Origin of the sequence: Granulicella sp. S190, assembly GCF_009766095.1 — a bacterium.
In the GTDB taxonomy this organism is placed as follows: domain Bacteria; phylum Acidobacteriota; class Terriglobia; order Terriglobales; family Acidobacteriaceae; genus Edaphobacter.
On sequence record NZ_LMUD01000047.1, the window covers coordinates 191,936 to 249,606 of the forward strand.

At 56.7% G+C, this 57,671-nt stretch carries 49 protein-coding genes (1 of these 49 cut by a window edge); 27 read left to right on the forward strand and 22 right to left on the reverse strand.

All coding sequences use genetic code 11. The features are described from left to right. The first annotated feature begins 345 nt into the window (after positions 1–345). Positions 346–690: a hypothetical protein gene (locus GSQ94_RS20570; RefSeq protein WP_158945910.1), complete on the forward strand. Its 345-nt coding sequence runs from the start codon at positions 346–348 to the stop codon at positions 688–690. Between the two features lie 124 nt (positions 691–814). On the opposite strand, the gene ahcY is transcribed toward GSQ94_RS20570, so the two are convergent. From ahcY to GSQ94_RS21745, 4 genes are all read right to left on the reverse strand, one after another. After that, on the reverse strand, positions 815–2,263 hold the full coding sequence (gene ahcY, locus GSQ94_RS20575; RefSeq protein WP_158945912.1) for an adenosylhomocysteinase: 1,449 nt from the start codon (positions 2,261–2,263) through the stop codon (positions 815–817). A gap of 181 nt (positions 2,264–2,444) precedes the next feature. Then, the gene (locus GSQ94_RS20580; protein WP_158945914.1) at positions 2,445–3,758 is read right to left on the reverse strand and encodes an MFS transporter; all 1,314 of its coding nucleotides are present in this window, start codon (positions 3,756–3,758) and stop codon (positions 2,445–2,447) included. 15 nt (positions 3,759–3,773) lie between these two features. After that, on the reverse strand, positions 3,774–4,076 hold the full coding sequence (locus GSQ94_RS20585) for a hypothetical protein (RefSeq protein WP_158945916.1): 303 nt from the start codon (positions 4,074–4,076) through the stop codon (positions 3,774–3,776). A gap of 60 nt (positions 4,077–4,136) precedes the next feature. Then, entirely contained in the window at positions 4,137–5,258 is a 1,122-nt protein-coding gene (locus tag GSQ94_RS21745) for a bifunctional transcriptional activator/DNA repair enzyme AdaA (protein WP_305794726.1), read from the reverse strand. Between the two features lie 111 nt (positions 5,259–5,369). Here GSQ94_RS21745 and GSQ94_RS20595 point away from each other — a divergent pair, with 111 nt between their 5' ends. Together GSQ94_RS20595 and GSQ94_RS20600 are read left to right on the forward strand one after the other, a co-directional pair. Next, a complete protein-coding gene (locus GSQ94_RS20595) occupies positions 5,370–6,785 on the forward strand; it encodes a C45 family peptidase (RefSeq protein ID WP_158945918.1) in 1,416 nt (471 codons plus the stop codon). Between the two features lie 50 nt (positions 6,786–6,835). Beyond that, a complete protein-coding gene (locus GSQ94_RS20600) occupies positions 6,836–7,336 on the forward strand; it encodes a DUF3455 domain-containing protein (RefSeq protein ID WP_254064024.1) in 501 nt (166 codons plus the stop codon). On the opposite strand, the gene GSQ94_RS20605 is transcribed toward GSQ94_RS20600, so the two are convergent. The 4 genes from GSQ94_RS20605 to GSQ94_RS20620 all read right to left on the reverse strand — a co-directional run bounded on the left by GSQ94_RS20605 (position 7,318) and on the right by GSQ94_RS20620 (position 11,500). Then, complete coding sequence (locus GSQ94_RS20605; RefSeq protein WP_158945922.1) at positions 7,318–8,259, reverse strand: transglutaminase family protein; 942 nt, start codon at positions 8,257–8,259, stop codon at positions 7,318–7,320. The genes GSQ94_RS20600 and GSQ94_RS20605 overlap by 19 nt on opposite strands. Before the next feature lie 146 nt (positions 8,260–8,405). After that, complete coding sequence (metK, locus tag GSQ94_RS20610) at positions 8,406–9,578, reverse strand: methionine adenosyltransferase (protein ID WP_371417588.1); 1,173 nt, start codon at positions 9,576–9,578, stop codon at positions 8,406–8,408. A 230-nt stretch (positions 9,579–9,808) separates the two neighbouring features. Beyond that, positions 9,809–10,975: an acyltransferase family protein gene (locus GSQ94_RS20615; protein WP_371417594.1), complete on the reverse strand. Its 1,167-nt coding sequence runs from the start codon at positions 10,973–10,975 to the stop codon at positions 9,809–9,811. 108 nt (positions 10,976–11,083) lie between these two features. Continuing rightward, positions 11,084–11,500, reverse strand: a complete 417-nt coding sequence (locus tag GSQ94_RS20620) for a RodZ family helix-turn-helix domain-containing protein (RefSeq protein WP_158945928.1) — start codon at positions 11,498–11,500, stop codon at positions 11,084–11,086. 196 nt (positions 11,501–11,696) lie between these two features. Here GSQ94_RS20620 and GSQ94_RS20625 point away from each other — a divergent pair, with 196 nt between their 5' ends. From GSQ94_RS20625 to GSQ94_RS20640, 4 genes are all read left to right on the forward strand, one after another. Continuing rightward, positions 11,697–12,866, forward strand: a complete 1,170-nt coding sequence (locus tag GSQ94_RS20625) for an acyltransferase (protein WP_158945930.1) — start codon at positions 11,697–11,699, stop codon at positions 12,864–12,866. A gap of 205 nt (positions 12,867–13,071) precedes the next feature. Further along, entirely contained in the window at positions 13,072–14,580 is a 1,509-nt protein-coding gene (locus GSQ94_RS20630; RefSeq protein WP_158945932.1) for a hypothetical protein, read from the forward strand. Positions 14,581–14,702: 122 nt separating this feature from the next. Further along, positions 14,703–15,794: an ABC transporter permease gene (locus GSQ94_RS20635; protein WP_158945934.1), complete on the forward strand. Its 1,092-nt coding sequence runs from the start codon at positions 14,703–14,705 to the stop codon at positions 15,792–15,794. A 48-nt stretch (positions 15,795–15,842) separates the two neighbouring features. After that, positions 15,843–17,138: a glycosyltransferase 87 family protein gene (locus GSQ94_RS20640; protein ID WP_158945936.1), complete on the forward strand. Its 1,296-nt coding sequence runs from the start codon at positions 15,843–15,845 to the stop codon at positions 17,136–17,138. Here GSQ94_RS20640 and GSQ94_RS20645 read toward each other — a convergent pair. Next, positions 17,104–18,099, reverse strand: a complete 996-nt coding sequence (locus tag GSQ94_RS20645; protein ID WP_158945938.1) for a hypothetical protein — start codon at positions 18,097–18,099, stop codon at positions 17,104–17,106. The genes GSQ94_RS20640 and GSQ94_RS20645 overlap by 35 nt on opposite strands. Positions 18,100–18,267: 168 nt before the next feature. Between GSQ94_RS20645 and GSQ94_RS20650 the strand changes: the two genes are divergently transcribed. The 7 genes from GSQ94_RS20650 to GSQ94_RS20680 all read left to right on the forward strand — a co-directional run bounded on the left by GSQ94_RS20650 (position 18,268) and on the right by GSQ94_RS20680 (position 26,622). Beyond that, positions 18,268–19,965, forward strand: a complete 1,698-nt coding sequence (locus GSQ94_RS20650; RefSeq protein ID WP_158945940.1) for a hypothetical protein — start codon at positions 18,268–18,270, stop codon at positions 19,963–19,965. 41 nt (positions 19,966–20,006) lie between these two features. Continuing rightward, positions 20,007–21,164 carry an acyltransferase gene (locus GSQ94_RS20655; protein WP_158945942.1) on the forward strand — a complete coding sequence of 386 codons (1,158 nt, stop codon included), beginning with the start codon at positions 20,007–20,009 and terminating at the stop codon, positions 21,162–21,164. A gap of 130 nt (positions 21,165–21,294) precedes the next feature. Further along, entirely contained in the window at positions 21,295–23,262 is a 1,968-nt protein-coding gene (locus GSQ94_RS20660; protein WP_158945944.1) for a hypothetical protein, read from the forward strand. 443 nt (positions 23,263–23,705) lie between these two features. Then, positions 23,706–24,209, forward strand: a complete 504-nt coding sequence (rplM, locus tag GSQ94_RS20665) for a 50S ribosomal protein L13 (protein WP_158945946.1) — start codon at positions 23,706–23,708, stop codon at positions 24,207–24,209. 78 nt (positions 24,210–24,287) lie between these two features. Next, entirely contained in the window at positions 24,288–24,683 is a 396-nt protein-coding gene (rpsI, locus tag GSQ94_RS20670; protein WP_158945948.1) for a 30S ribosomal protein S9, read from the forward strand. Between the two features lie 200 nt (positions 24,684–24,883). Continuing rightward, positions 24,884–25,819, forward strand: coding sequence for a 30S ribosomal protein S2 (gene rpsB / locus GSQ94_RS20675; protein WP_158945950.1), 936 nt, complete (start codon positions 24,884–24,886; stop codon positions 25,817–25,819). A 140-nt stretch (positions 25,820–25,959) separates the two neighbouring features. Next, the gene (locus tag GSQ94_RS20680) at positions 25,960–26,622 is read left to right on the forward strand and encodes a translation elongation factor Ts (RefSeq protein ID WP_158945952.1); all 663 of its coding nucleotides are present in this window, start codon (positions 25,960–25,962) and stop codon (positions 26,620–26,622) included. Between the two features lie 128 nt (positions 26,623–26,750). Here GSQ94_RS20680 and GSQ94_RS20685 read toward each other — a convergent pair whose 3' ends face one another. Both GSQ94_RS20685 and GSQ94_RS20690 read right to left on the reverse strand, forming a co-directional pair. Further along, the gene (locus GSQ94_RS20685) at positions 26,751–27,710 is read right to left on the reverse strand and encodes a hypothetical protein (protein ID WP_158945954.1); all 960 of its coding nucleotides are present in this window, start codon (positions 27,708–27,710) and stop codon (positions 26,751–26,753) included. 477 nt (positions 27,711–28,187) lie between these two features. After that, a complete protein-coding gene (locus tag GSQ94_RS20690; RefSeq protein WP_158945956.1) occupies positions 28,188–28,652 on the reverse strand; it encodes a hypothetical protein in 465 nt (154 codons plus the stop codon). Between the two features lie 190 nt (positions 28,653–28,842). Here GSQ94_RS20690 and pyrH point away from each other — a divergent pair, with 190 nt between their 5' ends. Continuing rightward, entirely contained in the window at positions 28,843–29,547 is a 705-nt protein-coding gene (gene pyrH, locus GSQ94_RS20695) for a UMP kinase (RefSeq protein WP_158945958.1), read from the forward strand. A 243-nt stretch (positions 29,548–29,790) separates the two neighbouring features. Beyond that, positions 29,791–30,975, forward strand: coding sequence for an acyltransferase (locus GSQ94_RS20700; protein ID WP_158945960.1), 1,185 nt, complete (start codon positions 29,791–29,793; stop codon positions 30,973–30,975). 617 nt (positions 30,976–31,592) lie between these two features. Here the strand turns inward: GSQ94_RS20700 and GSQ94_RS20705 are convergent. The 6 genes from GSQ94_RS20705 to GSQ94_RS20730 form a co-directional block, all read right to left on the reverse strand. Next, complete coding sequence (locus tag GSQ94_RS20705) at positions 31,593–32,390, reverse strand: hypothetical protein (protein ID WP_158945962.1); 798 nt, start codon at positions 32,388–32,390, stop codon at positions 31,593–31,595. Positions 32,391–32,972: 582 nt separating this feature from the next. Then, the gene (locus GSQ94_RS20710; RefSeq protein ID WP_158945964.1) at positions 32,973–33,884 is read right to left on the reverse strand and encodes an IS1595 family transposase; all 912 of its coding nucleotides are present in this window, start codon (positions 33,882–33,884) and stop codon (positions 32,973–32,975) included. A gap of 417 nt (positions 33,885–34,301) precedes the next feature. Then, the gene (locus GSQ94_RS20715) at positions 34,302–35,666 is read right to left on the reverse strand and encodes a beta-propeller fold lactonase family protein (RefSeq protein WP_158945966.1); all 1,365 of its coding nucleotides are present in this window, start codon (positions 35,664–35,666) and stop codon (positions 34,302–34,304) included. 105 nt (positions 35,667–35,771) lie between these two features. Beyond that, positions 35,772–37,019: a beta-propeller fold lactonase family protein gene (locus tag GSQ94_RS20720; protein WP_158945968.1), complete on the reverse strand. Its 1,248-nt coding sequence runs from the start codon at positions 37,017–37,019 to the stop codon at positions 35,772–35,774. Between the two features lie 462 nt (positions 37,020–37,481). Next, complete coding sequence (locus GSQ94_RS20725) at positions 37,482–38,528, reverse strand: MlaD family protein (protein ID WP_371417595.1); 1,047 nt, start codon at positions 38,526–38,528, stop codon at positions 37,482–37,484. 264 nt (positions 38,529–38,792) lie between these two features. Then, positions 38,793–39,173 carry a holo-ACP synthase gene (locus GSQ94_RS20730; RefSeq protein ID WP_158945972.1) on the reverse strand — a complete coding sequence of 127 codons (381 nt, stop codon included), beginning with the start codon at positions 39,171–39,173 and terminating at the stop codon, positions 38,793–38,795. Positions 39,174–39,396: 223 nt separating this feature from the next. Between GSQ94_RS20730 and GSQ94_RS20735 the strand changes: the two genes are divergently transcribed. Then, positions 39,397–39,747: a hypothetical protein gene (locus GSQ94_RS20735; RefSeq protein WP_158945974.1), complete on the forward strand. Its 351-nt coding sequence runs from the start codon at positions 39,397–39,399 to the stop codon at positions 39,745–39,747. 101 nt (positions 39,748–39,848) lie between these two features. On the opposite strand, the gene GSQ94_RS20740 is transcribed toward GSQ94_RS20735, so the two are convergent. Beyond that, positions 39,849–40,442 (reverse strand): hypothetical protein, encoded by a 594-nt coding sequence (locus tag GSQ94_RS20740; RefSeq protein ID WP_158945976.1) that lies wholly within the window; start codon positions 40,440–40,442, stop codon positions 39,849–39,851. Positions 40,443–40,478: 36 nt separating this feature from the next. Between GSQ94_RS20740 and GSQ94_RS20745 the strand changes: the two genes are divergently transcribed. From GSQ94_RS20745 to GSQ94_RS20760, 4 genes are all read left to right on the forward strand, one after another. Further along, complete coding sequence (locus tag GSQ94_RS20745; RefSeq protein WP_254064025.1) at positions 40,479–41,267, forward strand: ABC transporter ATP-binding protein; 789 nt, start codon at positions 40,479–40,481, stop codon at positions 41,265–41,267. Positions 41,268–41,473: 206 nt separating this feature from the next. Continuing rightward, on the forward strand, positions 41,474–42,325 hold the full coding sequence (locus GSQ94_RS20750; RefSeq protein ID WP_158945978.1) for a JmjC domain-containing protein: 852 nt from the start codon (positions 41,474–41,476) through the stop codon (positions 42,323–42,325). A gap of 1,390 nt (positions 42,326–43,715) precedes the next feature. Continuing rightward, positions 43,716–47,891 (forward strand): putative Ig domain-containing protein, encoded by a 4,176-nt coding sequence (locus GSQ94_RS20755; RefSeq protein WP_254064026.1) that lies wholly within the window; start codon positions 43,716–43,718, stop codon positions 47,889–47,891. Positions 47,892–47,940: 49 nt separating this feature from the next. Next, positions 47,941–49,254, forward strand: a complete 1,314-nt coding sequence (locus GSQ94_RS20760; protein ID WP_158945980.1) for an OmpA family protein — start codon at positions 47,941–47,943, stop codon at positions 49,252–49,254. Positions 49,255–50,098: 844 nt separating this feature from the next. Here the strand turns inward: GSQ94_RS20760 and GSQ94_RS20765 are convergent. Further along, positions 50,099–50,569, reverse strand: coding sequence for a PH domain-containing protein (locus tag GSQ94_RS20765; protein ID WP_158945982.1), 471 nt, complete (start codon positions 50,567–50,569; stop codon positions 50,099–50,101). A gap of 147 nt (positions 50,570–50,716) precedes the next feature. Between GSQ94_RS20765 and GSQ94_RS20770 the strand changes: the two genes are divergently transcribed. Beyond that, positions 50,717–51,010, forward strand: coding sequence for a DUF1330 domain-containing protein (locus tag GSQ94_RS20770; protein ID WP_158945984.1), 294 nt, complete (start codon positions 50,717–50,719; stop codon positions 51,008–51,010). A 170-nt stretch (positions 51,011–51,180) separates the two neighbouring features. Here GSQ94_RS20770 and GSQ94_RS20775 read toward each other — a convergent pair whose 3' ends face one another. After that, the gene (locus tag GSQ94_RS20775) at positions 51,181–51,381 is read right to left on the reverse strand and encodes a hypothetical protein (RefSeq protein WP_158945986.1); all 201 of its coding nucleotides are present in this window, start codon (positions 51,379–51,381) and stop codon (positions 51,181–51,183) included. A 166-nt stretch (positions 51,382–51,547) separates the two neighbouring features. Here GSQ94_RS20775 and GSQ94_RS20780 point away from each other — a divergent pair, with 166 nt between their 5' ends. Next, complete coding sequence (locus tag GSQ94_RS20780; protein ID WP_158945988.1) at positions 51,548–51,895, forward strand: hypothetical protein; 348 nt, start codon at positions 51,548–51,550, stop codon at positions 51,893–51,895. A gap of 79 nt (positions 51,896–51,974) precedes the next feature. On the opposite strand, the gene GSQ94_RS20785 is transcribed toward GSQ94_RS20780, so the two are convergent. Further along, positions 51,975–52,592: a YceI family protein gene (locus GSQ94_RS20785; RefSeq protein WP_158945990.1), complete on the reverse strand. Its 618-nt coding sequence runs from the start codon at positions 52,590–52,592 to the stop codon at positions 51,975–51,977. 65 nt (positions 52,593–52,657) lie between these two features. Further along, positions 52,658–53,095 carry a hypothetical protein gene (locus GSQ94_RS20790; protein WP_158945992.1) on the reverse strand — a complete coding sequence of 146 codons (438 nt, stop codon included), beginning with the start codon at positions 53,093–53,095 and terminating at the stop codon, positions 52,658–52,660. A gap of 188 nt (positions 53,096–53,283) precedes the next feature. Here GSQ94_RS20790 and GSQ94_RS20795 point away from each other — a divergent pair, with 188 nt between their 5' ends. From GSQ94_RS20795 to GSQ94_RS20810, 4 genes are all read left to right on the forward strand, one after another. Then, entirely contained in the window at positions 53,284–54,027 is a 744-nt protein-coding gene (locus GSQ94_RS20795; protein WP_254064027.1) for a DinB family protein, read from the forward strand. 401 nt (positions 54,028–54,428) lie between these two features. Then, the gene (locus tag GSQ94_RS20800) at positions 54,429–55,691 is read left to right on the forward strand and encodes an NAD(P)/FAD-dependent oxidoreductase (RefSeq protein WP_158945994.1); all 1,263 of its coding nucleotides are present in this window, start codon (positions 54,429–54,431) and stop codon (positions 55,689–55,691) included. A 602-nt stretch (positions 55,692–56,293) separates the two neighbouring features. Next, on the forward strand, positions 56,294–56,917 hold the full coding sequence (locus GSQ94_RS20805; RefSeq protein ID WP_174240974.1) for a cadmium resistance transporter: 624 nt from the start codon (positions 56,294–56,296) through the stop codon (positions 56,915–56,917). 652 nt (positions 56,918–57,569) lie between these two features. Beyond that, on the forward strand, positions 57,570–57,671 hold the 5' portion of the coding sequence (locus GSQ94_RS20810) for a hypothetical protein (RefSeq protein ID WP_158945996.1). It continues 426 nt past the right edge of the window; only the first 102 of its 528 coding nucleotides appear in the window; its start codon is at positions 57,570–57,572; its stop codon lies beyond the right edge, outside the window.

Genomic DNA, 57,671 nt, shown 5'->3' on the forward strand with positions numbered 1-57,671 from the left:
CCATCGCTTGCCATCTACACCGGTCCGCAGGTTGCCTACACTGCCGGCTCCGCCAGCACCATCATCCTCATCGATCAGCAATTAGCCTCCACCCCAGGCCTTCAGGTCATCACGGCCACCGACTTCGAACCCACAACGAACTAAGCGTCTCCAGGGAATATCGGAGAACCCGATCCCACTGGGAAGAGCCTAGCGCTTACCCGAAAAACACCCGAAAGTCGCGGCATAAAAAAGAAATATACTTTGTAAACTCGCCACAACACCTGCAAAACCAATGGGTCTATTCCATCCGTACGCGGTAGCAGCAAGAACAAAGCCACCGCAGAAAGTTATAGGAGCGATCCAATGAATCTCACCAAACTTGCCCTTATCGCCTCACTCGCACTTGCACCCGCCGCCATCTTCGCGCAGGCAACCACCCCCACCCCCGGCCAGAACGACTACAACATCAACCAGCGCAAAGGCGACCAGCAGCAGCGCATCGGCCAGGGCGTTCAGAGTGGCCAGCTCACCGCCGGCGAAACCTCTCACCTTGAGCATCAGGAGGCCGGTATCAACAAGGAAGAGCACGGCATGCGCGCGCAAGACAACGGCCACCTCACCAAATCCGACCGCCAGACTCTGCATAAGCAGCAGAACCAGGAGTCTCGCCGCATCTATCGCGACAAGCACAACAACAAAGTGCGTTAACGAAAACACCAAGCCGGGCTGAACCATGGAAGACTGAACGACACGCTTTGTTCTCTCTCATGCCGCAAAGCAAAAGGGCCGCCGAGGAAACTCCTCAGCGGCCCTTCCTTCTTCTCTTTCAAACTTAGTACCGGTAGTGATCCGCCTTGTAGGGTCCTTCCACCGGAACGCTCAGGTAGTCCGCCTGCTTCTTCGAGAGCGTCGTCAGCTTCACGCCGATCTTCTCCAGGTGCAGCCGTGCAACCTCTTCGTCCAGCTTCTTCGGCAGAATGTAGATGCCGACCTTGTACGTGTCCTTGTTCTTCCACAGGTCTAGCTGAGCCAGCGTCTGGTTGGCAAAGCTGTTCGACATCACAAAGCTCGGATGGCCCGTCGCGCAACCAAGATTCACCAGGCGGCCTTCAGCAAGAACGAAGATGCTGTTCCCGCCCTCGAAGGTGTACTTATCCACCTGCGGCTTGATGTTCAGCTTCTTTACGCCCTTCAGCGCATTCAGCGGCTCCATCTGGATCTCGTTATCGAAGTGGCCGATGTTGCACACGATCGCCTGGTCCTTCATCAGCTTCATGTGCTCCACCGTGATGATGTCCACGTTACCCGTGCAGGTCACGTAGATGTCGCCGCGGCCCAAAGTCTCTTCGATCGTCGTGACCTCGTATCCCTCCATCGAGGCCTGCAGCGCGTTGATCGGATCGATCTCCGTCACAACCACGCGTGCGCCAAGCCCGCGCAGCGAAGCCGCCGATCCCTTGCCCACGTCGCCATAGCCGCAGACCACGGCAACCTTGCCCGCGATCATCACATCGGTCGCGCGCTTGATGCCGTCCACCAGCGACTCGCGGCAGCCATACAGGTTATCGAACTTCGATTTTGTAACCGAATCGTTTACATTGATCGCCGGAACCAGCAGTGTGCCCTTCTCCAGCATCTTGTACAGCCGGTGAACGCCCGTCGTGGTCTCCTCCGAAACACCGCGCCATTCCTTCGCCACATCCTGCCAGCGCGTCGGGTGCTCCGCATGAACCTTCTTCAGCAGCGCCTTGATTACATCTTCTTCGGTCGAGCTCGAAGGCGAATTAATCCACTTGTCGCCCTTCTCCATATCGACGCCCTTATGGATCAGCAGCGTCACGTCGCCGCCATCGTCGATCACAAGCTGCGGCCCCAGCAAGCCACCCTTCCCGTCAGGGAACTTGAGCGACTGGTTGGTGCACCACCAGAACTCCTCCAGCGTCTCGCCCTTCCACGCAAACACCGGAACACCCGCAGCCGCAATCGCAGCCGCAGCATGGTCCTGTGTCGAGAAGATGTTGCAGCTCGCCCAGCGAACATTCGCGCCAAGAGCCACCATCGTCTCAATCAGCACAGCCGTCTGGATCGTCATATGCAGAGAGCCGGTCACGCGAACTCCCGCCAGTGGCTTGCCCGCGGCATACTTGTTGCGGATCGACATCAACCCGGGCATCTCCTGCTCGGCGATATCGATCTCCTTGCGGCCAAAATCTGCCAGGGAGATATCCGCCACCTTGTAATCCACCGCTCCTGCTGCCTTATCGATCGTCGCTGTCGCCATTGTCTGAAAACCTCAAAACGCTGAATTTTTACCTCTTTCAGAATAACATTCAGGCCCGATTTCTTTACTATTGAGGCACTTAGATCGTTGGCGCCATCGAACTCTTCGCAGCTCTTTGGAGTCTCGTCAGCACAACGGTTTTTCCATCACTCACCTCCGGCCGAACGCGGCACGCTCGAAGTTATCGGTCACGCTCGGCAACAAGATGCTTCTCTCTACTTCTGGCCGCCAGCGCAAGCCCCGCAGCGCCTACCGCCAACGCGCTCATCGCATACAGCCCCCCGGTAAAGCTATGAGTAGCGTCTCGCAATCGCCCCGTCAGATACGGCCCCGCAAATCCGCCCACCCCACCCACCATCTGCAGAATCGCCACTGCACCCGCCGCCGCCGCTCCGCTCAACATGCTCGTCGTCAACGTCCAGAACGGCCCCATCATGCTCCACAGCCCCACCGCTGCCAGTGTCATCGCACACAGCGCAACCGCCAGGGAGTGCGCCCACGCCGCCCAGGCAAACCCCACCGCTGACACCGTCAGACATCCGGCTATATGCCATCGCCTCTCATTCCGTTTGTCGGAGCTCCATCCCACCGCCACCGTCATCACCGCAGCCGCAAGATAGGGAAACGTCGCATACCGCGCAATCAAGATCGCATCTCTCTCACCGCCACGAGAGAAACTCTGCAGAATAAGCGGCATCCACAGATTCACGATGTACACGCCCACCTGGCTCACAAAGTACACCCCTGCCAGTACCCACAGCGCCGGCAGACGGAACGCATCCAGCAGACGATGATGAGTCGACGCCCCGAACCGCTCTTTATCCCGTTGCAACTCCCCCGCAAGCCACTCCCGCTCCTCTGGTCGCAGCCACTCCGCCATCGCCGGCCCATCCTTCAGCACAAACAACACCGAGATCCCCAGCAGCACCGTCGGAATCCCCTCCGACACAAACAGCCACTGCCACCCCGCCAGTCCGCCCACTCCATCCAGCTTCAGCAAGTAGCTCGACAGCGGCCCACCCACCACTCCCGCCAGCGAGGTCGCCGTCATAAACTTCGCCACCGCCCGCGCCCGCTCCTGCGTAGGAAACCAGTACGTCAGGTAAAGAATCATTCCCGGAAAAAATCCCGCCTCGCTCACGCCCAGCAGAAATCGCAGCGCATAGAACGACTCCTTCGAGTGCATAAACACCATGCACGTCGACACGACGCCCCACGAGATCATGATCCGCGCAATCCATATTCGCGCTCCCACCCGCGTCAGCATCAGGTTGCTCGGCAGATCGAACAGTACCGACCCGAGAAAGAAGATCCCCGCCCCAGTCCCATACACCGTATTGCTGAAGTGCAAATCCCGCTGCAGATCGTAAGCGGCGAACCCCACATTCACCCGGTCCAGATAAGCCACGATATACAGCAAAAAAATATAAGGAATCAGCCGCCACGTAATCTTCGAGTAAAGCGCCCGCCCATCCACTGCAATCGTCGATTCCATGCGCTCCTCTTCGTCCTAGTTACCAGATTCACTACGGTGCACGGGAGGGATCACCTGCACACGTCGCGACTCGCGAAGCGAACGCCAGCCGGCAAAGGCCATCAACACAAAAAATCCGCCGAACCCCATCGCAACGCCAAACGCCCCTGCAACCCCCAGCAGCGTCACCCATAGCGGATCGCTCTTGTCCGCAAAGTAAACAAACGCAGCGACCACGTCGCCCAGCACCAGCGCTAAGGACAACAGCAATACCGCGAGACTCGCCACCAGCCACTTCTTCGCACCGTCGGGTATCGCCTTACTCAGCACTGCACTCACGAATCACACCTATCCTCACACCCAACAATTGCGAAACACACTCCGCAGCCTACCACGCGGTCATACGCTCTCCGCCTCCAGCAGCCGCCGCTTCCTCTCCACGCCCCAACGATATCCAGTGATTGCCCCACCCTTGCCCACCACTCGATGACATGGCACTGCAATCGCAATCGGATTCGCTCCGCAAGCCCCGGCCACCGCACGCGAAGCCGTAGGCGCGCCAAGCTGCAACGCCACCTCCGAATAACTCCGTGTCTCGCCCCGCGGAATCGCCTGCAGTGCCTTCCACACCCTCTGCTGAAACGCCGTAGCCCTCACATCCAGCGGAAACGTAGCCGCCAGCGGATGTTCACTTAACTGGCTCGTCACAAACGCAACCGCATCCGCCAACCATCCTGTATTTCCCTTCGCCACCACTAGCTGCGCCTTCGAGAACTGCTCCCGCAAACCAGCAATCAACTCCTTGTCATCCCTCCCAAACGCAATCGAGCAGATCCCCACATCGGTTGTCGCCACCAGCATCCGTCCCAGCGGGCTGGCCACCGTGCAATACCGAATCAGCAGCCCTGCGCCTCCCTCACGCATCACGCGAGGCGTCATCCCCAGCGTAGCCGCGCTCTTTTCATACAACCTGCTACTCGATCCAAACCCCGCCTCATAGATCGCATCGGTTATCGGAGCCTTCACCTTCTTCGGCTCCCTCACCTTGCTCTTGAACCGCTCCAGCCGAGCCTCCTTCGCATACTGCCCCGGACTCACCCCCAGCACGCGCTTGAACCCACGCAGAATCGTCAATCGCCCCACGCCCGTAGCCTTCGCCACATCGGCCAGCCGCGTCCGCTCCTCCGCGTGATCCTTCAAATACTCCGTCACCGCCGCAATCGCGCCCGCCTGCGGATCGGCCTTCGCCTCCGTCCTATCAGGCTCACACCGCTTGCAGGCCCTGTATCCCGCAGCCTCGGCCAGAGCCGGGGTAGGGAAGAACGTCACGTTCTTCCGCGACGGCCGCCGGCTCGCACAGCTCGGCTTGCAATAGACCTTCGTCGACTTCACGGCATACACAAACTGCCCATCCGCGCTCGCATCTCGCCCCAGCACCTGCTGCCACTGCTTGCCGGGAAAGTAGCTCGGCACCGCCACATCCTTCTTCGCTGCACTCGTCATCGTCATTGTCTCTGTCATTCCAGTATCCTCCCATCGGTTCAAAATCCCCACACTCCGTTTCGTTCACCCAAACTCGCATCATGTATCCTCATCGCATCCGCCAATAAAAGAACCCGCAGGAGACCTAGAATGCGCCTCTGCCTCACCGCCTGTATCCTCGCCGCTTTTACGTCGACCGCAGCCCTCGCGCAGCCCGCCGATCCCCGCCTCAAAAACGCCTACACCTTCCAGAAAGACGGCTGGACCTACGTCCACCTCGAAGGCTCGCCCAGCGAAATCGGCTTCCAGCACGGCTATCTCCTCGCCTCCGACATCGCCGACAATCTCAAGACCATCGAGCTCGAAAACACCCACGAGGCGAACAAACCCTGGCCCTACTTCCGCACCATCGCCAAAGATCAGATCATGCCCCGCATCGAACCCGAGTACCTCGCCGAACTCCAGGGCATCGCCGACGGCGTTCAGGCCAAGGGCGAAAACATCGATATCCTCGACATCGTCGCCCTTAACGCCCACCTCGAAGTCTCCGACTACTACATCCCGTGGCTCCTCAAGCAGCAGGGGAAAGCCGCCCCCGCCGCCCTGGTCGCGCCTGGCCGATGCAGCGCCTTCATCGCCACCGGCTCCGCCACCAAAGACGGCAAGATCGTCATCGCCCACAGCAACTGGTCCGCCTACATGGAGGGTGAGCGCTGGACCACCGTCTTCGACATCGTTCCCGCCAAAGGCAATCACATCCTCATGGACGGCAGCCCGGGGCTCATCCACAGTGGCGACGACTTCGGCGTTAACTCCGCCGGCATCATGATTACCGAAACCACCCTGCCCATGTTCCAGGGCTGGAACCCCTCCGGCATCCCCGAGTTCATCCGCGCCCGCAAAGCCATGCAGTACGCCAATACCATCGACCAGTTCGTCGCCCTCATGCGCGAAGGCAACAACGGCGGCTACGCCAACTCCTGGCTCGTCGGCGACCGCAAGACCAACGAGATCGCCTACCTCGAGCTCGGCCTCAAGCACACGCCCCTCACCCGCAAGTCCACCGGCTACTTCGTCAGCGCCAACTTCCCCGTCAACCCCGACCTCATCCGCGACGACACTCCCGGCTTCGACATCCACAACATGAAGAGCACCATGAACGCCCGCCACGTCCGCGCCGAAGAGTTCGTCCAGCAGCACATGGGCCAGCTCGACACCAACCTCGCCGAGCAGTACCTCTCCGACCACTACGACAGCTACGAACACAAAGTAGTCGCCGCCCGTCGCAGCCTCTGCGGCCACGAAGACGTCTCCAAAGATCCCGAGCCCGCGTGGGACTCGCCGCCCTTCTCGCCCAGCGGAGCCGTCACCGGCAAAGTCATGGACGCATCTATGGCCGAGCACATGAGCTTCACCGCCCGCGCCGGCCACCCCTGCGGCGAAGACTTTATCGCCGCCCCCTTCCTCGCCGCTCATCCCGAGTTCACCTGGCAGGCACCAGTACTTCACGACATGAAGGCGGGCCCCTGGAGCACCTTCAGCGCCGCGCAACACCCCGGGTCATAAACATCTTCAACCATGCACCCTGCGCAAGCTAAACTCAGTCCATGCGAAGCATGATCCGAACTGTTTTTTTTGCCGCAGCTTGCTCTGCCCTCTCACCCGTCGCAAAGGCTCAAGACAAAACTATCCCTCCCCCACCGCAGCAGGCGGTTTTAACTCTCCACGCCAGGGGATCGCAGATCTACAACTGCCAGCAGGTTCAAAACGCCTATCAGTGGGTCTTCATCGCGCCCGTAGCTCGTCTCTTCGACGACGCCGGCAACGAGGTTGCCACCCACGGCGACGGCCCCGTCTGGAACTATCAGGACAGCAGCTCCATCCAAGGCGTTGTGCAGCAGAAAGTTTCATCGCCCGATGCCGCTTCCATCCCTTGGCTCCTTCTCAAAGCGGTCAACCCTGCACGCACCGGTGTCCTCACCAGGGTCGACTTCATCCGCCGCTCCGACACCCAGGGCGGCATCGCTCCCACCACCGGCTGTGACGCTGATCATCTCGATGCAAATGCCCGCGTCCCCTACACCGCGACCTACACCTTCTACTCCGCGAAGCCCTGAACCGCCCCTGCCGAGCCACGATTCACCGACCCCACCACAGTCTCCTGCGCAACCGTACCCGGCAGGCTAGGCACAGTCGTCCCATCCTCCAGCACCTCGTAGCTGTCGACGTAGAAGTTCGTCAAAATCGCATTCCCAAACGAGGTCGTAATCGCCACATCCGCCGCATCCCGCCCCGCCGCCATCAAGACGCGCCCAATCCTCGGTTCGTTATGGCGCGCATCCATCGTCATCCAGCGTCCATCTAAAAACACCTCGTACCACGCGCTGAAATCCCCAGCTCCGCTATAAGGCGCGCGAATATCCCCCAGGTACCCCGTCACGTACCGCGCAGGAATGTTCTGACACCGCGACATCGTGATCGCCAGGTGCTGATAGTCCCGGCAAACCCCCACCCGCTCCGTAAAAACATCCATCGCCGTCTTGGTAGGTCGCGCCGTCTTGTAGTTGAACACCACCTTCTCATGCACCCAGTCGCGAATCGCCGACGCCTTCGTCCACCCCGGAGTCATCCACCCAAAGAGATCCTGCGCGATCGGTCCAAACTTATCCACCTCGCAGTACCGACTGGCCAGCAGATACTGCAACACCTCCGACGGCAGATCCTCCACCGCAGCCTGCTGCGCATACGCATTAATCGGGTCCGCCAGCCCCTCCATCTCCACCACATTCGATCCGCTCAGACTGATCGCGCCCTCCGGCGTCATAAATCGCGTGCACCTGTTCCCAAACACATCCTGATACTCCAAAACTGGAACATTCGTCTTCGTATCGCGGCCCCCAGCATTGTCGATATGTTCGACCTTCAGCTCGTTTCCGGCTCGCACCCGCGGTTCCAGCGATGGATGCAAATGAAGCATAGCCACCATCGGCGTAGGCATTGCGAGATGAAATTGAATATCGTATTCAGACTTAACTAGCATCGAAAACCCTCTTCCCTACAGGGGTTGGTGTTAATGTGATGCACTTAAGCGATAGCCAGCAGTCTAACCCGATCCTCTTCAATCTCGTCCAATAAAAGAAACGGCAGGCCCGAAGGCCCGCCGTTTTCAGATCGATCGAAAAAAAACTACTTCGCAGCCAACTGCTTGACTCCAGCCTGTTCCGCCAGCGCCGCAGCCTTGTCGGTCTTCTCCCACGTAAAGCCCTCGCCCTTGCGGCCGAAGTGACCATAAGCAGCAGTCGCCTTGAAGATCGGCTTGCGCAGATCCAGACCCTCGATGATGCCCTTCGGCGTCAGCGAGAAGTTCTTCCGAACCAGGTCCTCAAGCTTCGATTCATCCACCTTGCCCGTGCCGAACGTATCCACCAGCACGCTCACCGGCTCTGCAACACCGATCGCGTAGGCCAACTGCACCTCGCAGCGATCCGCCAGCCCAGCCGCAACGATGTTCTTCGCCACATACCGCGCCATGTAAGCCGCCGAACGATCGACCTTCGTCGCATCCTTACCGCTGAACGCTCCGCCACCATGCCGGCCCATGCCGCCATAGGTGTCGACGATAATCTTCCGGCCCGTCAACCCGGTATCGCCCATCGGTCCGCCGACCACGAAGCGGCCAGTCGGATTGATGTGGTACTTCGTATCCTGGTCCAGCAGCTCGGCAGGAATTACAGCCTGGATCACGTGCTTCAAAATATCCGCGCGCAGCTCGTCGTTACCGACATTCTCCGCATGCTGAGTCGAAATCACAACCGCATCCACCCGCTTTGGCTTGTTCTCGGAGTCATACTCCACCGTCACCTGGCTCTTGCCATCCGGACGCAGGTACGCCATCAAACCGCTCTTGCGAACCTCGCTCAGCTTGTAAGCCAGCTTGTGTGCCAACGAGATCGGCGTCGGCATCAGCTCCGGTGTTTCGTTGGTTGCATAGCCGAACATCATGCCCTGGTCGCCTGCGCCGCCCGTATCCACACCCATCGCAATATCGCCCGACTGTTTGTTGATCGTCGAGATCACCGCGCAGGTGTTCGAATCGAACCCATAAAGCGCGTTGTCGTACCCAATCGCGGCAACAGTTCCGCGCACCAGGCTCTGAAAATCGACATAAGCCTTCGTCGTAATCTCTCCGGCGATCACCACCAGACCCGTACAGGTCAGCGTCTCGCACGCCACGCGGCTATAGGGATCCTGCGCCAGGCAGGCGTCCAGAATCGCATCGGAGATCTGATCGGCAATCTTATCCGGATGCCCCTCAGTGACAGACTCACTCGTAAACAGAAAACGGTCGCGTTTAGCCAAAACAACTCCTCCAGAGATACCTGCCCTGACACTTAGCCAGAACAGCATGCAACCTACTTATTTTACCCGCCTCGACGGAGTCAGGCAAAGGCCGGACCCTCGTCACCCACGGTCAACTAGCAGGATCGAGACCTCAATGGCGTTCTGTCGCAGTAAACAGTCGCTTCTCTCATCGAATGGAAAATCACAAGACGTGATTGCAGTATCTTGCACACTCTCATCCGAGCGGTTCAGGAGGCTGCAAAGCTCGACTCAGCGCCCTTCGGCCTCGAGTAACTGAAGCGCGACTTCAATCGAAGCCAGTGCCGCTCATAAAGTTGATAGCTCAGCACCGACACGATACAGGTCAATACCAGCACCTCCGCGACGTACAGCATCCCGCCCCATGCCTTCGAGTGCACCAGGCGTTGCGAAGGCAGGAGCAGCCTGGCGGCAAGAGGAAAGAACAGCACATGGTACACATACATCCCGTAGCTGTACTTCCCGAAGAAGCGCAGGCCTCGAGTCCCCCCCAGCCAATGAAAGACAGTGCCTCTCTGAACTGTTCGAAGCAGCACGCAGGTGAAGAAGACCGCCAGCAGGGGATACACAAACAGCGTCATTCCCACATCGTGGTATCCAAAGCCCACATAGTGGACCGCCAGCCCTGCCATGCCGACAAGCGACAGCGCAAAGGGCAGCCGTGTCCAGCGGATCAGCGTCGACAGCTCGGTCCTGCGTAGAAGCACTGCCGCGATCGCCCCGCACAATAGTCCGTCGCTATGCGTAGGCAACTCCCCGTAGCTCCACTCCTGCGCATGGTTCGGCACCAGCCACAGCAGCAGGCACCGCAACGCAAACCCGCCCGCTATGGCCCCGGCGCACACACGAATCAGCCTGCTTCCATCGCGTGCTCGAAGCACCACGAGCGGCCAGATCAGGTAAAACTGCTCTTCGACCGCCAGCGACCAGAAGTGCGTCAGGCTCACAGCCGGCGGCAGATCATTGAGCGTGAAGTCAACGTGCCCGGCGACGTTGCCCAGGTAAAAAAACTGCGCCAGATGTCCTGGCCTCCACTGCAGATGGAACACCGGAGTCAGAGCCACAAGCAGAAATAACACCCCGTAAAACAAAGGGAAGATGCGCAGCGCCCGCCGTGCATAGAAGTTGCGAAAGTACTTCGGATCTTCGCGCGTATCGAGCAGAATGCCCGTGATCAAAAAGCCGGAAAGCACAAAAAACAGATCGACGCCGGACCACAAGCCCGTAGTCACGTACATCGCCTGCTCCACCCATCGCGCCCCAGTATGCGCGCTCGCGCCGTAGTGAAAGCAGAACACCATCAGGAAAGCGAAGCCCCGCAGGCCATCCAGGCTCTCGATATGGTGTCGTGAGGGTTGCGCTTTAGAAGAAGTCAGAGGTCGTGTCCAGTTTAGTCGGCTTACTGATTCAAACTATATCCGACCCGCAACAAGACTCATCACTTCGAGCACGTGATTGGGTAGGTCATCTGAAAGTCAACTCAGTCAGGGAATCAAACGCCCATGCAGGGCAAACTTCCACACCACCCAGCCCAGTGCTCCCAGCATCGTCACCATGCTGCCGACGCCCATCCAGCGCAGATTGCTCTTCGATTCGCTACCGCTCCGGTTACGTCGTACATTTTCGGCAAACTCGGTCCAGTCGGTCTCTTCGACGACCGTACCGCTCTCTCGCAGGCTCGCCTCGAACCGCTCAACCCACGGCGACTCTTCCAGGCCAACTGCAGTGAGGTAGCTGCGAAAGATACCCTTCCGGAAGACGCCTCCGGGCAGAGCGTCATACTCGCCAGCCTCCAGCGCCAGCACGTGCCGCGACGAGACCTTGGTCTCCGCGCAGATCCTCTCGATCGAGACCTGCCGCCTCTCGCGCTCCCTCCGCAACTCGTCGCAGAACTGTTTCATTCGCTCCGTCAACCCTTTACGCTCCCGCAGGACGGGACACCGCCCCGCAGTACGCTAATTCATCGAAGAATAGACCGGGGCATTTGTCAAAGTCAAAGCCACTTTCGGGTGATATCACCCCACTACCGGGTTGGAAGCAGGCTAGTTAGCCTCTAAGGCCTTCCCCCACGGCTATAATCCACCCGAGGAGCCGATTATGTCCGCAGAGGCCGCCCCCACCGGCACAGCTTCGATCCACCGCATTCCAAGTCTTGACGGCCTCCGCGCTCTCTCGATCTTTCTCGTAGTCGCTCTCCACAGCCTCCAGCGCCTGGAGACAACCCGCCACGTCCCCTATCTTTGGGCGGGGATCTTTGACGGCGGCACCGGCGTCACTATCTTCTTTGTCATCAGCGGATACCTCATCACCAGCCTCTTGCTCCGCGAGCACGAAAAGACCGGATCCATCAGCTTCCGAGGCTTCTACTTTCGCAGGGCGATGCGCATCTTGCCACCCCTCTACTTCTATGTCGGAGTACTTTTGCTCTTGGGCTGGGCTGGGCGGCTACCCATCTACAAACTCGACATCTACAGTGCGCTGTTCTTCTTTCATGACTACGCTTTGAGCATGATGTGGAGCCTGGAACACTTCTGGTCCCTCAGCATCGAAGAGCAGTTCTATTTCCTCTGGCCCCTGATTCTCTTCTACTGCCTCCGTCGGCCCGGCGCCGAAGGCCGTCTCAAGGCCACAAAGGTCGCCATTGCGATTATCCTCGTGTCGCCTGTGGTTCGAGTCCTCTGCTTCACCATCTGGCGGAACACCGTCCTCAAAAACGGCTACAGCTTTCACATGCGTGAAGATTCGCTCATGTTCGGTTGCCTGTTTGCCCTGGTTCAGGGCACCCCCCTCTTTGAGCGTATCTACGCCTACGTCACCCGGATCTGGTGGATCCCACCCGCCGTCATCCTCCTGTCCGATCTCATAGGCTCGCGGTTTCAAAACTATTGGAACTTTCCCCTTGGTTTTACCGTCTGCGGCGCGGCAATCGCCTTCTTCCTCTTGTGGTGCGTACGCAACCCAACCTCAGCCTTGGGGAGATTTCTCAACTCCCGCATCATCGTCCATATAGGTGTGCTCTCCTACAGTATCTATATCTGGCAAACATTCTTCCTGCACCATCTCAACAAGCTCGTCTTTCCGCCTTCCCTGAGCCTTGTCTACACCTTTCCTTTCAGTTGGCTGGCGATTCTGGTGGCCGCGGAGATCTCCTACCACTTCGTCGAGCAGCCTTCCTTACGCCTTCGCAGCCGCCTGATTCAGAGCCTCGGCCTTTACCGGCAAAACCGCCGTATACGACAAGCTACCCTGTCAAACTCCAAGGTCTAGCGGGGGAAACGGGCATCTTCACTCCGTTATAGTTGTAGAAAGAACCGCACCTTAGTAGCTGCAACTCAAGAACCGGTCGCTCCTCGCAGAGGTCTTCCAAATCACAGCCAAACTAGACGATCGCGACAAAACGGTAGCTCAGTTAATACGACTAATACGACCTGAATCAATGCTTGAGCAGCTCCATTCGGACCAAAGAAGATAAATGCGCCTTCCTTTTCCAGAGCGAATCCCGTTCGTCCCCGTCTTCTACTTCGCGGGAATCCTCTGCATCATCCAGATGATGCAGAAGACGAGCGCCATCTTCTCGCTCTGCTGTTTCTTTTACATCATCGTTGCCACTATCGCTTTTAACGTCGCCGGAGGGTTCACCCGAACCTCTGGTGCCTTCATCTTCTTCAACTCCACCCTTAGCCTCATCCTCGCTCTCTGCGTCAAAGCCTATCTCGGGGAACCCGCAGACTCAAATCTTTCGTCTCCCATATTGACCATCACCGTCTACCTCGCCGGCATGTGCATGATGCTCTTTGCCGCTTATTTCAGTAGAAGGGTCGCTCCCCGCAAAGCTCTTCTGGCAGACATGGTCACCCCAACCAACATGCAGACCGCAACGGTCGGAAGTCTGGTCATGGGGATTCTGTTCGGATTCGCAGGGTATGTCCTTCCTAGCGGTCCCGGTTCTGTCGTAAGCGCTCTTAATCAGCTCAATCGTTTTTTGCTGCTGGCCATCATTCTGGGAGTCATCAACTCGGTCAGGCGCAGCGGGGGAAGGCGTAGCACCAACCTGCCAGTCCTGCTGTCCGCCTGTTACATGTTTTACGTTGGGGTCGTGAGCTATTCCAAAGAGGGAATGTTCGCTCCGTTCGCCTGTTGGTTCCTTGCCGCGGCCTCTGTACGCTTTAGAGTCAGTCGTCCTCAGCTACTCGGTCTCACCCTGGCGATTTTATTCATGTTCCGGTATCTCGTCCCTTACTCGCAGTACGGAAGAACTTTCAAAGATGTCAGCGGGGAAGTCAATCTTTCCACCAACCTCTCGCTCCTTTCGAACCTGGGGTATGTCCGCGAGCAGTATCTGGAGACCTCGCGAGACGCCTACGAAGATCGCATCCTCGGCTATTACAACACCCCTCAGGGGCTCTTCGACCGGCTTCAGATGGTCTCGATCGATGATGCAATCATCAATCACACAGAGCTTTTCGGGACCTTCGGACTCTATCCGATGGTTGCCTCTATCGAGAATCTTGTCCCCCACTTCATCTGGAAAGACAAGCCCGCGTTCTACTCAGGAAATGTCTACGCCCATGAGGTAGGGGTGCTCGGCGCGGACGACGACTCAACCGGCGTCTCTTTCTCTTCCACGGCGACGTCCTACCATCTATGGGGATGGAAGGGAATCTTCTTCCTCGCCCCGGCCCTTTGGTTCTTCCTCTTTTACATCTTCGATTCGCTCTGCGGGGACATTCGGAAAGCTCCCTGGGGACTTCTGGTCCTCGTCCTCTACACCCATGCCGCGCCGGAGGCAGATGCCGGCACCATTGTGTACATGTGCTACTTCACCGCGATCATCATCATCTTCGCTGCCGTCTTTGGTGCCTATGTTATGCCCGTCATCGGAACCTTCCTCATCGGTCCGGAAGGCATCGCTATTCGCAAAGGCGGTCCGGTTCGCTCCATTCGCGCCCGGCTCATCCCCTCCCCTTCGCCTAAAACCTGATCGGTCCACAGCCGCCGCAATCGCATTCCGTCGGCACATCCGTTGCAGCAAATAGGCTGAAAGTCCATTCTTTGCCCTTCGCCCGCAGAACCGCGCCTGCATTCCCATACACTAGTAACTGTATGAACAAATTAGTCGTCGGCAATCTGGTCCATCGTCCTCTGCGCTCGCTCATCAGCTGTCTCGCCATCGCCATCGAGGTCATCATGATCCTCTCCATCACCGCCATCCTGATGGGCAAGCTCGACGGCTTCAAGACCCGGCAGAACGGCATCGGCATGGACATGTTCGTGCGGCCCAACACCGCCAGCAACCTCATCGGCATGAGTCCCGCCGGAGCCTCCATCAAGGTCGCGGACGTCCTGGCCAAGGTCCCTCACGTCATCGTCTCCGCCCCGGTCAATGTTCAGATCAACAGCTCCCTCGACACCATCTACGGCATCGACTTCAAGAGCTTCAACGCCCTTCTGCCCTTTGTCTTCCTCTCGGGCACCCCCTTCCAGGGGCCCGACGATGTCATCCTCGACGACTATGCCGCGGCAGGCAAAAAAGTCGGCGACCCCATCAGCATTCTCAATCACCCCTTTCGCATCTGCGGCATCGTCGAGCATGGCAAAGGCGGCCGCAAGTTCGTTCCTATCGAAACCATGGGCGCTCTAACCGGCACCGAAGGCAAGGCCACCATGTTTTACCTTCGGACCGAAGACACGCCAAAGTATCAGGACGAAGTCCGCAAAGCCATCCTCGCCACTCCGGGCATGAGCACCTACAGCGTCGCCACCGCCGAAGAGTATCTCTCCTCCATCTCGCCTGACCGTCTCCCCGGCTTCAACATCGGCCTTCGCGTCGTCATCGGCATCGCCGTCGTCATCGGCTTCCTCGTCATCTTCCAGTCCATGTACACCGCCGTCATGGAGCGTACCCGCGAGATCGGCATCCTCAAGTCCATGGGAGCCTCACGCTCCTACATCGTCGGTATCGTCCTGCGAGAGACCGGCGTTCTCGCCAGTGTTGGCATCGCCCTCGGCATCGCAGCCAGCTTTGCCCTCAGCATCGCCCTTCAGGCCCGCTTCCCCACACTCGACTTCGTCATCAACCTCCCCTATGTCTGGAAGGCCATCGTCATCGCCTTCATCGGAGCATTGCTGGGCGCACTCTACCCAGCCCTCAAAGCCGCCAGCAAAGACCCCATCGACGCCCTCTCCTACGAGTAAGCCGCAGAGTCTCCTAAGCAGTTAATTCCTCGAAGTTGAGAAAAGCCCTTGACCGGTAATCAAGCTCTCATCGCGCGTACGGCCCTTAGCGTTCTCATCGGCGGCATCAGCATAAGCGTCTGTTCGCTCTCAAGCCTTCGCCGGATGACTCGAAGATCCTTCGACCGAATGGTGAACTTTGCCTTCATCGCCAGCCGCCTCGCAGCCTACGTCGGCATCTTTTTCATCCTGCACATTCCGCCCAGGGGAGACATTCCGGCCTTCTACTGGGACGAAGCTAAAGCTGTAATCGCCCATAAACTCCCCTACAGGGACTTTCCATCCAGCTACGCGCCTCTTCATCCTTACCTCGATGCGCTTGCCATCAAACTGTGGTTCTCGCCCCTTGCCATCATCCTTCTTGCAATCTGCGCAGAGGCTCTCGTCCTGCGTCTCTGGCTGTATATCGGCAGAGACTTCCTCACCGAGCAGGAGACCCGTTCGAGCGCTCTCCTCTACCTCACCAGCATCATCAGCCTGCAGTTCGTGACCATCGACGGTCAGGACAATGTCATCATCGCCCTCCTGCTGATTCTGGCGCTACTCCTCCTCCGCCGCTCTCAAATCGTAGCTTCGGGTGCAGCAGTAGGCCTCGGCGTCGCAGCGGTCAAGTTTCTTCCGCTTCTTTACTTCCCGGCGTTCTTCGTCGTCGTCCCACGCCGTTGGCGCTGGCTGCTCGGCGCATCGTTGGTTCTTGTTGCAATCTTCGGAGCCGCCGTCGCTGCTCACCTGCCCATCCTTCAGCCTCTGCTGTTTGAGCGCACCATGAGATCCGCAGGCAACCTCCCCTACCTCTTCGAAGGCATCACCGGGATCGCCGTGCCCTCCGGCGTATGGGACACCCTCGTCCTTGTCATCGCCATCGCCATCATCCTTCTGGTTGCCAGCAAAGCCAGGGGCGCCAATGCAGTCTTCCGGTCGCGTCTTCTCATCTTTGGTTCAGCGGCGCTCACCCTCGCCCTGCTCTTATTCTCGAAAAAGTCCTGGCCACCTTACCTGATGCTTACCTTCTTCCCAATCTGTCTTCTGGTAAGAAGCTGGAGCAGGGTAAGAACTCTATTGTTCGCAATCTTCGGAGTCTCTGCTGTCGTCTGTCTCAGCTATTGGGCCACCGTTCTCGGACAGTTTGAAGCCGTGACCTTCCACCTCGAGCTTCTCGCCCTCAAACCCCACTCTTTAATCCTTCTCATCACCCAACTGGTTCTCGATACAGGGTATTGCTGGCTCCTCTATTTGGCTCTACGCGAAATCTGCCGGGATCAGAGCGCCTTTAGCTTAGAGACGGCTTTACCAGAAAGCGTGTAATCATCACCTCGGCAGTCAGCGGCGCCAGTGTCAGCGCGAACGGCAGGAAGATCCTCACCTCTTGGATTCTTCCCACCACCACCCACATCCCCAGAAAGATCACTGCCCCGGTCAGCATTCCGGCTCCCGCAGCCTCAGCCTCGTGCCTTCGCCTTACCACCATCGCGAAGGTCCATCCCACCGGTGCCATAAAGAGCAGGAAGGGAATCCAGCCAGACGGTTCCCGAAGATTCAGAAACAACTGAAACACAGGCGTATCTCCATAGCTTGCCGCCGGGAACACCCTCCGCATCAGCCAGAACTGAATCCCTACCACCATCGCGACCGCAACCAGGCTCGTCCCCATCTGCAACCCTCGAGGCAGAACAAACCTGCGTCCCAAAGGCGTCAGGCACACCACTAGGATCCCGGCATGCAGCGCAAACGCAACATCGGAGCGCACAAACGCCTGCGCGACTGCCAGCAGCAACAAACCGCACACCGCCGTCCCTGCCCCCCCGCGCAAAGGCACAGCCAGCAGCAGCAGCGCCAGCGACAAAATCGCCGCCGTCGGCAGCGTCTCCGGCCTCTGATACCAGATCAGCCACGCCACGTAAAACTGCACCAGCACCGTAAATGCCGCAGCCCCGAACCACTGCCCTGCAAGCCCGGCCTCCCGATAAGCCGTCGACCGCCGCAGCACCAGGAAAAGCGTGAACACCGCAACCAATCCTGCAACCACATCAATCATTGCCAGCGTATGCCGCAGTGCCAGGTGCAAATGTTGAGCCAGAAAGTAGGCCGTATCGATCACGCCGATCCGATACTGGTTTGGCGCACCGGCTGTACCAGCCACCACGTCCATCCACGTTCCCGGAGCCTTATAAAACGTCTGGCTATAACTCCAGTAGTCCAGATAACCCGCCGACAGCACAATCAAACTCAGCAAGATGCTGACGACCCTCTTTGGACCCTGCATCATCCGTTTTTTCTCGCTTCCCCACTGGCTTTTCAGAGGGAAGAATACCACCTGCACCCGCCCTGCCCGTGGCCCATAAGGAACCCCTTGCCCCGTCCCCGCATCCTGCAGAGGCTAAATCTGTAATACCCTGAACTCTTACGGCACATCTGCGTTTAACCCTCTATTGACATGAAGCGGCCAGGCTCCATCTCGTTCTCTGTTCTCCCTGTCATCGAGACGACCCTCCTCGTCGCCTCGGCCATCTTCCTCATCCTGCACGCCTTTCATCTCAGCGCCGACTTTCCGAATCACTCCCCCTGGATGGACTGGGCCAAATACACCGACGAGGGCTGGTACGGCGACGGTGCCATCCGCCACTTCCAGCGTGGCCACTGGAACGTCCCCGGAGACTTCAATCCAGCCGCCGCCCTCCCCGTCTGGCCCCTGGTCGAAGCCGCTCTCTTTCGCTTCACCGGCGTCAACCTCATCGCCGCCCGCAGCCTCGCCGTCGCCATCTTCGGCCTCATCCTCACCTCCTCCTACCTCCTGCTCCGCCGCTGGCAGACCCTCACCGCCTCCGTCCGCAAACAGCCGGTCAACACTCTCGCCCCTGCCATCGCAGTCCTCCTCCTCGCGGTCAGTCCCTTCTGCTACGTCTTCACCCGCATGGCGATCCTCGAGCCTCTGCTCATCCTCCTCACCCTCCTGGCCCTCCTCGCCGCATCCTTCGCGGAGACGGTGCAGGGAAGCGTCTCCACAGCTCTGAAAACCGATCCAGCGACCGCCCTCCGCGCCACTGCCCGGCAGATCCTCCCCATCCTCGCCCTCGGCCTGCTAATCCCCCTGATGGTCCTCACCAAAACCACCGCCGTCTTCCTCCTGCCCTCCATCGGCTGGATCCTCTGGGCTCGCGCCGGCTATCGCCTCCGTCCATTCCTCATGGTCACCCTCCCCGCCGCCACCCTCGCCGCCGTCATCTGGATCGGCTACTACGCCTTCATCGTCCGCCCCCACTTCCTCGACGACTACCGCTATCTCTTCAGCGCCAACGCCTACACCGGCATCACCCCCGGCACCGCCCTCTCCGTCCTCGGCGACACCCTCGCCGACGGCCTCTGGATCGGCAATATCCTCTACCCCCTGGCGCTCCTTGCCATCTTCTCAGCCTTCCTGCTTCGCCCCCGCCTCCTCCGCAACCCGCTCGTCCCGGCACTCCTGCTCTGGGCCGCAGGTTATGCAGCCTTCCTCGCCTACCACAACAACCTCCAGCCCCGTTACTACCTCGTGCTCGCCGTTCCGCTCACCTTGCTGATCCCGGTTGTCTTCTCCGCTCTCTGGACTAAAAACAACTCCGAACCTTTATCTCCTCTCCGCCGTCTCGGCACCTCCAGCATCGTCGCCGTCCTGGCCGTCCTCACCGTCACCGACGCGCACCAGACCCTCCACTACGTCCGCCACCCCGACTACACCTTCACCACCGCCGCCGCCGAAATCCGTCAGATCGTCTCCGCCGATCCCACCCACAACTCGCTAATCCTCTCCATCAGCGGCTCCAATCTCTCCCTCATGACCGGTCTCCCCTCCATCTGCGACGACTTCGGCACCATGGACCTCTCCGTCCGCGTCCAGGCCTACCACCCCGGCTGGTACGTCGCCTGGAACCAGGTCGACGACGATAAGATGGATGCCCTCAGCCCCACCTATCACCTCCAGCGCATCGCCGCCTTCCCCGCCATGGACGACCCCGAGCGCAACCTCCTCATCCTCTATCGCCTCGACCCCGCCACATCCGGTGCTAACCCGCGCCGCCATCGCAAACCCGTCATCCCCCGCCTCCTTCAAACCAGCTTCGGCCAACAGCCCAGCCCTGCTCAGCTCCAGCACTAAACCCTCCCGCATCCGTCCGCCACGCTATACTCTGCGTAAACATGCAAGACAAGATAAGCCTGCGCCAGCAAGGCGATTCCCGGCGCTTCTACGAGCTTGACTCCCTCCGAGGCGTGGCCGCTTTAACTGTCGTGTTCCATCATTTTTCCCGCATCTGTCCGGACAGCGTCACCCATCTTTTAATCCGTACTCCGCTGCGCCTCCTCATCGCCGGCCATCAAGCCGTCATCCTCTTCTTTCTCCTCAGCGGCTTCGTCCTCACCCTCCCTTACAAAAAGAAAACTCGTCTGAACTACGGACCCTTCCTCTTGAAGAGGGTGTGCCGCATCTACCTGCCCTATCTCGGAGCCGTGGCGCTTGCCATCCTCTGCGATCTCAGCTTTCCGGGCCACCGCCCCTACGCCAACTACTGGATCAACTACACCTGGTCCGAGCCCGTCACAGCTCAACTCGTCCTGCAGCACATCCTCTTCCTCGGCAACTACGACTGGTCGCAGTTCAATACCGCCTTCTGGTCGCTCGTCTACGAGATGCGAATCTCTCTCGTCTTCCCCTTTCTCGCGCTCGCGGTTCTTCGCCTTAGTCTGCTATGGCCCGTCCTGTGTGCGGCCGCACTCTCCCTCGCGTCATTTCCCCTTGCGATCCTCTTCGCCAATGTCTGGCACCTGAGTGGATTCACCGCCGCCATTAACACCACCCTTACGCTTCACTACGCGGCGTTCTTCCTCATTGGCTCTCTCATGGCCAGGCACCTCAACGCAATCAATCGGTGGTACTCCAGGCTCACACCACTTCAGGCCGCAACTCTCGCGCTCTTATCTCTTGCCTTGTACGGCTTTGGAGACGCAAGCAGCCTCGTCCAGCGCTCTTCCGCTCCCAGCAACCTCTTCGACTGGCCCGTTGCCCTCGGAGCCGTCATGCTCATCATCCTCGCCATCAACAACCGCTTCTTCCACGAGTTCCTGACCACCCGCTCCATTCATTACCTCGGCGAGCGCTCCTACAGCCTCTACCTCATCCACGGAACCATCCTCTTCTCCCTCATTCACACCCTGATGGGAAGAGTTCCCACTACTCTTTTGCTGATCCTCTATCTCTCGATCACCCTTGCCGTCACCGAGATCTTCTATCGCCTTATCGAGAAGCCGTCGATGCTGTTGGGCCGCCGTCTCACCACTCCAGTGACAGCTTCCACGTAGACTGGCTCCTCAGGATCGTGACCCATCTCGCACAAGCTTCACCACACGGCATGACATAAAATTCGAAGGTCTGGGCTGCAGGAGCTGTCTCCATCACCCAGCTAGACTCGCCCACCACAGAGGACACTGCATGACCCCAGCTTCCCTCCTGCACTTCATCGAGGCCCTCCTCTGGTGCGCTCTCCTCTTCTTCTCCATCACCGGCTACGGAGCCGTTCTCCTTCGTCTCTTCAACCTCCGCGCCCCCTCCATCCCCCTCGCAGCCTCCAGCGGCTTCGGCGTCGTCATCTTCCTCGGTGGCTGCCTCAATCTTCTCCACGCGATCACCACTCCCATCCTCATCGCCCTCACCCTTCTAGGAGCACTCGCCGTCCTCCTCCTCCGCGGCACCCTCACCGACGAGCAACCAGCCTCAACTCCACTCGCTCAGCACACCTCACTTGCCTCGAAGACCATTCCCGTCCTCCTGATCGTCACCGCCCTCATCTTCGCCATTCGTCTCGCCGCAACCGTCCACTGGCAGTCCTATCAGGCCTCCGACGACTACAACTTCTACCTCGCCGCCCCCGCAAAGATGCTTCAGCTCCACCACTATGCCGCCGACCCCTTCAGCGAGCGCCGCATCATGTCCAGCATCGGCGGCAACTACTTTCTCCAGACCCTCGTCATCGCAATCCTCCCCCTCGCCGACGTCCAGATGGCCGACCGCGCCCTCGGCCTCATCCTCCTCGCCTTCCTCACCTTTGCGCTCTCCGCCCAGTTCCGTCTTAGCCCCATGCAGCGCGCCATCTTCGCGCTTCTCGTCTTCTTTACGCCTCAACTCCAGTTCAACCTCACCTTCGTCATCCTGCCCAGCGCTCTCTTCTTCGCCCTCGTCTACCTCGCTGGTCACCGCAACCTCCTCTCCGAACACCTAACCCTCCAGGCGCTTCTCCTCGGAGCCGTCGCCGGCACCCTCGCCACCACCAAATCCACCTATCTCCCCCACGGAGTCCTCTTCGTCCTCGCCTTCGCCTTCTTTCAGGCACGCCGCCGCGGACTCGCCGCCGCCATCAAAACCACCCTTCTCGCCGCTCTCGCCTGCCTCCTCGTCATGGCTCCCTGGATGATCGCCAGCCACTTCACCTCAGGCACCTGGTTCTACCCCTCCCTCGGCAAAGGCTACCAGTACAGCGCCTACGGCCTCTATCCCGCTCCCAGCGGCGCGGGATCCTCCATCATCCTGCACAAAGTCGTCCCCTTCTGCGCCCCCTTGCTCCTCCTCCTTGCGCTCGAGTGGTTCTGGGGCGACCACGACGAACCCGGCGAAGCCATCATCGCCCTCTCCGCTGCCGGACTCTTCGCCACCCTGCTCGTCGGCATCGGCACCGGCGGAGACTCGGTCCGCCGCTACAACTATCCCTGCATCATCCCCGCGATGCTCCTGCTCTACGCCGTCTTCAGCCGCCGCCGCAACCGCGCCCCCGCAGCACGCCAGTGGCTCCTCCTCCAGACCCTCACCATCCTCTTCATCGCCTACACCGCCATCACCACCTGGCGCCAGAAGTTCAGCAACGAATACGACCAGATCCCTCTCGGCCTCAAGGCCGGCCTGCGCGACACCCCCATCGTCCCCGCCACCGTTACCGCCGAGTACGCTGCAGTCCAGCGCTCCATCCCTACCGGCGGCGGTGTCCTCATCACCGTCAATAACCCCTTCCTCTTCGACTTCCGGACTCACAACATGAGCATCGCCGACTATCCCGGAGCCGCCAGCCTCCCCCCAGGCTGGCCCTCCCACGGAGACGGCGAAGACCTCGCCCGCTACCTCCTCGCCAACCACCTCCGCTACCTCGTCTACTCCTACGCCGACTTCGCAGGCTTCGACGCCGGAGCACCCCACGTCATCGCCGACCCCACCCGGACCCAGTGGATTCACAGCGAGGCCAGAATCACCCTCCGCTCCCATCAGCAGTACGCAGAACTCGCCAAAACCCGTCGCACCCTCTACGACGACGGCCAAATGTACGTCCTGGACCTTGCCCAGCCCGTTGGTCGAAATTATCTACCCCCGACCAGCGGGAGGACCACGCGAAGCGGTACACAAGTCACGAAGTGACCGCCCCGCGCGCAGCGGGCAGTTGTCCTTTATCATCGAAATCGAAACTACAATCCCAACAAATCCTTGACGCAGCCCCGGACACGCCGGTAAGATTAAACCTCGCGCAGTCTCGCGCTTGTACGCCCGTGTCTGTATCGGTCCCAGGCGACTCAGGTTTCAGAGACATCCGTGGTGGATCCACTAGGGAGCAGCTCTCAACACAGCCGCCCCTGAAGCACCCATCCCATAGGTTGTGCGTACCCCAGCTGTAGTTTAGCTGTCGTTCAGGTCAAGCGGGCCACTCCGCGTGTTTGGAGAGAAACTCTCTCCCTTCCCGCTTATCGCCTCGCTCTGGGCAAAAGTTTTCCCCGTTTCTCTTATTGGCGAACCATCAACCTGCACCTCTTCTTCCTGCACCACGCCGAACATGGAAGACGGCAGAAACAAGGAGTAACCCAACGATGTCCACCACCATACCGAGCGGCAAAGATATTAAGCGCAAGTGGTTTGTGCTCGATGCCAGCGGCAAGACCCTCGGCCGCCTCGCCACCCAGGCCGCCTCTATCCTCGCCGGCAAGCTCAACGTCCTCTACACCCCCTACATCGATATGGGCGATCACGTCATTATCATCAATGCCGAAAAGATCGTTCTGACCGGCCTCAAGTCTGACCAGAAGCTCTATCGCCGCTACACCGGCTTCCCCGGTGGTCTCCGCGAAGAGTCCTTCGTCAAGCTCCTCGCCCGTCGCCCCGAAGCCATCGTCGAGCAGGCAGTCAAGGGTATGCTCCCCAAGAACAAGATGGGACGCCAGATGGCCACCAAGCTCAAGGTCTACAAGGGCAGCCAGCATCCTCACCTCGCCCAGCAGCCCGTTGCCATGGACTTCCATGCCAGCAACGCGCCAAAAGTTCTCACGTCGAAGGTCATGGTGCCAACGCACCCGGCTCACTCGCTCGAAGGCTAAGCGTCTCCTCCTGCTTCTGCAGGAGCTAACGAAGGTTGGGGCAAATAGCCCCGGGTTCTATCAAGTTCAAGGAGCACCATGGCAGATCTGATTCAGTACTACGGAACCGGCCGTCGCAAGTCCTCGATCGCACGCGTCTTCCTGCGTCCGGGCAGCGGCAAATTCACCGTCAACAAAAAAGAGTGTGACGTCTACTTCGTCACCGCACAGCAGCGCGCAGCCGCCAAGCGCTCGCTCGGCATCGCCGACATCGGCGAGACCTTCGACGTCATCACCACCGTAAAGGGTGGCGGCGTCATGGGCCAGGCCGACGCAGTCAAGCTCGGCATCGCACGCGCCCTCATGGTTTTCAACCCCGAGCTCCGCAAGACGCTCAAGGCAGAAGGCCTCGTTACCCGCGACTCGCGTGGTAAAGAGCGCAAGAAGTACGGTCAGAAGGGCGCTCGCGCTCGCTTCCAGTTCAGCAAACGCTAATTGGATGCTGCTCTTGGCCGTTAGCTCTTAGCTTCTAGCTAAAAGCTAACGGCCAAAAGCTAACAGCTGGCTTTTCGCATCACCCGCAGGCTTCAACCCTTGCGGCAAGGAGTCAAATCTCCCGAGCCGGTCTCGTCCGGTAAAGGATCAATCCAGGCACCGGCACCACGGTACCGGCTGTCTTAAACCAAGGAGCTACATTGGCAAACATTACGATGAAAGAACTTCTCGAAGCGGGCGTTCACTTCGGGCATCAGACCAAGCGCTGGAACCCCAAGATGAAGGAGTACATCTTCGGCGAGCGCAACGGCATTTACATCATCGACCTGCAGAAGACCCTCAAGATGTTCAAAGAGGCCTCCAAGTTCGTCACCGACCTCACCTCGACCGGCAAGCTCATCCTCTTCGTCGGCACCAAGCGCCAGGCTCAGGACGCGATCGCCGAAGAAGCGACCCGCGCCGGCATGCCCTACATCAACAGCCGCTGGCTCGGTGGTCTCCTCACCAACTGGGTCACCGTGCAGAAGTCCGTCAAGCGCCTCACCGAGCTCGACGACATGTCCACCGATGGCCGCTACGAGCTCCTCACCAAGAAGGAAGTCATCAAGCTCGAGCGCGAGCGCAAGCACCTCACCACCAACCTCGCCGGTATCAAGACCATGAAGCGCCTTCCCGACGCCATCTTCGTCGTTGACTCCAACAACGAAGCCATCGCCGTCGCCGAAGCCCGCAAGCTCGGCATCCCGGTGGTCGCCGTCGTCGATACCAACTGCGACCCCACCGTTGTCGACTACGTCATCCCCGGCAACGACGACGCCCTCCGCGCCATCCGCCTCTTCACCACGAAGATCGCTGACTCGGCCTACGAAGGCGTCCAGATGGTCTCCGAGAAGGCCTTCGCCACCGAGTCTTCTGACGTTCAGCCCCTCGAAGTCTCCCCCGAGCACATCGGCGAAGACGGAGAGATCGAAGGCGTAGAAGCTCACGCCACTGTCGAGCCCACCGAAGCTGTCGCCGAAGAAGACGAAACCGTCGACCTCGCTGCAGTCCTCGGCGGAAACATCCGCAAGGCGCCTTCCGCTGCCACCGAGCCCGAAGCCGAGTCCGAGGCTGTCTCCGCTCAGGCCGCCGTCTAGTCGCTCTTCATGTCGAGAGGTTGCCACCAGGAAAGGGCAGGGCATTAGCCGTGCCGTAACCGCCTCTTGTTAGTTTAGTGGGGCGCGGGCATTCAGCCCGCGCCCCCTTTCGCAGAAAACGTCACCAAAGGAAACTCACAATGACTGAAACCGCCGTAAAGATCGACGCAAAACTCGTCAAGGAACTCCGCGAAAAGTCCGGCGCCCCCATGGGCGACTGCCTCAAGGCCCTCCAGGAAGCAAAAGGCGACATGGAAGATGCCTTCGTCGTCCTCCGCAAGCGTGGCATGGCCTCGGCCGCAAAGAAAGCCAGCCGCACCACCAATGAGGGCGCAGTCGGAACCTACATCCATGCCGGCGGCAAGATCGGCGTTCTCATCGAGCTCAACTGCGAGTCCGACTTCGTAGCCCGCACCGATGAGTTCCAGGAGCTCCTCCGCGACATCGCCATGCACATCGCCGCCGTCGACCCGCGCTTCGTCAGCCGCGAAGACGTCACCGAAGCTGACCTTGAGCGCGAGAAGGATGTCTACCGCGCCCAGGCCGCTGCCTCCGGCAAGCCCGCCGAGATCATCGAGAAGATGCTCACCGGCAAGCTCGCCAAGTTCTACGAAGAGTTCTGCCTTCTCGACCAGCCCTTCATCAAGGAAGCCTCGCAGACCATCGGCCAGCTCATCGCATCGAAAGTCGCGAAGCTCGGAGAGAACATCAGCGTCCGCCGCTTCGCCCGCTTCAAGGTAGGCGCAGCCGACTGGACCGTAGCCCAGACCAAGGCAGCCGCAACCGACGAAGCCTCTGCATAATATGTAACCATCACTAGAACAATAAGCCCGGGCCACCAGCCAGGGCTTTTCTTTCGCCGATCACTTGGCGAAGCCGGTATACAAGTCACGAAGGGACCGCCCCGCGCGCAGCGGGCACTTCGCCGAATCTAACGCGAAGAGACCGAGTACTGCACCAGCACCCCATTCACAAAGTCAGCCCGCACACTCTCATCCCTGCTCTTATACGTGCACGTGGTCATCGACATCCCATTCTCCGTCCGGTCATGCGCCTCCACCGCCGGCCCATACAGAGCCTCCACCTGCTCTCGCGTCATGCCCTTCTTCAAGCCCTGCGCCGGATCGCCGCCCTGATCCGAAGGACGCACGGCCAGCCCCGGAGCACCACTAGGCGCACCCGCCGGAGGGCCGCCTCCACCATCCCCCGGAAACGAAACATACTGGGCCAGCGCACTCTCAATCACCTGCGGCGTCAGCGAGTCACCCATCCCTCTCGCATCCAGCTTGATGTTGAACCGCGACCCGCCCTGCTGCCGCTTCATCGCCACCTGCCCCGCTTTTCTCTCGGCAGTGTCTTGGGCTCTCTCGCGGTCGATCCTATCCCGCCTCTCCCTCTGCGACCTCACATAATCGAGCTCCCGCTGCAGAGACCGCCGCCTGTCCGGATCGCTCTCGTTGCTGATCTGGTTCTCCAGATCCTTCTCCCTGTCGCTCTTGCCCGTAGAGGTAAAGTGCACCGACGTATCAGAGTCGTCTCTCGCCGTCCCAAATCCCCCACCGCCAAGCTGAAACTCGACATTGTCTTTGTTCACCTTTACCTTCGTCACCATCACCGTATCGCCGTTTCGCACCGACACGCCAAACTGCTTCAGCCGGTCCCCATAGCTCTTCGTATCCATTGGCGGCTGCCGGTTCGGGTAGATATCCACCCCCTTCTGCGTCCCCGGCATATCGATCTTCACCACCACCTGCTTGCCCTCAAAGTAAGGCGAGAGCGCATCCGGATTCTGCGCCACGGCCCTCGGTACAACCGTAAAGGCAACCGCGATCGCAGCCGCAAAACCAAGTCGCAGGCAAGACTCTTCGAACCAGCATTGAAACCGACGCATAGCACTCTCCAGAATCGACAGGAAACGAAAAAGGGCCCAAGTAAAGATGTGATTGAAGACGAAAGTATCATAGCCTCCACGGCAACACCGCTTGCCGTCGGCCAAATCATGTCAAGCCCCGAACCCTCAAATACCCGCGTCAATCAAGGGGTATCCCGTGGCATAGGAATTAGCTTGAACAACGTAAACTGGATTCAGTATCAAAGAAGGCCTCGGGACAACCCGAGGCCTTTTCACTAGCGTACAAGTCGTTGAAAACAAATATTTTGTGCGTAACTCATTTGATGCCAATATTTTGCAGTCTGGGGGTGCCTGTAGCTTCAACAAAAGAAAAGACATCCTCCCAAAATACCCCAAGGGGGAGGGGGGAGGGAAGGGAGACACAAGAAGAAGGGAAGCATCGACTTCGATCCTTCTGTCAGGGCAAACAAAAGAGGGAAGCCAAAGGCTCCCCTCTTTCTTCTACAGGCGATACCGTTACTCCCAGTGAGCCGTACGCTGCGCATTGTCGACAATCGTATGCGCGTAGTCGATGTGTCCGATCGCACGATCACGAAGCCCATGCGCCTGCGGAACATCCTCTGCATGCTCCAGATCACGGTGAGCTGCAAACAGAAGTTCATTCGCCTTGCGGAACCGGTCATGTGGGCTCAGCCCTGTATCGATGTGGAACGGGTCATTCAATCCCTTGCCGTCATCGATGGCCGCATGCTTGATCTCGTCGATCGCAGCATCGATATGGTGAATCGCCTCATTGTCCTCGCGCTTCACCGGTGCCCAGGCCCATCCGTCGTTCAGGTAGTGCCGTGCCGCGCGCAGATCGCTCAGGGCATGCAGGTAAGCCGGGTGAGGCCCCGGAACCTCCTGTGCCTGTATCGTCATCGGCGCTGCTGCCGTCACCAGTCCAGCTGTCAAAATCATCAAACGTACCTTGCTGACCATCTTTCTTTCTCCTTGGGCTGCGTTGTGTCGTGCCCGCAACCTGCAATACCCACCTTACTCGGCAAAGTTGTGCACAATCACTCTCCGTCGCCACCAAGTTGTAAACAAAATTGTCCTCCGGACCGTCTATGGCAGCGAATTTATCGCCGGCATTCCCGGTCGCCCTCAGCATGCGATACTTAGTTCTGACATGTACAAAAGAGTGCTCCTCAAGATCTCTGGCGAAGCCTTGGCTGCAGGCAAAGGCTTCGGCATCGACGCCGTCTTCATCCACAAAATTGCCGCCGAGATCGCCGCCGTTCATGCCCTCGGCTGCGAGATAGGCATCGTCGTCGGCGGAGGCAACTTCTTCCGCGGAGTCGCCCAGCAAGCCATCGACATGGACCGCGTCGCCGCCGACCACATGGGCATGCTCTCCACCGTCATCAACGCCATCGCCCTCCAGGACGCCATCGAGAAGCTTGGCCTCTTCTGCCGCGTCATGTCCGCCATCGAGATGCACGAGGTCGCCGAACCTTACATCCGCCGCCGCGCCATGCGCCACCTCGAGAAGAACCGCATCGTCATCTTCGCCGCCGGCACCGGCAACCCCTTCTTCTCCACCGACACCGCCGCCAGCCTCCGCGCCATGGAGATCAAGGCAGACATCCTACTCAAGGCCACCTCGGTCGACGGCATCTACACCGCCGACCCCAAAAAAGACGACACTGCCACCAAGTTCGACGAGATCACCTATAGCGAGATGCTTCGCCTCAACCTCCGCGTCATGGACACCACCGCCGTCTCCCTCTGCCGCGACAACAACATGCCCATGATGGTCTTCAGCATGCGGGAGTCCGGCAACATCGTCCGCGTCGTAAGCGGCGAAAAGATAGGCTCCCTGGTCACAGCGTAACCGCCGTAATCGGTTGTCGTTGCCTGTTCTTTTGTTGTCATCCCGTAGGGATCTGCTGTTGTCCTTGTCGTTTTTGACCGTCTTCTCCCATAAAGAGGAGATATCCACAATCCCCAACCCACGCCCAAAACTCAATACCTGCGAATTATGTCGTCTTCCCACTCCGCATCCGCGTCAAAACCTAAGAAACAGCGTTAGATCAAGTTAAGATCCACAGCATCCCATACAAGCAGGACGAATCGTGTGAATCCGAGCCTTCTGGAACTAGAGACCGAGCAGCCGCGAAGCCCTGCCCCGTCACCCGCGGCCCACACCACCCGCAAGCCGCCTCTGCCGGCCCTCACCGGCATCCGCACCCTTCTCGCCATCTTCATCATCCTCTTCCACTTCACCCCTCCGCATCTGGGACTTCTCTATCCCATCATCGACAACGGCTATGTCTTCGTAGGCGTGTTCTTCCTCATCTCCGGCTACGTCCTTACCTATAACTACGCCGACCGTGCTCAGACCTTGGTCAAGCGCGAGTTCTGGCTCGCCCGCTTCTCCCGCCTCTACCCCGTCTACCTGCTCGTCCTCCTCCTCTCCTTCCGTATGGTTCAGGATGAGTGGCACGCCCGCTCCCACTTCGATTTCTGGCAGGGAATGATTCTCACCCCCCTCGTCCTTCAGGGCTGGAGCCCCTCCGTCGCCACCTTCTGGAACACCGTCGCCTGGACCCTTTCGAGCGAAGTAGTTCTCTACGCAGCCTTCCCGTGGTTGATCCGTCTCCCATGGCCGAGGAGGCCGATCCACCTCATCCTTCTCCTCCTCGCGCTATGGATCATCGGTCTCGCGCCCCACTCCCTCTACCTCCTGCTAAACCCAGACCACATCATCGGCCCGGTAGACCGTTACAGCTCCACCCAACTCATCCGCTTCCTCAAGTACACCCCACTCCCCTACGCCTGCACCTTCCTCATCGGCGTCACCCTGGGCAAGCTGCAGCACACCCTCACCATCCCCCCCCGCCACCGTCTGCTTCTCTCCGCCGTAAGCCTGACCCTCATTGGATTTTTCTTCTACACGGTCGTTCTTCACACACCGTACCTTCTAATGCACGGGGGCCTAATGACCCCTGTCTTCGCAGCTCTTGTCCTCGGCCTTAGCGGCCCTCATCCAATCTCGGCGTTCTTTTCATGGCGTCCTCTTTTGCTGGTTGGTGAGAGCAGCTACTGTCTCTATCTTCTCCACTTCAACGTATTCCAACTCCTCCACACCTACCACGTACCCGAGCATCTACATATGGTCGCCTTCGACCCCTGGCTCTCCTACGCAATCCTCATCCTTCTAGCACTGGCCACCTTCCACTTTGTAGAAGCGCCCGCCCGTAAAGCCATCCTTGGCCGTTTCTCCCGCAAAACTCGTCCGCTCTCCCCAGTCGCGTCCTAGCAGGATCGACAGAGGCCACGACCAAAATCTGTCATTAGATCTGTCATTTCGACTGAAGCGGACAGCTTTGTCCTGCGCAGTGGAGAAACCTGCTTTGCCGCTACCGGTTCAAACTAGGCGGGTGACGAATACGGATGTTTTGGCCTTGCCTATCCTTTTTGTTATCTCCCAGGGATCTACTGTTGTTGTCTGTATTTTGTTGTCATCCCGCAGTGATCTGCTGCTGTCGTTGTTGACTCACAGTTGCAACCAACCGTCGCCAGCCATCGATCCCCGAGAATTCCTGTCAAGCCCCCAAGAAGCAAATCACTGCTTCAGGCAACGACAAATGCGTGGCGTATTAGTTTCTCTGCCTTCGCTATACTTGAAACAGAGTTCAAACAGATACCCTCGGACATTAATCCGAGGGTATCTTTGTTTGTACAGGCAGCTGGAACGTGTCACCCGTAACGCATTTGTTTGGAATATTTTAGGCGTAACCCTTTTTGAATGAATATTTTGCAGAGGTAAGTATCCCCACATGTAAGGTACACTCAAAATACCGTCACAGGGCAGCTAAGAGATGTCTTGTAGTCATCTCTATTTTGGCGCTTCTTTGTAGGGTTCAAGACGACAGCCTATGGCTTTTTTCCGATGCATATTCTCAGTATTTCCTCCCCGGGGTCGGGGTCGAGCACTCCTTTTGTGACATTATTTTCTTCCGGAGGAGCGATGCTGGAACCGATCATTTGGCTCAAAACAATGCCAGCGCGTAACTTCTGCGACAAAGAAGGAAATGGCTTCACTTGGAGTTCTGCGAGCGATTCTTTTTCGGTGACATGTACCGCTATCCCCGTATCCAAGCAAGATGGAACCATTTCTCCCTTCTCCCCTGCGGCGAAGACTGTCTTCATTGTCGGAATGCCAATATTCATGCCAGCTGGCTGTACTCGGATCCAACCAGCATCTTTCAATGCTTGGGCGACGATCACTGAAAACCTATTGGATTCATCATCCATGAATGCATTAATGGTGAAGTCCGTTCCCTTGAACGGTTTGAGCCCAGTGACTAATTCATCTTTGCGAACAAGAGAACGTGGCGTCTTGATAGCACTCAATTTAGCCTCCGCTGTAGCTTCTCGTTGTGTTGAGTCTGCTAAGCGTTGCTCTGCATCAGCTAGTCGCGATACCGCATCTGCGGCTTGCTTCTTGGCAGATACGATATCTGACTCGAAAGAGTCTGCTTCTTTTCTTGCACCAGCCGCCAAGATTGTCGCTACCGCTGAAGATTTAACCGCCTCGCCAGATTTGGTTGACGCGTCTTTGGCGGAAGTATCTGCTGCTCCTGCGGAGGCTTTGGCTTGGAATGCTGACGTGCCAGCATCGCGCAACAAATCAATGTTTATGGATTGGATATTCTCGTCATCCCTGTTCACGTCCCTGTCTATCCAAAACTCTCCAGCCACTCCAACTGAAACGATGATCCAACCGATCAGTCCGATAAACGTAATCCAGTATGGCCCATGTTCAGCTACAGGTTTTTTCTCAAACGCTTAATGGCATTGGAGATTTCATATACCAGTTCGGGGCCCTCTAATATGACTCCAACAGCGACTAGCTGTGTCACGAACAAAAGATGGGAGAAATCAACCTTACGTGCGTTGTCCCATACGTTTCTACTGTCCTCCAAAGCTTTTATTGCTTGGGGAGAAAGCCCATCCATGAGTGAAGCTAAAGACATCAACGAGGACAACGGGCGAATTAGTTCATTTGATAGACACATGATCGTGCTCACCTTAGTGTTCATCGTTGTTATTGCATGGAGGGTTAGGGCCGAATGGCACTAGGCTATGTGCCATAATCCTAGCTAGGGAATTATATGAGTCCTTCACCAAAGCTGACCAAAGAAGAGAAGCAGAACGGGAAACGCAAGTTTCTCACCCCTCTCCCGCAAACGTTGGAGGAGTCGGAGATGCACCCTATCACCGTGGAAATGTTCACACGACTTGTAAAGAAAGCTATTCCGCCTTCGCCACAACCTGATCCAGCAAAGACTTAAACATCGGCTGGTTATCCATTCGGCGGTTGTAGCGGAACGAGTATTCATCGCAGTAAGACTGCAAATACTTGGTGCTTACCGAGTGGTATACGCCTTCGATCCCACGCTTCAATAGGCTCCAGAAGCCTTCAATCGTCTGGGTGTGAATGTGCCCCATCACATAAATGCCAGCCGTATGGTTGATGCGCTCATGCTTGTAGTTATTGCCCATCCATCGCACGTTATCGTATGAGGAATAGGAGTCCGTGTAGACGGTGCTCTTGGGCAGCACACGCTCTGCGACTATGGGCATGAGGGTCTTCTCTTTCACATCCGCGACCACGCGAGTGATGACGCGCCCCTTGCGCTCGACAATCCCAAAGATGGGCTGCTTGTCCTTGTACTTGCCTTCGGTACGCTTGTTGGCGTGCTGGTTCTTTTTCGGTGCGCCGTGAAATGTTTCATCCATCTCAACCGGGCCGGACAGCACGAGGTCTTCCGACATCAGAGTACGAATCTGTTTGAACATGCGCCATGCCGTCTTGTAGGTGACGCCGCACTCGCGCTGTATCTGCTTTGCGCTGATCCCGCAGCGCGTAGCCGACATGAGGTACATTGCATAGAACCAGAGCCGCAGGGACGTGCTGGACTTCTCGAATATTGTTCCAGCCATCGGCGAGATGTAGGTTCCACAGTAGTCGCAGGCATACGCCTTTTTGGTGGCGATCCGGTGGTGCTTGCGCTCCACTTTGCAGTAAGAGCAAATAGCAAGTGATCCGGGATAGCGTTGCTCCATCAGCCAATCTAAGCAAGCATTGTCATCCACGAATTGTTTGTTGAAGTCGTTGATTGTAAAGCGACGTTCGGCGGGAATGGGCTGAGGAATCTTCATGGCAAGACTAGTGTCCCACAAATATTACCTTACGTCAAGGGATACTTACCTTTGCAGACAGTGGTGTCGCATAAATCGATGATAATAATAGGCTTCCGCGCAAGATACCCCCCAAGGGGGGAGGGGGGTACCCCTGTGTAGGGTTGGGATAACGGAAGGCAGAAGAGGTACGGAAGAGTGACGCGAGAGGCCTTCCAATCTGTCTTGTTTAGGGCACGGCTTCAGCTATGACGCAAGAGCTTTGGTTGAATTGCGGCTTTATCGGCTGAGGTCCGCTTTTCGCTTTCGGGGTATCTTTTCGTCACCCTTGATGTCCCACAAGGGACATCAAGGCAAACCGGAAGAGTGCCATCGGCCCCATTGGGAACGCAAAAAGCCCCGCAGCTGCGGGGCTTTTTGCTAGGACATAGCAGCCTATTACTCGACGATGATTTGCGTCGGGTGAGAACCATTTGCCACTGCCACTGCGCAGGTAGGCAATGCGCCTGATGGGAACGGCGTATTCTGCACCTGCTTCAACGTCCCGTTTTGTGGGGCCAGTTGGAACGCTGAGACGTCGCCTTCTAGGTTATTCGGCACGTAGAGGTAAATCCCCAGAGCCGGCTCGACCGTTACGCACATGGGACCTGTTCCCGTTGCGGTCGACGCGGAGCCAACAGCTCCAGTTGGCATTCCTGAAGTGGCATCAAGCGTGTATGCCCCGACAGTCCCCGAGGAGAAGTTCGCCACATAGAGGAATTTACCTCGCGGATCGATGGTGACTCCCAACGGGAATATACCAGTGGCGAACGGGCTGTTGTTCATTGGGGTCAGCGAACCATCTGCATTGGCAGTCTTCCCAAACAGCAGATTCTGAGCCTGATCGGTGACATAGACAAAGCGCGAAGACGGGTCCTCAGCAATAGCGCTTGGCGTCGTTCCCGCGCCAAAGCCCGTGGCTACAGTCTTACCTGTGGAATCGGTAGTGATCGTGGTTCCGTTCGTAGGAGTCAAAGCTCCTGTCGCCATGTTCTGCGAAAAGCCAAGCAAAGCAGCCTTCGGAGTCGTGATGCTCTCCTGATCTATGACGTACACAAAAGAGGTCTGGAAACCTGGCCCCGAACCGTCGGTCAAAGTGCAACCTGGATTACCAGCGTTATATGAGGCTGCAGGTTCGCAGCGCGGACGGCTAACCTCAATACCCACGGGCGTATTCCCGACCGGGACATAGTTCAGCGTGGGAGTGGAGGGAGTAGTTCCGATCGTCGTATTCGCCACAGCGGTTCCAAGCGAACCGTCCTTATTAATTGGGAAGATCGTTACACCGCCAGGTCCGGGCGCGGCGGTCGAATAAAGTTGCTGCCCTTGAGGGCCAAGCTGGTACTGAAAGGTGACATAGAGGAAGGCTCCTGCTGCATCTATCGCAACAGAAGTAGCGTTGCTTCCTGTCACGTTATAGGTGTTTTGCAAGTAGATCTTGCCGTCCGTTCCAATCGAATACTCGCCGATGGTCGAATCGTCGTGATTTACGACATACAGGTTCAATCCGTTCGGCGAGGCTACCAAGGTGAACGGATTTCTTCCCGCTGGTATTGGAGAATCCGCCAGTGGCGTCAACGATCCAATCTGGAAGTCCACTGCGTATGCATTGATTCCGCCGTTAGGGGAGGAACTCGTCAACGGTTTTGCTGTCGTTACGTACACATACGCCAGCGTGTAGTCGCGGCTGCACGCCGTTACGCTCACCAACGCAAAAGACAAAATCGAGGCCACTGTCCCGCGGCCCATCTTATTCCACTTCATGCTTACCTGACTCCAGGGCAAATCGTTTCCGCCCATCCTGCTGTCCCGATACTCAGGATTCATGAAGACATCCCGTCCTTGTTCTCCAACTGCCGACCCGGCCAGCTAGTCTACGTTTCCGCTTATTGCAAGACACGTTGCTTGTCCCGTCGCTGTGAACTTGGATCCTCGACGAAGATCTGATAATTGGCCGAGCGTTGAGATCTGCTTACCTGTTACAGTCCCATCGCCATTTGAAGTGTAAACATATTGATTGGACGGATCCTCCGCCATACAGACTGGACCTGCTCCGACTGTATAGGGATTATTGCCAGGATCGCTCAACTCCTGCAGGGTTGAATTCGTTTGAATCGTAAATGCTGAGATCGAACTGTTAGGATTCGTTGTATCGGTCGTCGACTGATTTAGCACATACAAGTGTGTGGAAGTCTTCTTCTCTACCAACGAATAAACCGGATTTGCAGCAGGCGCAATGTTCGCCACCGCTCCGCCAGTAATTGTATTCAACGAGCATGTGGCAGCTCCAACCGTGTAGGGAAGAACCTGTCCAGGGCTGTTCTGGTTAGGTGCTCCTGCATCGGTGATATAGATGCCGCTTCCACCCGCGATAATCGAGGTAGGCGTTACCGCTCCCGAATTGAACTTCTGTGTGGTCGTGAATGTCAATTGCCCGGCTGTCCCTACCGCGTAAGGAGAAACCGTCTGGTCCGCCGTGTTCAGAGTAAACAGGCATCCACCCGAAACCGCCATCATTGTCGGTGTTTGACCCACCGCGAAGTAAGTCTGCTGCAGGCCAGTATTTCCCTGCGCCTTGACCTGCTGGTTGAGCACCAATGTTAGCCGACCGGTATTCGGATCAATCGAGAAAACAGTGATGCTGCCATAGCAAGAAGTCGAGGAGAAGCCTGGAAGGGTCGAATCGCAAATCGCATCTTTCGCAACTTGATCCAGAACGTAGAGGAAGTTACCCGTGCTGTCGTTGGCTGCCCATACAGGAGTGGTTCCCTGACTTTGGAAGCACTGCTGGAAGGTAAGAATACCTTGGCCGCCAACACTGAACTCGCTGATACTGCCTGCGGTCCCGCAAGGGAGGCCAGCAGCTGGGCCGTTGCCGCCGCCCTTATTCACGACGTATACAAATCGGCCGCCGGGCTTCACCACGATCGAGACGGGATTAGCTCCGCCGGAAGTAAACGGCGAATGAGGAATCGCTGTCAGGTTTCCCGTAAAGTCATCGATCTTGAAGCCTGCGATCTGGTTGTATTGCGTTCCAAGAACCCACATGAACCCGATCGTGCCGCCACCGCACGCTGTCATGCCTAGACCCATCGCCACGGACACTACCAAGGCCATTGAAACCCGGCCAATCCTGCTCAACTTCATGCGCTTCCTTAATCCTCGCCAGTGGGCGCTTGCCGTCCACTTTTTGCTGCGAGCAACTCTGTAGGGTACGATTCCTTCGCTTATTGTAGAAGCTGTCGCGACTTTGTGCCACTTGTAGCTGTTCATTCTGGCCGATCTGTCCTTCGGGGCACGGTCACCAACCTTATGGTTACCGCCAATTCCCTCGCCGTAAAAGACGTCCTGCCGAAGCTGGATCTCTTTTGAGATCGGTTCTCTATCAGACGCGGCAAATAATTAGAAGGTAGGCGGCATCGATTCAACTCAGCAGGCGAAAGGAGAGCCAGAGGGCTAGTGCAGAGCTTCGATGAGTCTCGCAGAATTCGGCCGGAAGGTAGAACTATGCGATGTTGCCGGAGACAAAAAAGCGGGCTCAGGCCAAAGCGTGGACCCGCTTTCTGTCTTCTCTTCTTTCTAGAAAATCTTCAGATGAATCGTAAGGTATTTTTTCGGATCGCTTCGAATTGTCGTCACTAGATCCGTACTCGCCGTTAACAGCTTATTCAGATTCGTGTAAGCGGCATCGTCGGTTGCCAGTTTGCCCAGCGTACCTCGGCCATCGTTCACCCCGGATACCAGTGAGTTCACCTGGGTCAGCGTATTGCTCAGATCTTGTCGAAACTTGGGATCTTTCAGCATTAAGCCAATGCCACCTTTACCCGCATCTGCGTCAGCGAGCAATGAGTTCGCGTGTGCCAGCGTTGAGTTTAGGTTTTTGTAGAGAGAATCATCCTTTAGCAACTTACCAGCAGTTCCCTGGCCACTATCCACTGTATTCGCGATGCTTTCCAACTTCGCAGCCGTAGCATCGAGGCGATTGTAGAGGGTATCATCCGTCATCAGCTTGCCGATCGATCCGCGCCCTGCGTTCAAGTTCTTTTCCAGCTTCAGCAACTCGTCGACAGTATTATTCGCTTTGTTGTACAAGTCTGGGTTGTTGATTAACTGTCCGATCGAACCTTTGCCAGACTGAATGTTATCGACGATGATATTCATCTTCGCCAGAATCACATTCAGGCTTTCGATAGTTCCCTGGCTAGCCTTCACTACATCAGTCAGGCTAGGCGTCTCCAGTGTCTTCAGCACATCCCCATCCTGAAGCGGTGGGCCCACTGCAAACTGGCTATTGATATCAACCACCGTATCGCCCAGCACCCCTACCGTCGACAACGAAGCCTTCGAATCTTTTTTCAGATTGGTGGTGAACTTGTCGTTCATCTTCATTACAACCTTCACGGGCGTCAGTTTATGCTCAGGCGAGTTGTCGATGGTCACCGACTTGACCGTTCCGATCGTTACACCCTCCAGGTTCACTGCAGCGCCCGTTTTCAGGCCAGCTGAGTTTTCGAAGTAGGTCAATACCGTCAATTTATGCGAAAAGATTCCCAGCCCCGACGAACTTGTCATCAGGAACAGAAGTGTCACCAGCACAACTGTGGAAATCAGTACAATCACGCCCACCTTCAACTGCGACCACCGAACCTCCTGCTGGCTGGGCATAGCTCTCCTTTAGGTCCTTCTTGCGACAATCTACCGACTACCGATACAACATCACACCGGTGTCTCCTGTCTGTCACGCAATTAGGGTGTCAGTAATTAGGAGGATACATTACCCTTAGTCCCGAGTACCTTATGAAAACTATGGGGATTCCGTTGCGCTAAAGTGCGTTATCCCCATATGGATGCGTAAAGCGTTCGAATGGTTTCAAGTTCTTCTCCTCGCGCTTAGTCTTCCGTCACCACCACCGCCATGGCCAGATCACGGCTATGGGTCAGGCTCAACTGCACCCGCCGCACACCCATGGCGGCTGCCATCTCCGCGGCCCGTCCCCTAAAGTGCAATGTCGGTCGACCGCTTTCTTCCCGCCGCACCTCGAGCTCCTTCCAGGTGATCCCTCGGCTGATTCCCGTTCCCAAGGCTTTGGCACCAGCTTCTTTCGCTGCAAACCGGGCTGCGAAACTCTCAGAAGCATTTTTCTTCTTGCGCATGCAGTAAGCAATCTCTCCTGCAGTAAAAACGCGTTGCAGAAACCGTTCGCCATAGCGTTCGATACTCTCGTCAATCCGTCTCGTCTCTATCAGGTCCGTTCCGACGCCAAGCACCATAAAAACCTCGCCTCTACAATCCTTCTACACCCTGCGCTCCGAACAATCTGTCAGTCCGAACGGTCAGACTTCTGAAAGGATTCAAGCCATCTCTTTTCAACAGTGTCAACAAGAAACACCACGTGACTACCGTACCTATAACAACCCCTCACGCTTCTCCCTTCTCGTTCCGATGAACACTCTATCGGCAAGCATATTTTCATCTGCAAAGGCTCTATATCCCATGCAATTACTTGATATCAAGGGATTCAGCTACGAAGAGCGTCACGGCCTTCTCCCCACGCTCGTCTCAGCCTTTGCAGACTGCGGAGGCTGGATACTTAAGCGTAAGACACTTTCGCCCACCACCATAGAGTTTCGGGTTGAGATTCAGCTTCGCGCCGTTATCGAACTCTATGCGGCCATCATCTCTTCAGGCCTTGAGCTTACTCGTGCTGGTCACCTCGGCTTTACTCATCTTTGTACTTGCCGTAAAAATCTCTCCACCCCAGCGGACCTTGGCCAGATCGTAACCGTTCGTCTTGAAATCAGCTTCCTCGAAGAAACTACCCTTCAGGCATTTTTCGTCGCCTAAGGAGAGAGTGCCTGATCTTACAAGCGCGTTTGTGGATGGCTAATTTGTTTTGTTCAGTTCTCAATAGCGCAACCGATCGGTTTGGAGAATCTGATCCTCAATCAGCGTCCAAGTACAACCGCTGTCCTGCGATGGAGAAGACTATCAGAGTCCCCAATGACGAGTACTCCTGGCTGCTTCCACCCTTGCGTCAAAATTAGTCTCAAGCCGGTGGCATCTCCAGCCACCTTGAAAACAGGCTCACTCATCACCGAGTCTCCCCCCGCTATCTTCGCCGTAAGCCCCACGCCGTTCACTCCGGTTGACTCTTCCCACCGGCGGCCCTGTTCATCCACAAGATAAGCCTTCATCAAACTTTCGCTCTGCGCCGATTCTCCCTGATTTGCGACTCGAACGGCTACTCGTAACAGTAGCCGCCCATCACGAATTAAAAAACCTCGTACTTCCTCGACTCCGATCACCGTATAGCACATGCCTCCAAAGCACTGAGGCTGACCCAACGCCACGATCTTCTGTCTCTGTCCAAGCGAAACTCCTAGCAGTACGCTGAGGTAAACCACCCATACAACAAAAAGTGACAATAATCCTCGGCGTACCCGCTGCCGCTCACTTCTTAGCTGCGATAATCCAATCCCCATCACTCCCAATGCCGTCCAACTCACCACCCCCACCAGCAAAAGCTCAGTCAGCCTCACTCCCCACTCCATTCGCGATAGACTTTATAAACGTACATGTCTTCTCATTCTTCCACGTTGTCCCCCCAGCCCGACCCGACCTCCGCAACGCCGAGTCAGTCGACGATCGCAGCCACCTCTACGGCTCCGATCATCTTGGCTCGCGACCTCGGCAAGACCTATCGTTCCGGCAAACTCGAGGTCCCTGCCCTTCGTAAGGTCAACTTCGCCATCACTCCAGGTGAATTCGTCGCCATCGTTGGGCCATCCGGCTCCGGCAAATCCACCCTCTTCTATATTCTTGGAGGCCTTACTGGTGCCACCACCGGTTCTGTCCTGATCGACGGCATCGACTTCGCTACTCTTACCGATGCCGAACGCACCAAGACCCGACGCGCCAAAATCGGCTTCATCTTCCAGCGTTTCAACCTATTGCCAACCCTTTCTGCGATGGGCAACATAGAGATCGCCCACGATATTGCAAATCTCGGCTCCTCTAACAAGCGAGAGTTGGATCGGCCTCTTCTCGATCACCTTACTGAGATGTTGGGTATTCAAGGACGCCTTGACCATCGTCCTAATGAGTTGTCTGGTGGTGAGCAACAGCGCGTGGCCATCGCCCGAGCCCTCATCAATCGACCGGCCATCGTTCTTGCCGACGAGCCCACTGGCAATCTTGACACTAAAAACTCTGACGCCGTTCTTAAGATGCTCCGCCAGTCAAGCCGCGAGCTCAATCAGACCGTTCTAATGATTACTCATAACCCTGAGGCTGCCCAGATTGCCGACCGTATCCTTCACATGCGGGACGGAGAAATTACTCATATTCAAACTGTCACACACTAGCTTTTATGCGACGCGATTTATAAAAATGGCGAAATAGCTAATAATTGTCTTAATTAGATTCAGAGTAACTTGAGTATCGGTTACCTAAAAAAACATGCAAACACTGCAGAGATGTGTTGCGGGTCACTTTAAAATTGAAGTAAACAGTCCTCCCCCTGTACCATTCGAGACTAGTAAGGCAAGATCCATTTGATTTGGGGGTTATCGTGGCTTACACGTATTTTCAACCAGAAGCTGAATTTTCTGATTCCTTTCGGCGAAAGCCATTCCTTTTTTCCCACAATCTGGACTCCAACGATTTGTTTTCGACGCAATCAGTGGAGAAGCTCGCCGAAATCTGGAGCCGTGACGATTCGAAGAAGGGTTTTTTTTATCTAGACAGAAAGTTTAGAGAGTGGGGAAGTGAAGATCATAGGGCCAGTCTTGTAGAAGCCTTTCGTCACTCTGACCTTAGTCGTATGAGAATGAAGCTCAGCTTTATTCACACTCAGCCTAAGTACGACAAGGTTCTCGAGACTATGACGGAGGAGCTCTCGGAGCTCACTCATGTCGATCTTCGTAAAGAGTATCGTGCGCCGATGGAAACGCTTTTCCTTACCTCGCCGAATGAATTTACTCCCTACCATATCGATAGTGAAGACAGTTTCCTACTGCAAATCCAAGGAACTAAGACTATCTACATCTTCGATGGAAGCGACGGCGAGATTCTTAACAACCTCGATATTGAAAAGTATTGGGCGCAGAATGAGATCGCGTTTCGTGAAGAGATACGATCACGTGGAGTTCGCTTCGATATGGTTCCTGGAACCGGAGTGCACATTCCAATGCACTTTCCTCACATGGTGGAGAGCGGCCCTACTTCTTCGATGTCGCTTAGTATTGGCTATGAATCAATAGCTTTTGATCGTGATCTCTTCCGGGTTAACCATCAGCTGCGCAAGCTTGGTCTAAATCCAACCCCTCCGGGGAAGAGTAAAGTCATTGATAACACCAAGATGGCTGTTTTTGCCGGTGCCAAGGGGATCACTAAGACACTCAAAAATCTGCAACCGAAGTAATTGGCAGGGATGTCTGGGATAGATAAATCCTACATTTTTTTGCTAAACCAAACCCCTGCTTTTGCAGGGGTTTTTCGCGAAAAGTGGGTTCGGGAGATGGTTTTTTGATGGTCAAATCGTGGTGGCGTGCGTGGTAAACGTGGTGTTGAAACAACACTTACTCTCTGCTGAAAAATACGCCAACCTTCTAACTAATTTTTTTTGAAGGTTTGTCGTGGTACAGAGGAGCAGTGGTGTTCTTACACGTTTATGCACAGATCGCTGGAGAGAAGGCGCAATCGCGTGACCTCAACGCATGCCGACGTGCTTATGACGTTGCCATGCGTTGCAGCATATTTTGAGTTTGATATAACACGTGCGAGTGCCATCTTTCGCATAAAAGATTTTTTGCAGGCGAAAAAGACGATGTCAAAACATCCGGGTTATCGAATGACCGGTCAGGTCGGCTTCTCGATTTGCGATCCGTGCCGGATCATGTTTGTTTTCTGCGGTATCGCTAAGTCTCGCGGCTGAGCGAACTTCTCCATTCTGACGATCTTTTCTGCGATGGCCAGGCTGATGAAGTGGTTGAGCGATATTCCGTCAATGTGCGCCAGGTCATTGGCCTGTTGGCGAATCGAAGGACATAGGCGGAGTGGAAAACTCTGGTGCCGCTTATATTCTTGGGTCATTCTTACTCCCTACTGGTACTGCAACCCTACCCGCGTAGCTGAGAGCACAGACTTGTTTCTTTGCTGATTCTGACCGAATAGTTATAGAAATAGCAATAGCAATTATTGGTTACGTCGGAGTTGGCTATGGAGGACTACTCACTTACTTGAGTGCTTCTTCCTAGCGTGAATGTAATACGCCGGACGCTTACCAACTAGATTTAGTTATCTCGATCTCCCCCAACAATGAGTGATTTCACCCAATAAACAAGCTGTGATATCGAATGTGATATCAAACGCTGGATTAATTGAAAATCCTTCCAATCCAAAATCTGAGGAAAACGCTATAGGAGGTGACTGCAATATTTTGCGGTTACTTTTGGCACTTCTTTGCCTTCGGAATTTTGCCTTGGAGGAATTAAATGGTTCAGCCGCGTAGCTACTCCAACTCTTTTCTCGATTTGACTTCTGATCCCTCCGTTACCGACTCCTTCGAACCTGGAAATGACAGGTTTTATAGCAACAAACGGACATGTTTGACAGAGACTCTGCAGGCTCACACCTCTCAAAGTAAAGCGTTTGCTGGCAAGAAGTCACAGCCACATTCGTACTTTGCAGGAGCTCTAATAGCCACCCTCACATCGCGTACGTTCCAGCAGGGCAATCAAAAGCGCAAACCTGCAAAAAAGTTCAATTTTACCCACCCCATTCTTCGTCACACGGACCCTAAGGAGCTTTCCATGTCGAACAAAACAATGATATTTTTGAAGCTGGATCAAATAACCAGTACTACCAGAAGCTACGATCAGCACCAGAATTCGGCTGTTGAAACGTTTGTACGTGGCAGCGCAATCTTGTTCTTGCTGCTGAGCATCTGTTTTGCTTTTACGGGATGCGGATCCGGTGGCTATGCTGGTGGGGGGATCGTAAGTCTATCTGCTTCTGCAGTTACCCTCGATGCTGGACAGTCGTTCGCAGTGACCTCAAAACTTTCCGGAAGCCCCAATGTGGGATGGGCGCTTTCGAGCACCATGTGCAATGCGGGCGCATGTGGAACGCTTTCTGCATCCGCTGGCAACTCTGTTACTTACACTGCTCCTTCTGGAATTACTTCACAGATGGTGTTGACGTTGACAGCAGCCGTTACAGGTACGACCAGTAAAAGTGCTGTCACTATTACTGTTAATCCTGATCCGACGATCTCGGGCAATCCGCCCTCGGGTACGGTGGGAACGGCTTATACCTCGACCCTTATCGCGGCTGGAGGTACGGCGCCTCTGAAGTGGAGTGTTGCAAGCGGCATGCTCCCGGCGGGACTTACCTTCGATACTACTTCCGGTGTGATCTCCGGAACGCCGACAGCTGTGGGTACTTCCAGCTTCACGGTTCAGATCACTGACTCAAGCGACATTCCGGACACGGTAACGGCGGCAGAGACGATCGCAGTCACAACGTCCAACTCCGGCACATCTCCATTGACCGTTATTGCAGGCAATCCACCTGCCGGTACGGTTGGAGTCGGTTATACGACGACGCTTACGGCTTCGGGCGGCGTCACACCTTACATGTGGAGTGTGATCTCGGGATCTCTTCCTGCAGGTCTTGCACTGTCTCCGGCAACAGGCGTTATCTCGGGAACACCGACGACGCAGGGAACATTTACGTTCACGGCGCAGGCGCAGGATGCTTCAGGAACGACAGCGAGTGCGAACTTCAGCATTAAGATCAATGCGGCAGCAGCGACGCTGACACTTACGGGTCTTCCAGGTGCTACGGTCGGAGTTCCTTACACGGGCACGATTGGAGCCACCGGAGGAACTCCCCCTTACACCTGCGCGATCGTGGCGGGGACGCTTCCTGCCGGCCTGACGCTCTCAGGCTGCGTGATTAGCGGGACGCCAACTGTTGCGGGGACAACCAACATTACGGTGACGGTGACGGATTCCGGTAGCCCGGTAGCAACTGTTACCGGTCCGGTTACAATTACCGTTTCTCCTGCAGCTCTCACGTTGACCGTCTCTTCTCTACCGAACGGTACGGTTGGAGTTGCTTATACCGCGACGATAGGAGTAGCCGGAGGCACCTCGCCTTACGCCTGCGCTATTACAGCTGGAACGTTGCCCGCCGGTCTTTCGCTCTCGGGTTGCGTTGTGAGCGGCACGCCCACTGTGGCGGGAACTGCAAATATGACGGTGAAGGCGACGGACTCAAGCACAATCGTCGAAACAACCTCAGGGCCGGTGAGTCTCACGATCCTACCGGCTCCGCTTAGTTTGACGCTCAGCTCACTCCCAGACGCGACGGTAGGGACTCCCTATACCGCCACGATTGGAGTGGCGGGTGGTACTGCACCTTACTCCTGCGTCATCACGGCTGGGCTGCTTCCTGCAGGTCTTTCGATCTCGGGCTGTGTCGTGAGTGGAACGCCAACCGTTGCAGGAACCGTGGGTCTGACGGTCAAAGCTACGGATTCCAGTCCTACGGTCGAGACTACAACGGGTCCGGTCAGCCTTACCGTGCTGCCCGCGAGTGTTGTCCTGACGCTTAGCTCGCCACCAAATGCCACGGTGGGTGTTCTTTACACAGGAACGATCGGGGTTGCAGGAGGTACCGCGCCTTACTCCTGCACGATCACAGCGGGGACGCTGCCTGCTGGACTCACAGCCTCAGGTTGCGCAGTGAGCGGCACTCCAACAACTCCCGGGACGGCGAACCTTACGGTCAAGGCGACCGATGGAAGCAGTCCGGTCAATACGACTACTGGACCGGTGACACTGACCGTTTCCCCTGCAAGTGCGACCCTGACGTTGAGCAATCCACCGAACGCTACTGTCGGAGTGCTTTATAGCGGATCGATTGGGGTGGCCGGAGGCACATCCCCTTACACCTGCACAATCACCGCCGGCACGCTTCCCGCTGGACTCACAGCGACGAACTGCCTGATCACAGGTACGCCTACGACAGCCGGGACTGCAAACCTGACTGTCAAGGCTACCGACTCCACCACTCCCACCGCCGCAACGATCACCGGGCCGGTTACGTTGACCGTCTCAGCAGTCTCACCTCTTAGCCTTACGGGCTCTCTGCCGAACGCAATTGTTGGTGTGCCTTACACGCAGACCTTGACTGCAACCGGTGGTGTGCCGCCGTACAGCTATCAGATTAGTGTCCCCAGTCTGCCTGCTGGATTGAGTCTCTCCACTGGCGGTGTTATCAGTGGAACACCGACGACACCTGGAGCAAGCAGCTTCACAGTGAAGGTTACCGATACGGAGAGCACTCCGCAGACGGCTACCCTGGCTCTCGTTCTACTTGTGGTCTATCCGCTGACACCCAATGACCCAGAGCTGACTGGTCCGTACGCCTATCTGTTCCAGGGTTATGACGATGTGCTGCTCGGTGTTCTCTCTTACCAGACAGCTACTGTTGGAAGTTTCACTGCGGACGGCGCAGGAGGGATCAACAGCGGTGAGCTGGATGCGAATCACCAGAGCTCAAACCCGACAGGGAACACGATCAGCAGCAATGCCTTCCTCGGCACCTACACAATCGGCACCGACAACCGCGGCATGATGACGATCACTAACCTCAACGCAGACGGGACGACGGCAGGGAGCGCCACCTATGCGATCTCGGTGAAGGCTCCAGTATCTCCGTCCACCATCTCAACCCAGGCCGACATGATCGAGTTTGACAATGCAAACCTGGCAGGGACACGCGGTTCGGGAACGATGCTGGCTCAAGTGCCGGCGGCGCTCGCCGCTGGGCTCAGCGGCAGCTACGTCTTTGGACTCTCCGGAGATGCACCCTGCCTGCCTGCCTGCACTGCTGGCCTGATTGCTGGTCCCGCAGCGGCTGTAGGACAGTTCACGACCTCCGGTTCGACCCTCGTCGGAACAGGCGACTCGAACAATGGAGCGTCGAATTATCCAACGGAGGTTCTCGGCGGAAGCTTCGCTACTGCGGACGCTAACGGGCGCGTAGCCCTGACGATGACCACGGCGAATACGCCGACCGGTTATCCCACGGACTATGCGGTCTACCTTGTCAACGCAAACCAGTCGTTCGTGATGTCGACTGACAAGCACTCGTCCTTCCTTCTCCTCGCAGGTTCGACTCAACTACAGACGCAGAGCAGCTTCAGCAACGCGTCGATGAGCGGACCGTTTATCGGGTACGAGAACTCGGCTACCAATCCTGGCTTAGTGACAGGGCTGGTGTTGGAGAACGTGCTCAACCTCTCCACGGCAACCATCTTCCGCGGAACGGCTACTGCCAACGGAAGCTGCAACGTTACCAACGTCGATCTAGGCGGCACGACTGGGCTGGTCAATGAGTTGACGGGACTTCTGCCAGGCCTTAGTGGATTACTCGGCGGCCTGCTGGGTTCGGATGCGACCACAGGACCAATCACCTGTGACGTAGCCTCCTACGGACGCGGGACTCTACAGTATCCTGCGCCCACACTGCTTGGTATTCCCGCCGGCCCTGCTCCTGCTCCTCGGGTGTTCTACCTGAGCGCGCCTGATCACGGCTACTTCCTGGAGTCAGGCTACGCCGGACTCGGGAACCTGGAAGCACAGACTGGAGCTCCGTTTACGACAGCGACCTTCGATGGAACCTTTGTCTACGGGACCACCGCAGCTGCTTCTCTGGCAAGCATCAACGCTTCGGGCAATATCGTAGCCAACGGAACAGGTAGCGCTACCTCCACTGTCGATGAAAACCTCGGCGTTGGAAACATCAACCTGCTGTCACTCGATGTAACCAGCACGAATCCTTACACCCTCACCGATGCGATAGCGGGCCGTTATACCTACGGCACGGACGTCATCTACGCGATCACGCCTACCAGATTCGTTCTGGTGGATACGAACGCGCTGACGACCTCGCCTTCCATCACGTTGCTCTACTAGGTCACCAGAACCACTAACACCGGGCGTTCTGTCCCGGAAGGAGATTAAAATGTTGCGTTCTATCAATCTCGCTCTGGTCCTAGTGACGGTTGGAGTCTCCGCTGCCTTCGGGCAGCGGGGCCCCGCCGATCAGTCACTGATTCCTCCAAAATTTGAGCTTTCCGCTGGATATAACAACATTCATTCCAATGCGCCTCCGGGCCAGACAGAGTACTTCAACTTGAATGGGGGGTATGTCTCAGGAGACTTTCGTATCACGGACTGGTTCAGCGTTGGCGGGGAGTTCACCGCAGGTCACGCGAACGATATCAGCCAGCTTGGTCAGAATTTGACCTTGTTCACGTTTCTTGGAGGACCAAGGATCTCAAGACCGGGGCATCGCCTGGTTCCATTTGCTGAAGTGCTCTTTGGCGGAGCTCACGGAACTGACTCTTACTTTCCAACGGCAACGTCTTCGACCACTAGCGCCTCAAGCTGGGCTCTTTCAGCCGGAGGCGGACTTGATATCAATCTCACACGGCGGTTCGCCATTCGTGCGGTCAATGCCGACTACCTAAGAACGGCGCTCCCCAACGGGACGAGTGACAACTCTCAGAATCACCTGCAGATCGGTGCCGGGGTGGTCCTCAAGTTCCTGCCGAAGGAGAGAGTACTCGCAGCTTCTCCGGTTACTCATAAACCGAGTGAGATCGTCTTTACCTGCGGAACGAATGTGGAGACCATCGACGAAGGGCAGGCACTGGAGATCATGGGTCATACGTTGACGGAGCCGGATAAGCTCGAGGTCACCTACACGTGGACGTCGGACGGAGGAAAGATCCAGGGTACGGGGCGTAGCGTGAGTCTCAACACTACGGGGATGCCCACCGGGGAGTATCGCATTACGGGGCATGCAGCCCTGGTCTCAAATCCCACCATCACCGCGGAGTGCGCTGTGCCATTCCACGTCAGCGGGCACTCCAACATCTCGGATAGCGCCAGTGCAGCGGAGCAGGCTGCGGAGGCCGCAAGGAAGGACAAGATCTTCCACGAGAATGTGCAGGATGCCTTATTCGATTACGACAGCGCCGATATTCGAAAAGATGCTCACGAGGCGATCAAGCATGCCGCGAAGTATCTGGCGGATAATCCTTCGATTCGTGTGCTGGTGGAGGGGTATGCGGACGAGCGTGGGTCGGCGGAGTACAACCTGGCTCTTGGCGAGGAGCGTGCGAATGCTGCGCGTAACGCGCTTCTGGCTGAAGGGGTGTCCCCGGATCGCATTGAGATCATCAGTTACGGAAAGGAGGCGCAGGTGTGTACTGCTGAGAACGAGGCATGTTGGCAGCAGAACCGCCGCGCGGCCTTCTCGCTGCATCCGTAGCTGGCGGTAACTCTGTAGGGCGAGCCCCCTCGCTGAGTACTTCATGGGGGCTGCCGTTACAGCGGTTGGTGAAGAGGGGTGGTGTGGCGCGATTTACCAGTCGAGCAGGACTCGCGCCGCACCCCTTTCTTTACGTCGTTGGGGAGAACGATACCAACGCCGTGACGAAGAGCACACCGTAAAGGATCACCAGAAGCGGCCACCAGTTTTCCAACCACGACGATTCAGGGGACGAACTCATCTCAACATTCTCCTTTTAGCACTACCAAAATCCTAACCGAGAAATCGGGTTGGGATTTTTGCTTTGGCTTTTACGGACAGGGTACCCCTCCCCCCTTCAGGGTATTTTGCAGGGAAGTGGTTTGGATAGAGAGGTTTAGAGGGAGGGTGTGCCGCTAAAATATTGCATTCATGAGGGTTGTGGATAAAATACTTGTTTTGTTTGGCTTATGGCAACTTGCATGATGGTGTAGGAACTGCAAACGCAGATTCCCTTCGGCAATGACAAACAAAAAGCGACTCTACCCCAAATTTACGACGTTTGCCCTTCGTATGAATTGAAGTGCAAGCGTCAAGCTTCGCTGCATCGAGATGGTGGCTTGCTTCGTTTTCGTGGTGCTTCGATGGTCTTTGGTTGCGTTGAATTTCAGAGTTGCTGTGTTTTTTGCGTGACGGCGGCTTATTTTGCTCTCTACTTCTTCGCACTTCACTTCTTTGCTTTCTTCTTAATTGTAGCGAGTTGGGTGTAACTCATACGCCAAGCTGGGTGAAGTTTTTTTGTTCGGCGGCCGGGTGTTGCGGCGTAGCTTCGATGCTATAGAGCGGTGATACGAGTTTCCCCTGGTTAGTGCTGTCGCGTGAAGCTCTGGATCTTTTCAAGTATCTCTTGCGCGCTTTCGTCGTAGACGGCGAGAAAAGTTACGTCATATCCGACCAGGCTGCCGGCGCTGCGGCGCAACGTATTGGACGGCCGTGCGCTCTGTCGAAGTTTGAGAGCTATGGAGGAGAGGACGGGCACGAGGAGGATGCGCTTTTTGACGATCCTTGCGGATTCGATATCGGCCCAGGGGTAGAGTCGCGGAGCGCCGGTGAGGTATTTGATCTCGAGGCCGTGCTCGTCGATGCGGAGGTAGCTGTGGCTGCGCATGGCCAGGGTTAGAACGGCGAAGGTGAGGAAGAAGAAGGCGAAGAGGGATTCGGTGAGGAGGCTGAGGTGGCGCCATGCTTCGGGATTGAGCCAGTAGGAGAGGATCATCAGGGCCAGTACGAAGATCACTGGCGAGGTCAGTCGGGCTGGCTGAAAGCGCGAGATCATCGGCTGGTTGTCCCTCGGTGTGACGGTTGTGGGAGAGCTCTACCGGAGATACGGTCACCTTACCAGAGTTGAGTGATTGCTTCGGGTAGGATGAGTCGTCTTGTTGTTGGTTGCATCCAAGGTTTGCAAGGTATGGGAGAGAGCGATATGAAGAAGGGTTATTGGGTAGTTGCTTACCACACGGTTGGTGATGAGGCGACGATGAAGCACTATGGGGAGTTGGCGGGAGCGGCGCTGGCTCCGTTTGCGGCGCGTGTCCTAGTGTCGCCAAGGAGCGACGTGACAGCGCTTGAAGCCGGGTTGAAGCAGATGACGGTGGTGGTGGAGTTCGATAGCTATGCGGATGCTTTGGCTGCCTATGAGAGCGCGGATTACAAGAAGGCTCTGACTGCACTCGGGCCGGGTGTGGAGAGGGACTTCCGGATTACTGAAGGGGCTTGATTGTTCTTTGGCTTGAAGCGGTCGAGCTTTGCACGAAGCCCCACCGTAGCGCGATAAGATCGCGCGAAGATGGGGCACCGAGAGTGGTAAGTTGGTTTTATGTCTGAGCCAGACTTCACTTCGCTACTTGAGAACGATCAGATTTAGTCCATGCAGTCGTGGTGGTTCGCTTAGAGTTGCTCGCGGAGTAGCTGAGTCAATGCCTGAAGGCTGTGCTCGGAGAGACTGGCATAGTGGCGCACCTTAGCAGGATGATCTGCTTCTTCGCAGATCAGGTAGATAAGGTTGTAGAGAGCTTCCGCGTGATTCGTTACCTCGCGGATGAATAACCTGTCGGGCGGGTTAGGAACATCTGCTTTAGAATCTTCCATCTTTGCCATTTCCAGACGCGTGATTACCGTGCGGCCAAAGCCTCCCTCTAAGGATGCGTTCGATGACTATTGAGATGAGATGTATAGACTTATATGTCTGTTGTGCGACATAGTAGAACGTAGTTGACTTAGAACTCTCACAGTCCTGGTCCCGGGTGGCCCTCCCTTGTCCCGACAAATTATGGTGTGTGGCAATGAAGCGTGGCTTCTGCAGACTCGCCTGCTCGTGCTTGAACAGGCCGGGTTCGCAGTCGTATCGGCATGTTCGCGAGCTCAGATCGACTCGCTGCCGCTACACCCTGCAATTGAGCTTGGAGTTCTGGGACATTCGCTCAGTGAAGAGGAGCAGATATCGATCGCTCAGAGTTTACGTGCCAAGTGGCCGAACGCGAAGATCCTTTTTCTGGCCGCACATCAGGCATCGCTCGAGAGGGTGGCTGAGAACGAGTATCGCTCGGACAGTTCTCATCCCAGTCAGTTTGTGGCGTACTGCCGTCGAATTCTTGAGGCTTAGGATACGGTTCGTGCTTTCGTATGAAGGCCCACGTTAGCGCGATGAGACCGCGCGAAGATGGGGCCCAGATTGGTGGTGGTTATTGCTGGTAGGTGAGGCGGGGGCCGCTGGTCTGGTTGACTTTGAGGTCTACGTTGACTTCGACGCGGTCGGCGATTTTGACGAAGGGGATGCTGCCGTTGATGCCGTAGTCTTTGCGGTCGAAGGCCATGGTTCCCTTGATGGTGCCTTTGCCTGTGCCTTTGCCTGAGATGGTCATCTTGAGGGTTTCAGGTTTGGAGACTCCGCGAATGGTGAAGTCGCCGATGACGTCGAGTGTCTCTGGGCCGGTCTGGACGACTTTAGTGGAGTGGAAGGTGATGAGTGGGTTCTGATCGACGTCGAAGAAGTCTTTGCCTTTAAGTTTTTTGTCTTTGATCCCGCTGCCAGTGCTGACGGTGGCGGCCTGGATCTTGATGTCGAGGACGCCAGAGGTGACCTCGCGCGAGGCGAAGGTGAGTCTGGCGTCCCACTTGTCGAAGTTGCCGACCAGGGCGACAGAGGCTTTGACATAGAATTTGACGGAACTGTCGACGGGTGCGGTTTGAAAGACGGGGACCTGGGCGCGAGCGTTTGCAGGCAGCAGGGAGAGTGCGAGGAGGCAGAGGGTGGCCAGGCGCATGTGGGTGAGTGTCGATGGTTTCTGCGAGCGTGTCAATTGGAATCCTGCGTTGCCGAGGAGATCGCAGGATGGCGGTTGTTTCCTCAGTCGTGGAGCAGGACTCAGTTTTGTGGGTTCGGTGAGGGCGCGGGCGTGTTGTCGTCGTGATGGCCGTGGTGGAAGATTTTTCCGATACCGCGACCTGTGCCCTTGGCAATTTTTCCGGTGCCCTTAGCGGCACCTACGCCGACGTCTTTTCCGGTGACTGCTGCGCCCTTACCGACGTTGCCGGCGGCGTTGAGGGGGTGGAGGGTGACGAGGTCTCCGGCGCCTTTTCCGACGCCTTCGGCTGCGGCTCCTGTTCCCTTGGCGGTGCCTTTGCCGATATCGCCGGCACCGCTGCCAACGTCACCACCGGGACTGCGGGGTTGGGGCTGTGGCGGGGCTTGAGTTTGTGTGGGGGGTGGCGTGGGCGTGGTCTGGGATTGGCCGCTCTGGGTGCAGATGGCAAAGGCGAAGGCGAGAAGCGCAATGAATGTAGTGGATGATCTGTGGCGCACGGATGGGCCCTCCTGACAATTAGATGCGTCTGCTGGTGGGCGGGGTCCGGGAGCGGGTTAAGCTTCGCTCGAATGTCTCCTCCTACGATAAGGCTGCAATCGGAGACAGGTTGATTTTGAGGAACGATCAGCCGCGCGAGATCGGAAGTGCGTGTAAGCTTGGTGTCTCAAAAAAACAGGAGGTTTTTATGCACTCTGCTTCCACGCGCCGGACGTTTCTTTCCAACTCGGCTTTAGGTGTTCTTGCAGCTGGCGTGCCGTTGTTTGGGCAGGCTGCTCAACCTGCGGCAGCGCCGTCTACGAACCAGCCGCCTGCACCGGCTCCGCCGCCAGCCAAGCGCACGCCGATGCCGCGCATGGCGCCGCCGTATGACAAGGCCACCATCAACATGATCGGGCCGAGGCCTGGGTATACGCCGCATATCGGCACCATGGTTACGATGCTGACCTGGATGGAGCCTGCGGTGCTGGGGCCGACGCGCGACCTCAAGCAGGATCAGCTCGACTACCTGTTCGACAAGAATGCGAATACGATCGGTGCACTGATGCTTCACCTGGCGGCGACCGAGGTTTTGTACCAGAGGATTACGTTCGGTGAGGAGAACTTCGATAAGCTGCCGGCGGACTATGAGGCGAAGTGGGGGCCGGCGATGAATCTGGGTGCGTCTGGGCGCGAGAAGATCAAGGGGCACGATGTTGCTTACTATCAGGACGCGATTCGCGAGGCTCGGGAGAAGACGTTAGTGGAGTTTGCGAAGAAGGACGATGCCTGGTTCACGACGGCTCTGAAGGAGCCGGGATGGGGCGGTGGGCCGGTGAATAATTTTTGTTTGTGGTTTCACGTGTGCGAGCATATCTCGCATCATGCCGGGCAGATTGATTTGCTGATTAAACGGCTGCCCGGGGCGAAGAGTGATGAGTCTGCGGGTTGAGTGGAGGGTTGCGAAGGAACAGGTTTTTTGAAGTGGGCCGTTGACTGGTTGAGTCGGCGGCCCATTTTTTTTGGATTTTTTCTTGCGGTGGTTACGGTGTTTTGGCGTGGTGTTTTGTATCGGCCACCCGCCGTTGCGCGTAGCACCTAAGGCCCAATTCAGTTTCATGTGCGGGCGACCCGCCTCATGTGTCGAGCCTGCACCTTGGACCTTGGTATTGATCGATACGTTCGTCCAATAGATTCCTTATCGCGGTTGTGGCGTAATCGAGTTTCCGGTAGTCGGAGCAATGAAGACAGAGCGCCAGAAAATTCTGCCTACGCTTTTCGTTCTGCTCCTGGATCAAAGGCGAATCGAGGGAGGAACTCAATGGATGATCTGGGTTTCAGGGTGAAGAAGAGATGTTGAACGGCAGGATCGTCATCTATGGGCGCGCGAATTCGGCCGCGGGTTACAAGATACGTGACTTCTTGACTCGTAATTGCACTGAGTATGACTGGGTCGAACTGAATACGGATGAAGAGGCCCGGAAGCTGGCAGGAATTTCAGGAGTCGCAGATCCGCGACTTCCTGTCTGCGTTCTTAGCCAGAATAGGAGACTCTATTGTCCTAGTCTGCGCGACCTGGCGATGGCTCTGGAGTGGTTCAAAGGGCCGAAGTACGAGTGCTACGATCTGGCGATCTTTGGTGCGGGACCAGCAGGTTTGAGTGCTGCTCTCTATGGGGCCTCTGAGGGGCTGCGCACGATCGTTGTCGAGAAGATCGCCGTCGGTGGGCAGGCTGGCAGCACCTCGAAGATTGAGAACTATATGGGGTTTCCGGATGGGATCAGCGGGTGGGAGCTCGCAAGCAGGGCACGTCAACAGGCAATAAAACTGGGAGCGGAGATTATCGTAGGCCTCGAGGGGGTCGCAGGAGAGCATCAGGATGGCTGGCAGTTCAGCTGGTTCGCCAGTGGCGAGCAGATCGCTTCGAAGGCTACGATCTGCGCTACTGGCATCGAGTACTCACGACTTGGGCTTGAACGAGAGGATTATTTTCTGAATCGCGGCCTTTATTATGGTGCCGGTTCGAGCGAAGCTGATATCTGCAAGGGACATGTAGTGATTGTGGGCGGTGGGAACTCTGCTGGCCAGGCGGCGTTGAACTTCGCGCGACAGACGCGGGTGACGATGCTCGTCCGAGGGGAGTGCTTGAAGGACACGCTTTCGACGTACTTGCTGGAGCGCATTGAAGGTACTTCGTCGATTACGGTCCTAACGAAGACCACGTTAATTAAGCTCGAGGGAGATGATGCGCTGGAGAGAATTACGTATCGCGATGAGGCTGGCAACACCGCATCCATTGAGACACATAGCGTCTTCGTTTGTATTGGAGGCAAGCCTCGCCTCGACTGGGCAAAACCTGGGGTGCTGCATTGCGATCCGGCGGGCTACATTCTGACGGGCCCGGATCTCGACCGGTCTAGCCTGTCAGCGGAGATGTGGACAGATGGTCGAGCGCCACTCTTCATGGAATCAAGCATTCCAGGCTTGTTTGCTGCAGGAGATGTCCGCCATAACTCTACGAAAAGGTGTGCAGCAGCAGCGGGAGACGGTGCAGCCGCAGTGTCTATGGCTCATCAATTTCTGATGTCCGTGAAACATCAACCTCTAGGGCGATAGTGCGCGGTCTAGGCTCAACGTCTCGGAGAACCTGAATCAAACGAAGCCAAGCACAACGCCTTATAACTTCGCGAACGCACCATTCCAGAACTGGGGAGTTATTTTCTCTACGAATAACCTAGGTGGTCAAAACTACCAGGCATTGGAGTTGGAGGCTTCACACAGAATGGCGAGGGGACTGTCTTACCAGGCGAACTATACCTGGGCTCACAATATCACCGATGCTCAGGGCGATGGACCTACCGCGTTCCAGGGTGAGACTCGCTATGGACTTGCTGATCTGAATCGTTTCGACATCAGTGCTAACCGGGGTAACGTTGTTGGAAATCGGCGTCAGCGTCTGTTGGTGACAGGGACTTACGAACTGTCCTCGAGTCGTGATGGCGGGAAGCTTCGAAACCGTCGTGGCGACTGAACAAGAAGAAGAACCCCTCGCATGGCTCTCCTTCAGGAAAAGCAAGCGTCTACAGGCAAAGAGACGGTGTTGTCTTTGTCATCGACTGGACGCACGCAGATTTGCACAATCGGGTGCAGCAATGAGCACGTTGGAAACAGCAAACATAGGCTGTACTTTGCGACTCTGAATAAGATCGGTCCGGTGAATGGAATCTCTTCTCGCGCTGATTGGCATGGCGATTGTGCTGTTTGCCTCAACCAATGTCGATGATGTGTTTGTGCTCGCAGGGTTTTTCGCCGATAAGAGGTTCCGCACACGAGACACTGTGCTCGGTCAATATGTAGGGATCACCGCTTTGTTCAGCGCGAGTGTTGCGGCGTCCCTGCTCTCTCTGGTGATCTCTCGCGCCTACATCGGCCTGCTGGGAATGGTCCCTATTTTGATCGGCGGAAAGAAGCTCTTCGAACTACACCAGCCGCGCGATCGGACGAAAGAGACTTTAGACCATCACGTCGATGCCAACAGAGGCGGACGAGTCGCAACAGTAGCGCTGGTGACGTTGGCGAACGGTGGCGACAACATTGGGATCTGCACGCCATCGTTTGCTTTTCGTTCGGCACACAAGATCATCGTAATTGCTCTCGTTTTCGCCGTGATGACCGCACTCTGGTGTTTTGTAGCACACGCGATAGTGAATCATCCGAAATTGGGCTCGCCTATTCGCCGGTACGGGCAACGTGTGACTCCCGTTGTGCTAGTCGGACTTGGAGTCCTGCTCCTCTATCAAGCGGGTAGTTTCGGATTGCTGCTCGGGCGTAGTGGGTTCTAGAGAATGTTCACAGCCTGCGCCGCTCGCAGTGCCGACTCGATTCGAACAGGTCCGTGCGCAGTCTCTATGGCTCATCAATTTCTTCTTTCCGTGAAGTGTCAGCTCTACGGGACTGCCGGTCTACTTTGAGATAACCCTCTTAGGCATCAACAACAATCGTTTGTTGACACGAGCTTGGGGTCATTTCATAATGGCTTCACCGTTCACCGGGCACGTCATAGCCGGGATTCGCATTAGCTGCAGTGCCATATGCTTCAACTCCCCTAGTTCGTGTAGCAGTGGCAACCAGTAGATCGAATCCCCGAGTCTCCCTTCATTGAGGGATGCACGGCAACCTCATCCGTCTTCAGACACAATCAGGCCGCATCCAGAGCTGTTCTCTGCGGAGTTCTCCCCCGTCGGTACCGCTCAGAGGTGCGCCCTTGCGAAGAGGTGAAAGCACGATGAGCAAACCCGCGACTGCGGGAGCAGCGGTGCGCCAAAAAGCTTCAGCAAATCAGTGTTTTGCTGACCAGAACTATGCCCGAGTATGAGCACTCATATTCGAGGTATGGAGCAGATCCTGGTAGAGGAAATCTTCTATCGGGATCACTAGTAATAGCAGTTAGACGAAACAGATGCAGAGCCAAAGTCTGTTTCAATGGAGAGCTTCATGTCAGAATTACAATCGCCCCCAGTCAAGGCTGGTCCCAGCCTCGATGATCAGCCATTCGTGCCCAGCGGCACCCCTAACCAAGTCCCAAGCGAAGTCTTC

Coding starts and splice junctions, on each gene's coding strand:
- GSQ94_RS20650 (WP_158945940.1), top strand. CDS start 18,268: ATGAAGCGGCCAGGCTCCATCTCGTTCTCTGTTCTCCCTGTCATCGAG.
- GSQ94_RS20735 (WP_158945974.1), top strand. CDS start 39,397: ATGCAATTACTTGATATCAAGGGATTCAGCTACGAAGAGCGTCACGGC.
- rpsI (WP_158945948.1), top strand. CDS start 24,288: ATGGCAGATCTGATTCAGTACTACGGAACCGGCCGTCGCAAGTCCTCG.
- rplM (WP_158945946.1), top strand. CDS start 23,706: ATGTCCACCACCATACCGAGCGGCAAAGATATTAAGCGCAAGTGGTTT.
- GSQ94_RS20660 (WP_158945944.1), top strand. CDS start 21,295: ATGACCCCAGCTTCCCTCCTGCACTTCATCGAGGCCCTCCTCTGGTGC.
- pyrH (WP_158945958.1), top strand. CDS start 28,843: ATGTACAAAAGAGTGCTCCTCAAGATCTCTGGCGAAGCCTTGGCTGCA.
- GSQ94_RS20595 (WP_158945918.1), top strand. CDS start 5,370: ATGCGCCTCTGCCTCACCGCCTGTATCCTCGCCGCTTTTACGTCGACC.
- GSQ94_RS20775 (WP_158945986.1), bottom strand. CDS start 51,381: ATGGAAGATTCTAAAGCAGATGTTCCTAACCCGCCCGACAGGTTATTC.
- GSQ94_RS20600 (WP_254064024.1), top strand. CDS start 6,836: ATGATCCGAACTGTTTTTTTTGCCGCAGCTTGCTCTGCCCTCTCACCC.
- GSQ94_RS20580 (WP_158945914.1), bottom strand. CDS start 3,758: ATGGAATCGACGATTGCAGTGGATGGGCGGGCGCTTTACTCGAAGATT.
- GSQ94_RS20620 (WP_158945928.1), bottom strand. CDS start 11,500: ATGAAACAGTTCTGCGACGAGTTGCGGAGGGAGCGCGAGAGGCGGCAG.
- GSQ94_RS20630 (WP_158945932.1), top strand. CDS start 13,072: ATGCGCCTTCCTTTTCCAGAGCGAATCCCGTTCGTCCCCGTCTTCTAC.
- GSQ94_RS20710 (WP_158945964.1), bottom strand. CDS start 33,884: ATGAAGATTCCTCAGCCCATTCCCGCCGAACGTCGCTTTACAATCAAC.
- GSQ94_RS20800 (WP_158945994.1), top strand. CDS start 54,429: ATGTTGAACGGCAGGATCGTCATCTATGGGCGCGCGAATTCGGCCGCG.
- ahcY (WP_158945912.1), bottom strand. CDS start 2,263: ATGGCGACAGCGACGATCGATAAGGCAGCAGGAGCGGTGGATTACAAG.
- GSQ94_RS20765 (WP_158945982.1), bottom strand. CDS start 50,569: ATGATCTCGCGCTTTCAGCCAGCCCGACTGACCTCGCCAGTGATCTTC.
- GSQ94_RS20760 (WP_158945980.1), top strand. CDS start 47,941: ATGTTGCGTTCTATCAATCTCGCTCTGGTCCTAGTGACGGTTGGAGTC.
- GSQ94_RS20755 (WP_254064026.1), top strand. CDS start 43,716: ATGTCGAACAAAACAATGATATTTTTGAAGCTGGATCAAATAACCAGT.
- GSQ94_RS21745 (WP_305794726.1), bottom strand. CDS start 5,258: ATGACAGAGACAATGACGATGACGAGTGCAGCGAAGAAGGATGTGGCG.
- GSQ94_RS20720 (WP_158945968.1), bottom strand. CDS start 37,019: ATGGCCTTGGTAGTGTCCGTGGCGATGGGTCTAGGCATGACAGCGTGC.
- GSQ94_RS20730 (WP_158945972.1), bottom strand. CDS start 39,173: ATGGTGCTTGGCGTCGGAACGGACCTGATAGAGACGAGACGGATTGAC.
- GSQ94_RS20635 (WP_158945934.1), top strand. CDS start 14,703: ATGAACAAATTAGTCGTCGGCAATCTGGTCCATCGTCCTCTGCGCTCG.
- GSQ94_RS20680 (WP_158945952.1), top strand. CDS start 25,960: ATGACTGAAACCGCCGTAAAGATCGACGCAAAACTCGTCAAGGAACTC.
- GSQ94_RS20570 (WP_158945910.1), top strand. CDS start 346: ATGAATCTCACCAAACTTGCCCTTATCGCCTCACTCGCACTTGCACCC.
- GSQ94_RS20770 (WP_158945984.1), top strand. CDS start 50,717: ATGAAGAAGGGTTATTGGGTAGTTGCTTACCACACGGTTGGTGATGAG.
- GSQ94_RS20745 (WP_254064025.1), top strand. CDS start 40,479: ATGTCTTCTCATTCTTCCACGTTGTCCCCCCAGCCCGACCCGACCTCC.
- GSQ94_RS20685 (WP_158945954.1), bottom strand. CDS start 27,710: ATGCGTCGGTTTCAATGCTGGTTCGAAGAGTCTTGCCTGCGACTTGGT.
- GSQ94_RS20605 (WP_158945922.1), bottom strand. CDS start 8,259: ATGCTAGTTAAGTCTGAATACGATATTCAATTTCATCTCGCAATGCCT.
- GSQ94_RS20805 (WP_174240974.1), top strand. CDS start 56,294: ATGGAATCTCTTCTCGCGCTGATTGGCATGGCGATTGTGCTGTTTGCC.
- GSQ94_RS20715 (WP_158945966.1), bottom strand. CDS start 35,666: ATGAAGTGGAATAAGATGGGCCGCGGGACAGTGGCCTCGATTTTGTCT.
- GSQ94_RS20795 (WP_254064027.1), top strand. CDS start 53,284: ATGCACTCTGCTTCCACGCGCCGGACGTTTCTTTCCAACTCGGCTTTA.
- GSQ94_RS20645 (WP_158945938.1), bottom strand. CDS start 18,099: ATGATGCAGGGTCCAAAGAGGGTCGTCAGCATCTTGCTGAGTTTGATT.
- GSQ94_RS20625 (WP_158945930.1), top strand. CDS start 11,697: ATGTCCGCAGAGGCCGCCCCCACCGGCACAGCTTCGATCCACCGCATT.
- GSQ94_RS20655 (WP_158945942.1), top strand. CDS start 20,007: ATGCAAGACAAGATAAGCCTGCGCCAGCAAGGCGATTCCCGGCGCTTC.
- GSQ94_RS20690 (WP_158945956.1), bottom strand. CDS start 28,652: ATGGTCAGCAAGGTACGTTTGATGATTTTGACAGCTGGACTGGTGACG.